The organism is Stenotrophomonas sp. WED208, from assembly GCF_040984485.1.
Taxonomy (GTDB): Bacteria; Pseudomonadota; Gammaproteobacteria; order Xanthomonadales; family Xanthomonadaceae; genus Stenotrophomonas; species Stenotrophomonas riyadhensis.
In genome coordinates this window covers 3,780,580-3,835,605 of the sequence record NZ_JAZARB010000001.1, presented here as the reverse complement: position 1 = coordinate 3,835,605, position 55,026 = coordinate 3,780,580, and the positions used below count along the sequence as shown (strand labels likewise).

The window sequence follows — 55,026 nt, the reverse complement described above, 5'->3', positions numbered from 1 at the left end:
TGCCGGACAGGGTGCCGTTGACCCATTCGGCGCCGAGCCCGTCCAGGAAATGCTTGACCGGCGCGGCCATGTTGCCGAAGCGGGTGGGGCTGCCAAGCAGCAGGCCCTGGCATTCCACCAGGTCCTGCACGCTCACGTAGGGGGCGCCATCGTCGGGGACCGGGGGTTGTGCGGTCTGGGTCACGGCGGCCACCGGCGGCACCGTGCGCAGGCGCGCGCTCATGCCCGGCACTTCGCCGATGCCCCGCGCGATCTGGCGCGCCAGCCGTGCCACCGAACCGCCCCGGCTGTAGTACAGCACCAGAATCTCGCCCATCGTGCCCGCTTCTCCTCGTCGTGTGGTCGCCAGTATGGCTATCCTGCCAGCATTCCGCATCGGGTACCCTTCCACCGATGGAACCTTTGGATACGCTCAACCTGTGGATGGAGCGCGCGCGGGATCGCGCACGGGCCATCAGTTTCGGCCGCTTCCTGTGGCATCGCTTCCTCGACGACCGCCTGTTCCAGGCGGCGGCGGCGCTGGCCTACACCACCGTGTTCGCGCTGGTGCCGCTGGCGATCGTGGTGTTCGGCGTGCTCTCGGCCTTCCCCGTCTTCGACCGCTGGAGCGACCAGCTCAGCGATTACGTCTTCTCCAACTTCGTTCCCAATGCGGCGCGCGCGGCCGAAGGCTACCTGCGGCAGTTCTCGGCCAGTGCCGGCCAGCTCACCGCGGCCGGCTTCATTGCACTGGTGGTCTCGTTGCTGATCACCCTCAACAGCGTTGAAGAGACCTTCAACCAGATCTGGCGGGTCGGCTCGACCCGGCCCAAGCTGACCCGCTTCCTGGTCTACTGGACCGTGCTGACACTGGGAGCGATGCTCGCCGCCGCCTCACTGGCGGTGTCGGCGCGGGTGTTCGCGATGCCGTTGTTCGGCACCCAGGAGGGCCGCTGGCTGGCCGAGCTTGCGCTGCGGGTGACGCCGATCCTGATCGAGTTCGTCTGCATCACGCTGATGTTCCGGGTGGTGCCGCATCACACGGTGAAATGGCGGCACGCAGTGCCCGGCGCGATCCTGGCCGCTGTGATCCTGGAGCTGGTGAAGTGGGGCATCGGCGCCTATCTGGGCAGCTTCCAGTCCTACCAGAAGCTCTATGGCACGGTGGCCTTCGTGCCGATCCTGCTGCTGTGGATCTACCTGTGCTGGGTAGCGGTGCTGCTGGGCGCGTCGCTGTCCTCGTCGATGGCCGCCTTCCGCTACCAGCCGGTGGAACTGCGCCTGCCGCAGGGCTACGAGTTCTACGGCCTGCTACGACTGCTCGGTCGCTTCCACCATGCACGTGCCAAGGGCAGAGGCCTGGCCGATGATGAAATCCTGCGGCTGGAGCCGATGCTGACTGACTCCCTGCTGCATGACCTGACCTGCAACCTGCAGGAGATTGGCCTGCTACGCCGTGACGAGCGCGGAGAGTGGCTGCTGTCGCGCGACCTGGACCAGGTCAGCCTGGCTGATCTGTACGAATGCACCCAACTGCGCATTCCGGTGGCCGAACAGCACCTGCCGTACCGCGACGACAGCCTGGGCCGCGCCGCACTGGCGGCGCTGGACGATCTGCGACTGCCCCTGCGTGAACGCCTGAAGCGCAAGGTCAGCGATATCTACACCGATTCCGGAGACATGCCATGACCCGCAAGACCCCGTTGCTGCTGCTTCCGCTGGCCCTGCTGCTGGCGCTGTCGGCCTGCAAGCCGGTGCAGGAGCCGACCCCGGCCAGCAGCCAGCCGCCGGCACAGGCACCGACGCCGACCGCTCCGGCGCCGGTCGAGGAAACCCCGGCCGAGCGCACCACCGCTGAGTTCCCGACACTGAAGATGAAAGCAGTGGATGGCAGCGACTACGACCTGGCCGCGCACCGCGGCAAGTGGGTGATCGTGAATTTCTGGGCGACCTGGTGCGCACCGTGCCGCAAGGAGATGCCGGAGCTGTCGGCGCTGCATGCGATGCGCAGCAACATCGAAGTGGTCGGCCTGGCCTATGAAGACATCGAGGTGCCGGAGATGCAGTCGTTCCTGACCAAGCACCCGGTGACCTATCCGATCGTGATCGTGGACCCGTTCGATCCGCCGGCGGACTTCGCCACGCCGCGAGGCCTGCCGTTGACGCATCTGCTGGATCCGCAGGGCAAGCTGGCCCACACCTTCCTCGGCCCGGTGACCGCCGCCGACATCGAAACGCAGATCGCTGCGGCCAAGTAGTGGGTTGGTCGGCAGGGCCTGCGGCCCTGCACCCGTGGAGGCCAGAGCAACAGCAACGGCAACAGCCGAAGCAAAGGCGGGTCTCCTGAGGGATGGCGGGGTGGGGCCGGTTGCGGGGGCCGCTGCAAGTCCCCCTTCGGGGCCCGGCCCAGCCGCAGGCGGCTGTGCGTTCGGGCGCTTGCGAAGCAGTGCTTCGCAAGCAAAGCGCCCTCACCCATGTAAGCTCGGTCGCCGCATCCATGCGGCTCACGCCCCCGCAACCGGACCCACCCCGCCTTCGACAGTTTTCTGCGAGCTGTCGGTATTGCTTTCTGTAGAGCCGAGCCATGCTCGGCTCAAATCTCACAGATATCGAAATATTCGATTTCGATTGAGAGTCATCCACGCATGGCGTGGATCCATCAGATCGCGGAGATCTGTCAGAGGTGGGGCGGTGCCGGAGTGCGGGGTGTCAGCCGCATGGATGCGGCTGCCAAGCCTACAAGGACGTACTTGCGGCGTCCCCGCACTCCGGCACCGTCCCACCATCCCACGGATAGCCCGCTGTTGCTGTTGCCGTTGCTCTGGCTTCGGCAGGTGCAGGGTGCAACCCTGCCGAACAACCCTATTCCTCGACCGGGAAGTCCTCGATCGGCTTCAGTACATCGTAGTGCTCGCGATGCAGCTTGCCCTTCAGCTTCGGCAGCTCCGGCAGCGGTGCATCCACCCGCGTGTCCGGCAACCGGTCCAGCAGGTTGCGCACCAGCGTCAGCCGGCCCAACCGCTGGTCGTTGAAATCCACCAGCGTCCACGGTGCCGCCTCGCGATGCGTCGCGCGCAGCATCGCCTCGCGGGCCTCGGTGTAGGCGCTGTACTTGCTGCGGGATTTCAGGTCCACCGGGGAGAGCTTCCAGCCCTTCAGCGGATCGAGATGGCGCTCGGCGAAGCGCTTCTCCTGCTGCTCCTGGTCCACGCACAGCCAGTACTTGAACAGCAGGATGCCGTCGTCGACCAGCAGTTGTTCGAACACCGGCGCCTGGCGCAGGAACTGCTGGTACTCGGTCTCGCTGCAGTAGCCCATCACCCGCTCGACGCCGGCGCGGTTGTACCAGCTGCGGTCCATCAGCACGATCTCGCCGGCAGCGGGAAGATGCGAGGCATAGCGTTGGAAGTACCACTGCGTGGCTTCGCGGTCGGTCGGCTTGGGCAGCGCCACCACCCGGCACTGGCGCGGGTTGAGGTGCTGGCTGATGGCCTGGATCGCGCCGCCTTTGCCTGCGGTATCACGGCCTTCGAACAGCACCAGCAGGCGTTGCCCGCTGTGCTGCACCCAGCGCGCCATCGCGGTCAGTTCCAGCTGCAGCGGCAGCAGCAGTTCGTCGTAGTCCTTGCGCTTGAGCTTGGCCATCATCACACCACGCGGGGAGGAAGCCCGAGCGTAACGCAGGGATCGCTCAGGTGTTGTCGACGCCCTTCCAGCCCTGTTCGCCAGCCAGCCGTTGCAGCAACGCCGACAGGTCGCGGGCGAAGCCGGCCATGTCGAACAGCCCACTGTGGTCGCGTGCCTGGGCCACTTCGGCGCGCAGCGTGGCCAGCGCCGCCGGGTCATTGCCCAGCGTACTGGCGGTGGCGATGAATGCCGCATCGTCGGCGACATTCATCCGTGCCAGCCCCAGATGGTGGTTGAGGCTGCCGGCCACGCGCGCGGCGAAGGTGTCGCCGGGGCAGGTCAGCACCGGGCAGCCGGCCCATAGCGCGTCGGAGGCGGTGGTGTGTGCGTTGTACGGATGCGTGTCGAGGAACAGGTCGGCCAGCGGATAGCGGGCCAGGTACTGCGGATGTGGCAGCTTGGCCATGAACACCAGGCGTGCCGGATCCAGGCCAGCGGCCTGTGCGGCGCTGCGCAGGCGGGCGTCGGCCTGGCCGGGGCCGGACAGCAGCCACAGCACGCTGCCGGGCACCGCCTGCAGCACCGCGAAGGCGCGGCCCATGCTGCGCGGGTTGAGCTTGTAGCTGTTGTTGAAGCAGCAGAACACCACGCCGTGTTCGGGCAGCCCGCACTCCGCGCGGGACGGTGCCGGCTCCAGCATGCGGGTGTTGTCCGAGGGCTGGAACGCACGTGGCAGGCGCAGTACGCGCTCGCTGTAGTGGGGTTCCAGTGATGGCGGCAGAACGAAGCTGTCGCCGATCACTGCATCCAGCCACGGGGCGCCGGACGTGCCGGGATACGCCAGCCAGTTCAGCTGCAGCGGGGCAGGGCGCATCGCCAGCACTTCCGGCGTACCGCCGCCGCCCCAGCCGCGCAGGTCGAACAGCAGGTCGATGCCCTGTGCGCGGATGCGTGCAGCAGTGTCTGCATGGCGCAGCGCGGCCACATCATGCAGCTGCGTGGCCACCTGCAGGCGCTGGCGGATGCGGCTGCCGTCATCCTGGTTCAGCGCGAACAGATGCAGCTGCAATGCCGGGTCATGACGCAGCTGCTCGAACAGGGCCACGGTCAGCAGTCCGGTGGGATGGGCGCCGAAACCATTGGAAAGGAAGCCGACCCGCAGCGGGCCCTGGGAACGCACCTTCACTGGCGGCAACGGCCGCACTGAAGCGGCAACGGTGGATGCACGGGCGCGTGCGCAGGCCAACTGCTCGGCCGCGCTGGCATCCTCGCTGAGGAACGCGAACGGTTCGAGCACGCCCTGCCCAGAGGCAAGTGCACCACGTACCTGTGCCGCCAGTGCGTCCACGTCCTGCCAGTCGCACAGGCGACGCTGCCAGGCCAGGCGCTGGGCGGCGATATAGGGTTCGCCCGGCATCAGCGCATGTGCGCGGCGATAGGCCGCTGCTGCGCCTTCGGCATCATCGGCATCTTCCAGCGCATGGCCCAGCCACAGCGCAATGCCCGGGTGCTGCGGGGCCAAGGCCGAGGCCTGGCCGAGCAGCTTCGCCGCATCGGCATGCGCGCCGGCCATCCAGGCCACGCGACCCAACCGTGCCAGTGCTTCAGGGTGGTTCGGGCGCAACTGCAGCGCACGGCGCGCGGCCTGCTCGCCGGCGGCGATGTCGCCGGCTTCCAGCTCCAGGTCGGCCAGCATCACCCAGGCGACGAAATCGCCGGGCTGGCGTGCGATCGCCTGTTGCAGTTGCTGTCGCTGCTGCCAGGCCGACATGCGACTCAGCCCGCCGACAACTGGGCCAGGGCGTCGACCTGGTGCTCGTGGCTGAGCCGCTGCAGCAGCGGGTCGAGGTCGCCGGCCAGCACGTTGGGCAGGTCGTACAGGGTCAGGCCTTCCACGCGGTGGTCGGTGATCCGGCCCTGCGGGAAGTTGTAGGTGCGGATGCGCTGGCTGCGGTCGCCACTGCCCACCTGCAGGCGCCGCGATTCGGCCTGCGCCGCGTCCTGGCGCTGGCGCTCGGCATCGAGCAGCTGCGCTTTCAGGCGCTTCATCGCCTTGTCGCGGTTGGCGTGCTGGCTGCGCTCGGTCTGGCACTCCACCACCACGCCGGTCGGCACATGGGTGATGCGGATGGCCGATTCGGTCTTGTTGACGTGCTGGCCGCCGGCACCGGACGAACGGAACGTATCCACCTTGAGGTCGGCCGGGTTGATGACGATGTCATCGACCTCATCGGCCTCGGGAATGATCGCCACGGTGGCTGCCGAGGTATGGATGCGGCCCTGCGATTCGGTGGCCGGCACGCGCTGCACGCGATGCGTACCCGATTCGAACTTCAGGCGCGAGAACGCGCCACGCCCGACCACGCGCGCCACCACTTCCTTGTAGCCGCCATGCTCGCCCGGGCTGTCCGATTCGATCTCGACCTTCCAGCCCTGGCGCTCGGCGTAGCGGGCGTACATGCGGAACAGGTCGCCGGCAAAGATCGCGGCCTCGTCGCCACCGGTACCCGCGCGCACTTCCAGGAACAGGTTGCCTTCGTCACGCGGGTCGCGTGGCACCAGCAGCAGCGCCAGCTCCTGCTCCAGTTCCTGCAGGCGCGCCTGTGCAGCAGCGATTTCCTCATCGGCCAGCTCGCGCAGGTCGGGGTCGGCGCGCATGCCTTCGGCGGCGGCCAGATCGGCCTTGGCACGGGCTTCATCGGCCAGGGCGATGGCGATCGGTTCAAGTTGGGCGAATTCGCGCGAAAGGTCGCGGAAACGGGTGTTGTCGGCGACCACATCGGGTTCGGCGAGCAGGCGTTCCAGTTCTTCGCGGCGCTCGGCCAGCGCTTCCAGCTTACGGCGCAGGGTCGGCGTCATCGGGTCTCACGGGTGGGTGGCGGTAACCCGGCGTGGCCGGGAACAGGCGCTCGGCGGCGCGGGTCAGGTCAGCATCGCCGCTCAGCGCGGCCGCGCGCAGCGCAGCAGTGGGCGGGTGCAGGAGTCGATTGGTCAGGCCGTGGGCCAGCAGTTCCAGCACTTCGTCGGCCGGCTTGCCGTTGGCCAGCTGCTGTCGCGCGCGCTCCAGCAGTTCGGTGCGGGTGGCTTCGCCGAACGCGCGCAGCTGTCGCAGCGGCGCCTGGTGGGCACTGGCCTGCTGGGTCTCGACGAAGCGCGACACCTGAAGGTCGATGATCGCTTCGGCCTCGGCGGCCGCTTCGCGGCGACCACGGCGGTTGTCTTCCACCGCGCGCTCGAGATCGTCCACGGTGTAGAGGAAGGCGTCGTTGAGCGTGCCGACCTCGGCCTCGATGTCGCGTGGCACGGCCAGGTCGAACAGCAGCATCGGCTTGTGCCGGCGCGCGCGCAGGGCCTTGGCCACCATCTCGCGGTGGATCACCGGTTCGCGCGCGGCGGTGGCCGAGAACACTACGTCGGCCTCGCCCAGGTGGCGGTCCAGTTCGGTCAGCGGCAGCGCCACGCCGCCGTGGCGGCTGGCCAGCTCCTGGGCGTGGGCGAGGGTGCGGTTGGCGATCAGCAGCCGGCGCACCTTGCCTTCACTCAGGTGACGTGCAGCCAGCTCGATGGTCTCGCCGGCACCGACCAGCAGCACGGTGGAATCGTCCAGGCGCGCGAACGCGTTCTGCGCCAGGCGCACCGCAGCCGAGGCTACCGACACCGGGTTGGCGCCGACCTGGGTATCGGTGCGCGCACGCTTGGCCACCGAGAAGGTCTGCTGGAACAACCGGTCCAGGCGCTGGCCGAGCAGGCCATGGTCACGCGCGGTCGACCAGGCATCCTTCACCTGGCCGAGGATCTGCGGTTCACCCAGCACCATCGAGTCCAGCCCGGTGGCGACCCGGAACAGGTGGCGCACGGCCTCGGCATCGGCATGCTGGTACAGGTAGCCCTGCAGGTCGCCGGCCTGGCTGTGCAGCCATTGGTCCAGTGCCTGCGCCGATTCGGCCACGGCGTACAGTTCGGTGCGGTTGCAGGTGGACAGCAGCACCGCCTCGGCGATCTGCGGGGTATCGCGCAGCGAACCAAGCGCGCGCGGCAACGCCTCACCGGCGAAGGCCGCGCGTTCGCGCAGTTCCACCGGTGCGGTCTGGTGATTCAGTCCGAGCACCCACAGGGTCATTGTTCAGTTGCTTGCGATAAGCTGCTGGCCATTGGACGACATTTTAAGGCCCCGATGCCGACGATGCCCGCATTGATTCGCATCCCCAGTGTTCTGCTGCTGTCCCTGGCCTGCAGCCAGGCCCTGGCAGCGGTGCCGGCCAAGGCCCCCGTGCGGGCCGCGGCCACTGAGGAACTGGAGCTGGAACCGGTGATGGCCGGGGAATTTGCCCTGCAGGCCGGCAAGCTGGCCGAGGCCGCGCGCTGGTACCTGCAGGCGGCCCTGCAGACCGACGGCGACGCCGGCCTGGCCGAGCGCGCGACCCGCATTTCCATGCTGGCCAACGATGACGCCAGCGCGGCCAAGGGCCTGGCCCTGTGGCAGCAGCGCGCCCCACGCTCGCTGACCATGCGCAGTGCGGCCGGTGCGCTGGCCATGCGCCAGGGCGATGTGAAGGCGGCCCGCACCGAACTGCAGGCCCTGCTGGCCGACCCCGACGAGCGTGGCTGGAAGTTCGCGCTGGCCGCGCTGATCGGCGGTGGCCGTGATCCGGCGGTGCCGGCGCAGGTGCTGGGCGAGCTGGTCGACGCCAACGCCATTCCGCCGAAGATCGAGGCCTGGCAGGAGTTCGGTCGCCTGGCCCTGCGCATGGACAAGCCTGAGCTGGCGCGGCGCATGATCGATGAAGTGGTCAAGCGCTTCCCCGAAGAACCGCGCGTGGCGCTGCTGCGTGCCAGCCAGCTGCAGCAGGCGGGCGAGACCGACAAGGCATTGTCGCTGCTGCACGACGTGGAGCCGAAGACCCGCCAGGACCCGGAACTGCGCAATGCCGTGGCCATCGCCTATGACAGCCTCGGCCAGCCCGCCGCCGCCGAGCGCGTGCTGGCGTTCGGCCCGCAGGACGTGCAGACCTGGGGCATGCGCGCCTCGCTGCTGGCCAAGCAGGGCGACAAGGCCGCGCTGTCCAACCTCTACAACGAACTGTCGCGGCAGGCGGCCAAGCCGGATCCGGCGCAGCGCCTGCTGCTGGGCAAGATCGCCGAGTACCTGAAGCGTTATCCCGAGGCGGTGCAGTGGTATCACAGCGTGCCCGGTGGCGATGAACTGAGCGAGGCGCGCCTGCGCGCGGCCAATGCCCAGGCCCTGGCCGGGCGCCTGCCGCTGGCGCTGGATGAAGTGCACGCGATCCAGTCCGATGCGGTGGTCGACGACGATGTGCGCCGTGACGCCTACCTGCTGGAAGCCGAACTGCGCCAGCGCGCCGACGACAGTGCCGGTGAACTGGATGCGCTGGCCCGCGGCCTGGCCGCTTACCCGGATGACAACGGCCTGCTGTACGCCCGTGCGCTCACCTGGGAACGCCGCGACGACATCCCGCGCGCCGAGGCCGATCTGCGCAAGATCCTGGTGACCGATCCGGAGAACGTGCCGGCTTTGAACGCGCTGGGTTACACCCTGGCCGATCGCACCGGCCGCCTGCAGGAAGCAATGGAGCTGATCGACCGCGCCCGCGTGGCCGAGCCGGACAACGCCGCCATCGTCGACAGCTATGGCTGGGTGCTGTATCGCCTGGGCCGCAAGGAAGAGGCGCTGGTGCAGCTGCGTCGTGCCTGGACCCTGGCCAAGGACCCGGAGATCGCCGCCCATGTCGGCGAAGTGCTGTGGGTGCTGGGCAAGCACGATGAGGCCCGCCATTTCTTCGAAGAGGCAGCCAAGCTCGACCCCGAAAACCGCGCGCTGCTGCGCGCCCGTGAGAAATTCAATCCATGAGTGTTTCCCTGATCCGGCCGCTGCTGTTGGCGGCCGCGACCCTGGCGGTCACCGCCTGCACCAGCGTCGGCACGCAGAAGACCCCGGCGCCGGCCGTGGTCGAGATCGTGTCCGCCGAAGCCGCGCAGGCCGAGGCCGCGCGGGTGGCCGCGCTGCAGGCACAGCCGGACTGGGCTTTCCAGGGCCGGGTCGCGGTCAGCAAGGGCAAGGATGGCGGCAGTGGCCGCATCGACTGGAAGCAGGACGGCCGCCGCTACGTGGTCGAATTGAGCGCGCCGGTGACCCGGCAGAGCTGGAAGCTGACCGGCGATACCCATTCCGAAGCTGGCCGCCTGGAAGGGCTGGCCGGCGGGCCGCGTGACGGCGAGGATGCCCAGCAGCTGCTGCTGGAGGCGACTGGCTGGGACATTCCGGTCAACCAGCTGCCGGAGTGGATCCGTGGCCTGGTGGCCGGCGACGCCGCCGGTCCGGAGAAGGTCGAGCGCGACGGTGAAGGCCGGCCGCGCCGCATGCAGCAGATGGGATGGCAGGTGCAGTACCTGGACTGGTACCCGGCTGAGGCCGGGCGCCCGGCCGTGCCGCGCCGGATCGAGGCCAGCAATGGCGACGCCAAGGTGCGCCTGCTGGTGGACCAGTGGGGGCAGGGCACGCCATGAGTGCCGGGTTCGACGACGCGGGTTGGTCCTGGTGGCCGGCCCCGGCCAAGCTGAACCTGTTCCTGCACATCACCGGCCGCCGCGCCGACGGTTACCACGAGCTGCAGACCGTGTTCCGCCTGCTGGACTGGGGGGACCGCATCGGCCTGCGCCTGCGTGAAGACGGCCAGGTGCGCCGTGAGGGCGAGGGGCTGGCTGGCGTGGCCGAGGCAGATGACCTGGCGGTCCGCGCTGCGCGATTGCTCAAAGAAGTGGCGAATGTCGCGCAAGGTGCGGACATCATCGTTGAAAAGCATGTATCTGCCGGTGGTGGCTTCGGCGGCGGTTCGTCCGATGCAGCCACCGTGCTGGTGGTGCTGAACCGACTCTGGCAGGCGGGCCTGGACGAAGACGCGCTGGCCGCGCTGGGCCTGCGCCTGGGCGCTGACGTGCCGGTGTTCGTGCGTGGCCGCAATGCCTGGGCCGAAGGGGTGGGCGAGCGACTGCAGCCGATCACGCTGGCCCCGGCCTGGTATGTGGTGGTTGAACCGGGCGTTCATGTTCCCACGCCGGTCCTGTTTGCAGACCCGGATTTGACGCGCGACAGCCCAGTGGCGAAAATAGAGGACTTCGCTTCCGGGACCCTGGTCGGGAACGCGTTCGAACCGGTGCTGCGCCGCCGTGAGCCTGCCGTCGAGGCAGCGCTTGCCGCGTTGAGCGACATCGGCGCGGCGCGGCTGACCGGTTCGGGAAGTGGTTGTTTCGTCGAGTTCGCATCGCAGGCTGCTGCAGAGCAGGGACGGTCGAAGTTGCCGAAGGAGTTGCGGGCAAGGGTGGCAGCGGGCGTTGCGCGTTCGCCACTGCTGGATGCACTCGAGCAACACTGATTTATCAATGCAGGGGCGTCGCCAAGAGGCCCAAGGCACCAGGTTTTGATCCTGGCATTCGTAGGTTCGAATCCTACCGCCCCTGCCAATAGCGGCTGTGTCCGCGCCTTCCAGCGCATCACCTGCGCGGGACGTGGAAACAACCGCGGTGTTGTCAGCAGCAAGGGTCCATCGGGTCCTTGCCGACTCCGGATCCCCGCCACTCGTCCCCGCCCGAGACAATCATGATGCAAGAGTCCCCGAACCTGCTGGTCTTTTCCGGCAACGCCAACAAACGTCTGGCGCAGAACATCTGCAAGGAGCTGGGGGTTCGCCCGGGCAAGGCGCTGGTCTCGCACTTCTCCGATGGTGAAGTGCAGGTGGAAATCGAAGAGAACGTCCGCAAGCAGGACGTATTCGTGATCCAGCCGACCTGCGCGCCGAGCGCGGAAAACCTGATGGAACTGCTGGTGCTGATCGACGCGCTCAAGCGCGCATCGGTGGCCAGCGTGACCGCCGTGGTGCCGTACTTCGGCTACTCGCGCCAGGATCGCCGCATGCGTTCCTCGCGCGTGCCGATCACCGCCAAGCTGGCGGCGAAGATGTTCAGCACCGCTGGCGCTGATCGCGTGCTGACCGTCGACCTGCACGCCGACCAGATCCAGGGCTTCTTCGATATTCCGGTGGACAACGTGTATGCGTCCCCGCTGCTGCTGGCCGACATCTGGCGCGCCTACGGCACCGAGAACCTGATCGTCGTCTCGCCGGACGTGGGCGGCGTGGTCCGCGCCCGTGCGGTCGCCAAGCGCCTGGATGACGCCGATCTGGCGATCATCGACAAGCGCCGTCCGCGCGCCAACGTCTCCACCGTGATGAACATCATCGGTGACGTCGAAGGCAAGACCTGCGTGATGGTCGATGACATCGTCGATACCGCCGGCACCCTGTGCGCCGCTGCCGCTGCCCTGAAGGCGCGCGGTGCGCTCAAGGTCGCCGCCTACTGCACCCACGCGGTGCTGTCGGGCCCGGCGGTGGACAACATCACCAATTCCCAGCTCGACGAGCTGGTGGTGACCGATACCATCCCGCTGAAGGACGCAGCGCGGGTGTGCAGCAAGATCCGCCAGCTGAGCGTGGCGGAAATGCTGGCCGAAACGATGCGCCGCATCGCCTTCGGCGAGTCGGTCAGCTCGCTGTACGTCGACTGAGTTTTTCGTCCCTGCCGGCAACGGCGGGGACATACCCCGGGTGCTTCTGGTCGCGGAAGCATCTTCAACCGCCACGCCGCAAGGCGCGGCAACAACCTGAGTAGTCGAAAATGTCGAAGACCCATGAAATCAAGGTCACCAAGCGTGAACTGCAGCGTAAGGGTGCGAGCCGCCGCCTGCGTCACGCTGGTGTGATCCCGGCCATCGTGTACGGCGGCAACGCCGAGCCGGTCGCCATCAGCCTGGACCACAACGAAATCTGGCTGGCCCAGCAGAACGAGTGGTTCTATGCCTCGATCCTGGACCTGAACCTGGACGGCCAGGTGCAGAAGGTCCTGCTGCGTGACATGCAGCGCCACCCGTACAAGCAGCTGATCATGCACCTGGACTTCCAGCGCGTGAACGAGAACGAAGCCCTGACCGCTTCGGTCCCGCTGCACTTCATCAACGAAGACACCTCGCCGGCTGGCAAGGCTGCCGACGTCGTGGTCACCCACGAACTGAAGGAAGTGACCATCACCTGCCTGCCGAAGGACCTGCCGGAGTCGATCGAAGTCGACCTGGGCGAGCTGAAGGCCGGTGACGTGGTGTACCTGTCCAACATCAAGCTGCCGAAGGGCGTGGAAATCCCGGCCCTGGCGCTGGGCAAGGACCACGACGACGCCATCGTCACCGCCAAGGCCGGCAAGGCCGACGCGGCTGACGAAGAAGCGGCTGCCGCCGAGTAATACCGCTACGGTGCCTGCCTCCCGGCAGGCACCGTATTGGAAGGAACCATGGCAGGACTGCGACTGATCGTCGGTCTGGGCAACCCCGGATCGGAACACGCCCGGACCCGGCACAATGCCGGGTTTCATTTCGTTGAGGCCCTGGCGGAAAAAGCCGGTGCGCGATGGAATGTGGACAGCAAGCTGTTCGGTGAGACCGCCAAGGTCGAGATCGCCGGGCAGACGGTGTGGCTGCTCAAGCCCGCCACCTTCATGAACCTCAGCGGCAAGTCGGTCACCGCCGCACAGCGGTTCTGGAAGATCGAGCCGGAAGAAACCCTGCTGGCCCACGACGAACTGGACTTGGCGCCCGGCGTGGCGCGGCTGAAGTTCGACGGTGGCCACGGTGGCCAGAACGGCCTGCGCGACACCATCCGCCTGCTCGGCCACGGCAAGTTCCATCGCCTGCGCGTGGGCATCGGCCATCCTGGCCACAAGGACCGCGTGGTGGGTTGGGTGCTTGGCCGTCCGTCGAAGGACGACGACGTGCTGATCGCGCGCGCCATCGATGATGCGATCGATGTGATGCCGCTGGCGGTGCAGGGCGATTTCAGCGAAGCGATGAAGCGTCTGCACACCCCGAAATAACCGGTGGGTACCGACCGCTGGTCGGCAACGGGCATCAACCGGCCCCGGTAGTTGCCAACCTTGGTTGGCAGATGTTGAACACCGAGATGGATTGGCCAAGCAGCGCGCGCGCTGTTTCACCAATCACTTTCACCCCAGAGAGCTGTCACCCATGGGTATCAAATGCGGCATCGTCGGCCTGCCCAACGTCGGCAAGTCGACCCTGTTCAATGCGCTGACCAAGGCGGGTATCGCCGCAGCGAACTTCCCGTTCTGCACCATCGAGCCGAACGTCGGCATCGTGCCGGTGCCGGATCCGCGCCTGAACGAGCTGGCAGCGATCATCAACCCGCAGAAGGTCATCCCGACCGCGGTCGAGTTCGTCGACATCGCCGGCCTGGTGGCCGGTGCCGCCAGCGGTGAAGGCCTGGGCAACAAGTTCCTGGCGCACATCCGCGAAGTCGATGCGATCACCCACGTGGTGCGCTGCTTCGAGAACGCCGACGTCATCCACGTCAACAACAAGGTCGACCCGATTTCGGACATCGAAACCATCGATACCGAACTGGCGCTGGCCGACCTGGACAGCGTCGAGAAGGCGCTGAACCGTGCCGAGCGCGCGGCCAAGGGCGGTGACAAGGATGCAGCAGCGCGCAAGCCGGTGCTGGCCAAGCTGCAGGCGGCACTGTCGGATGGCAAGGCCGGCCGCTCGGTGGGCCTGGACGAGGAAGAGAAGGCGCTGGTGCGCGATCTGTTCCTGCTGACCCTGAAGCCGGTGATGTACATCGCCAACGTGCTGGAAGACGGTTTCGACAACAACCCGCACCTGGAAGCCGTGCGCGCGCATGCCGCCGCTGAAGGCGCACAGGTGGTGCCGGTGTCGGCCGCGATCGAAGAAGAGCTGTCCCAGCTCGACGACGAAGACCGCGATACCTTCCTCGCCGACCTCGGCCTGAGCGAGCCGGGCCTGAACCGCGTGATCAACGCGGCCTACAGCCTGCTCGGCCTGCAGACCTACTTCACCGCTGGCGTGAAGGAAGTCCGCGCGTGGACCGTGCGCAAGGGCGCCACCGCCCCGCAGGCTGCCGCGGTCATCCACACCGACTTCGAGAAGGGCTTCATCCGCGCCGAAACCATCGCGTATGACGACTTCATCAAGTACAAGGGCGAAGCCGGCGCCAAGGAAGCCGGTCGCCTGCGCCTGGAAGGCAAGGAATACCGGGTGCAGGAAGGCGACATCCTGCACTTCCGCTTCAACGTCTGATCCAGCAGCAGCGGATCGACCCAGGACGCCCCGCCTTGTGCGGGGCGTTCGCGTTTCTGGTGATGGACAAAAAAGCACCAGGCTGCGAAACGCTTGCGGTGCGACGTTTGCCGGCACTTGTCCACAGCAAACTCCCATCGCTTTCCACGCCGGATGTGGAAAACCGTGGGGTCGGATCCCTTTCCACGGGAAAGGGCTCCGACCCCGATCAGTGCAGTCGGACCGTGGACAGAATTTCACCACGCTTCGAAACGCCTGCGCTGCAATGCTCGCGCCCACTTGTCCACACCAAGTTCCCATCGCTCTCCACGTCCGGTGTGGAAAACAATCGAAGGGCATGGACAAAAAATCACCACGACCGGAAACGCCCGCGCTGCAAGCCTCGCTGCCACTTGTCCACACCAAGTTCCCATCGCTTTCCACGCGCGGTGTGGAAAACCCGCGTGGCCCGCTCTGGTAGTCGCCCACCTTGGTGGGCGCGTGGCAGATCAGTGCCCACCAAGGTGGGCATCTACCAGAGCCAGGTTCCCAAACAACAAGGCCCGCCAATGGCGGGCCCTGTCGTCCACGTTCTGCAATGCGGCGTGCCTTACAGCGCGCTGCCACCGAACTTGTGGGTGTACTGCAGGTTGATCGTGCGGCCGACGCTGTCGAACCAGGACACGTCGTAGTACGGATACGCGGTGTAGGTGGCGTCCTTCGGCGGCATCTTGTTGAACACGTTGACCACCGACAGGGACAGGCGCGAATGGTCGTCGAAGCGGTACTGCAGCGACGCGTTGTAGCGGTAGGTCGCCTTGATGTACGGGCTGTCGCCGCTGTCCCACTTGAACGACTGGTCGTAGTTGTCCGAGGTCGGCAGCTTGCCCAGCCGCGATCCGTAGACGGTGGCCGACCACGCGTCCTTCTCCCAGGTCACGCTCAGGCTGGTCTTGGTGCGCGGAATATCGAAGCCGCTGTTGACCGCGAACTGGTCCAGGGTCGGATCACCCGGGTAGCGCTGGAAGTCGTGCTTCTTCACCCAGGTATGGGTGCCGTTGAGGATGAAGTCGCCGATACCGGTCTGCAGGCGGTAGCGCAGGCCGACGTCGATGCCGGAGGTGGACTCGCGGGCGACGTTGATCGGTGCCACGCGCACGCCGTACAGGCGGCCGTCGCTGGTACGGGTGATGCGGTCGAGCGCATCCACGCAGGTCGGCGAGCTGATGTCGGCGCTGCCCAGGCGGCAGTTCGCTTCGTTGGCCAGGATCGTGCGCACGTCCATGTCCTGCACCTGCTTGCGCATGTCGATGTCGAACCAGTCCACCGACAGGTCCAGGCCGATCGCCGGCGACCAGACCAGGCCGGCACTCCACGAGGTGCTGGTTTCCGGGTCGAGCTGGCGGTTGCCGGTGCGGCTGCGGATCAGGTTGCGCTCGTAGTCGGAACAGTCGCTGGCACCGTCGGCGCGGCAGCTGTACAGGTCTTCGGCGGTGGTCTCGTCGTTGCCCGGGCCGGCGAACACGTAGTGCAGGTCCGGTGCGCGGAACGCGGTGCCATACGAGCCACGCACCAGCAGGGTGTCGATCGGGCGCCATTCCAGGCCGCCACTCCAGGTCGCCTTGCCGATGGTGTGGCCGGAATAGCGGTACTGGTCATAGCGGCCGGCCACGCTGAGGTTGACCGTCTCATGCAGCGGCATGCGCAGCTCGGCGGCGGTGGCCCAGCGGTTGCGCGACCCCTGGCCGTCCGAGTCCTTCCAGCTGTAGTAGTAGTACTGGGTGGCCAGCGGATCGGGGTTCAGCGCATAGGCCTGCTGGCCCACTTCCACGGTCGCGGCGAACCCGGCATCACCGCCCGGCAGGCCGAACAGCGCGGAATTGGTCAGGGTGAACGCGGCCGTCTCGGTGCGCGACTTCGGCGTATAGGTGGTACGCGCGGCGATCGAATCGTACTCGGCGCGGGTCAGCGGCCGGTACAGGCGCGACGGGTCGGCGTTGTAGATCGGGAAGCCGTCGTCGTCCACGCCCAGCTGCGGGCCCAGGAACAGGTCATTGGCCTTGGCGGCGATGATCTGCGCCCAGCTGATCCGCGACTGGTACTGCGAGTGGCTCAGTGCCGCTTCGTAGTCCCAGTTGCCGGCCAGCTTGCCCTTGAAGCCGGTGGTCACGCTGAAGGTCTTCTGCGTGCTGCGCACCATCGCGTTGTTCAGGCCGCCCATCTCTTCGGGCGAGAACTGGCGCTGCCAGAACTCGATCTCGCCGGTGGCCTGGTTGTTGAAGTAGCCCGATTCATCACCGTTGGCATCCATCCGGCCCCACTTGGTGACGTCGCGCATCAGCGACATCGTGTGGTAGCCCAGCTGCACATCGGCGAACCACTGCTGGCCGTTGTCGAAGTCGTAGCTCAGCGACGCATAGCCATTGGCGCCACGGCGCTTGCTGAGGATGGTGCCGTAGCCGATCGAGCTGTCGCTGCCACAGTAGTAGCCGTAGCGCGGGCGGTAGGCGCGGTAGGTGCTGCCCTGGTTCTGCCCGGCCAGCGCTTCGCAGGTGGCCGCGCCCGGATCCAGGTAGTCGTCGTTGTAATCCGTGCGCAGGTACGCGCGGCGGGCGATGCGTGAGCCCTCGGTCGGGCCGTCCTGGGTCGAATCCTGGATGTCGCGCTCATACGCCCACAGCGGGGTCTGCGACTGCAGTTCAACGCTGTACACGGCGTTGAAGTTGCCGCGGCTGAAGCCACTGGCCAGGCTCATGTCGAACGACTCGCCACCGCCTTCGCTGGTGGTGCCCATGCGCATGTCGACGGTGGTGCCGTCGGCCTTCTTCTTCAGGATGAAGTTGACCACGCCGGCGATCGCGTCCGAACCGTAGATGGCCGAGGCACTGCCGGTCAGCACTTCGATGCGCTCGATCATGCCCAGCGGGATGTTGGAGACGTCGGTGAAGTTGCTGCGGCCCTTGAACGGCATCGGGAAGTCGGCGATGCGGCGGCCATTGACCAGCACCAGCGTGTGGTTCGGGCCGAGGCCGCGCAGGTCCACCTGTTGGGCGCCCGGCGAGAAGTCGGCGCCGCTGGACGACTGCTGGCTCTGCGTCTCACCGCCGTTCTGGGTCATCGACCGCAGCACGTCGGGCACGGTGGTGAAGCCGCTGGAGCGGATCTGCTCGGCGCTGATCACCGTGATCGGGGCGGGACCTTCCACCTGGGCGCGCGGAATGCGCGAACCGGTGACCTGCACCGCGTCCAGTTGTTGAACCGAAGAGGAAGCCGGTGCCTGGGCCGCCGCGGAAGCAGCCACGCCCATCAACGCCAGCTGGATCGACCACGCCATCGCCTTTCTACGCATGAGGAATTCTCGGAAATGAAGCCGGCCCGCAGAGGAGGGGCCCTGTCCCCCATTCAGATTTCGGGAATGGGCGCGCGCATTTAACGCCTTTTTTATGCCCTTGACTACTGGGTCCCTATCTGGCAAAGAGTGAAAACGCTTGCAAGTCGATTTTGTTCAGGGAGATCAAGATGCGACGCCTCCATCGGACCCTGTGTGCCCCCATCGCCTGGCTGGCGCTGCTGGTGTTGGCCGTACCGTTGGCCGCCCCTGCGCAGGACCTGCAGGGCCCGGGCTTTGCCTACTACGAAGCCGGGGATCTCGACGCACCCCGCCCCGGCCCGCGCGCGCCAGCCATGATGTTGATGGGGGGCGGCGAATGGGTGCCGGAGGCCTTCCAGTGGTGGCTGAAGCAGGCCGGTAACGGCCGCGTGCTGATCCTGCGTGCTTCCGGCAGCGACGAACTGCAGGACCGGTTGTATCGCGAAATCGGCGGTACCACCGCGGTGCAGACCCTGGTGTTCGACAGTCGCCGCGGCGCCGACGATCCGGCCGTGCTGCGGGTGGTTGCCGCAGCCGACGCCATCTTCATTGCCGGCGGCGACCAGTCGCGCTACATCCGTTTCTGGAAGGGCACCGCGCTCAACCGCGCGCTCAACGCCCATGTGCGCGCCGGCAAGCCGATTGCCGGCACCAGCGCCGGGCTGGCCATCCTCGGCGGCTACGCCTATGGCGCCATGGACGGCGGCAGCATCACCTCCGCCGGTGCGCTGGCCGACCCGATGGGCAGTGCAGTGACCATGGACAGCGGCTTCCTGCAGATGCCCTATCTGCAGCGGGTGGTCACCGATACCCACTTCGACAAGCGCGACCGGCTCGGTCGCCTGATCGTGTTCGTGGCGCGCGCCGCACAGGACAGCGGCGACCCGGACATCGTCGGCATCGGCGTCGATGAAGACACCGCGCTGTGCGTGGAGCCGGATGGCCAGGCGCAGGTCTACAGCGCCGACGGCGAGGGCAAGGTCTGGGTGGTCAGCCCGGGCCGTGATGCCGATCGCCTGGTCGAAGGTGAGCCATTGCGCTTCCACGCAGTGCCGGTGACCGTGGTTGCCAGCGGCAGCCGCATGCGGTTGGACGACTTCCAGGCCGACGCGGACTATCAGGCGGTGGCCGACATCAGCGACGGCGAGATTGAAGTCGTCCGCCAATGATCGTCCTTCCCGGTAGTGCCGGCCGCTGGCCGGCAGCCGGTCTGCCCTGATGCGGCCCCTGCCGGCCAGCGGCCGGCACTACCCGTGCAAACCCTTCACTACACCTGCTGGAGACGTATCCGATGAAACTCCGCCTGGCGCTGTCCGCGCTGCTGTCCCTGCCATTGCTGGCCCAGGCCGCTCCGGCGACCTCGCCGTTGCTGGTCATCCACGGCGGCGCCGGCGTCGAGCGCAAGGACCTGTCGCCGGCCGAAGAGAAGGCTGCGCGCGATGCGTTGCGCGCAGCGCTGCTGAAGGGCCATGCCGAACTGGCGGCCGGTCGCCCGGCGCTTGCCGCGGTCACCGCGGCAATCACCGTGCTGGAGGACGATCCGACCTTCAACGCCGGCAAGGGCGCGGTGTTTACCCATGACGGCCACAACGAGCTGGATGCCGCGGTGATGGACGGGGCCACCCAGGCTGCGGGTGCGGTGGCTGGCGTGCAGCGGGTGCGCAACCCGATCCTGCTGGCACAGACCGTGATGCAGAAGTCCAGGCACGTGATGATGGTTGGGCAGGGCGCCGAAGCATTTGCGGTGGAGCAGGGCATTCCCCTGGTGGATCCGTCGTACTTCCGCACCGAGAAGCGCTGGCAGCAGCTGCAGCGCGCGCTGAAGGAAGAAGCCAGTGGCCAGGCGCATGCCGACCTGGAGACCGCAAAGCACTTCGGTACCGTCGGTGCCGTCGCGCTGGATGCGCAGGGGCAGCTGGCCGCCGGTACCTCCACGGGCGGCATGACCAACAAGCGCTATGGCCGGGTGGGCGACTCCCCGATCATCGGCGCCGGAACCTGGGCCGACGCGCGCTGTGCAGTCTCGGGCACTGGCTGGGGCGAGTACTACATCCGCACCGCGGCCGCGCACGAGATCTGCGCACGCATGCGCTACCAGGGGCAGACGCCGGAACAGGCCGGCAGGGGTGTGATCAACGAGACGATTCCGCAGATGGGGGGGGACGGTGGTGCGATCGTGCTCGCCGCAGACGGCAAAATGGCCACGCCGTTCAACACCCAGGGCATGTATCGAGGGTGGATTGGCGCCGACGGTGTCCCCCATGTCGCAATTTTCGCCAGCGAGACCCTGCCGGTCCCCGGTCAATAACCTTGCGTATCAATGGGTTTGCGACAACGTGTGAAAAAGATGGAAAAAAGCGTTGACAGCCCCCCGTCCCATCAGCAGAATAAGCGGCTCACCACCACACACCGCAACGCTTCGGCGGCAGCGGAATGGGGTGGTAAGGAGGGATACCCAAGCGGCCAACGGGGGCAGACTGTAAATCTGCTGGCTTACGCCTTCGGTGGTTCGAATCCACCTCCCTCCACCAGTTTCACGTTGTGACATTCCCGGCGCGGGAGTAGTTCAATGGTAGAACCTCAGCCTTCCAAGCTGATGGTGCGGGTTCGATTCCCGTCTCCCGCTCCATTGAATGAACTTTGAATCTTATCGAGTTCATGTCATAATGCAAAACTCGGCTCACGTAGCTCAGTCGGTAGAGCACTTCCTTGGTAAGGAAGAGGTCGAAGGTTCGATTCCTTTCGTGAGCACCATCTTAAGCATCACCTCTCAGACGAATTCGAGATAAGCAGCCATGGCCAAGGGTAAGTTCGAGCGCACCAAGCCGCATGTCAACGTCGGCACCATCGGTCACGTCGATCACGGCAAGACCACGCTGACCGCCGCACTGACCAAGATCGGTGCCGAGCGCTTCGGTGGCGAGTTCAAGGATTACTCCTCGATCGACGCCGCGCCGGAAGAAAAGGCGCGTGGTATCACGATCTCGACCGCGCACGTCGAATACGAATCCCCGGTCCGTCACTACGCCCACGTCGATTGCCCGGGCCACGCTGACTACGTCAAGAACATGATCACCGGTGCCGCCCAGATGGACGGCGCGATCCTGGTGTGCTCGGCCGCTGACGGCCCGATGCCGCAGACCCGCGAGCACATCCTGCTGTCGCGTCAGGTCGGCGTGCCGTACATCGTCGTGTTCCTGAACAAGGCCGACATGGTTGACGACGCCGAGCTGCTCGAGCTGGTCGAGATGGAAGTGCGCGAGCTGCTGAGCAAGTACGACTTCCCGGGCGACGACACCCCGATCATCGCCGGTTCGGCCCGTCTGGCGCTGGAAGGCGACCAGAGCGACATCGGCGTGCCGGCCATCCTGAAGCTGGTCGACGCCCTGGACAGCTGGATCCCGGAGCCGGAGCGCGCGATCGACAAGCCGTTCCTGATGCCGGTGGAAGACGTGTTCTCGATCTCGGGTCGCGGCACCGTGGTGACCGGTCGTATCGAGCGCGGCGTGATCAAGGTTGGCGACGAAATCGAAATCGTCGGCATCCGTCCGGTGCAGAAGACCACCGTGACCGGCGTTGAAATGTTCCGCAAGCTGCTGGACCAGGGTCAGGCAGGCGACAACGCTGGCCTGCTGCTGCGCGGCACCAAGCGTGACGACGTCGAGCGTGGCCAGGTCCTGGCCAAGCCGGGTTCGATCAAGCCGCACACCAAGTTCGAAGGCGAAGTGTACGTCCTGTCGAAGGACGAAGGCGGCCGTCACACCCCGTTCTTCAACGGCTACCGTCCGCAGTTCTACTTCCGTACCACCGACATCACCGGCGCAGCTGCTCTGCCGGAAGGCGTCGAAATGGTGATGCCGGGTGACAACGTCAAGATGGTCGTCACCCTGATCAACCCGGTGGCAATGGACGAAGGCCTGCGCTTCGCCATCCGCGAAGGTGGCCGTACCGTCGGCGCCGGCGTGGTCTCGAAGATCATCGAGTAAGCCTGCAGTACCGGTGGTTGCATAGCGCCGCCGGTTACGCGAATGGCGGGCCGGGAACCTCGGTCCGCCTTCGCCGTCTAAGGGAAGGCAAGTTTTCAACGTACGCCAGTAGCTCAATTGGCAGAGCAGCGGTCTCCAAAACCGCAGGTTGGGGGTTCGAGTCCCTCCTGGCGTGCCATCTGCCCACCTTATCCAGCGGCCTGGGCCGCTAAAGCAGACACAGCCGGATGAATAGCAAGATCGAACACTCCAAGGACAACTCCGCCCACGGTGGAGATATCGTCAAGTATGTCGCCGCATCGCTGCTGGTGCTGGCCGGTCTGTTCGTCTGGTTCTGGTTCTCCGCCGACTCTGGTCGCGCCGCCCAGCTGGGTGCGTGGGCAGGTCAGCTGCGTGCGTTGGCGGTCGTGGTCGGTCTGGTTGGCGGTATCGGCGTGTTCATGCTGACCGGCAAGGGGCGCGACACCCGCGAATTCCTCTCCGAGTCGCGCTTTGAACTGCGCAAGGTGGTCTGGCCGACGCGCCAGGAAGCCATCCGCATGACCTGGGTCGTGATCGTCGTGGTGCTCATCCTCAGCCTGCTGCTGGGTGGCTTCGACTTCCTGATCCAGAAACTGACTCAGTGGTTCCTGAGCCGCTAAGGAGAATTGCATGAAGCGTTGGTACGTCGTTCACGCCTATTCGGGCTTCGAGAAGTCGGTGGCGCAGGCTCTGCGTGATCGCATCGTCCGTGACGGCATGGAAGAGCGCTTCGGCGACGTCCTGGTCCCGACCGAAGAAGTGGTCGAGATGCGCGCTGGCCAGAAGCGCCGTTCCGAGCGCAAGTTCTTCCCGGGCTACGTGCTGGTCCAGATCGAGACCCACGAAGAAGCCGGCATTCCGCGCATCGACAACGAAAGCTGGCACCTGGTCAAGGAAACCCCGCGCGTGATGGGCTTCATCGGCGGCACCGCCGATCGTCCGCTGCCGATCGCCGATTCCGAGGCCGAGGCCATCCTGAATCGCGTTCAGGAAGGTGTCGAGAAGCCGCGTCCGAAGGTGCTGTTCGAGCCGGGCCAGATGGTCCGCGTCACCGACGGCCCGTTCAACGATTTCAATGGCGTCGTCGAAGAAGTCAACTACGAGAAGAGCCGTCTGCGCGTCTCGGTGCTGATCTTCGGTCGTGCCACCCCGGTCGAACTCGAGTTCGGCCAGGTCGAAAAGGCCGTCTGACCGGTCCTGTAGAGTCGAGCCATGCTCGGCTCCAGGCTCCGGATGGCGGTGCAGTCGAGCATGGCTCGACTCTACAAGGGGAACCGGGCTCTGCCCGGTTTCGTCCGTTTATGTGCCGCTTCAGGCATGTGAAGAAAAAACCTGTTATAGTGCGCGGCTCCCCGCTGGAGAAGCCAGTGGGACGAGGCCGCCGCAAGGTGGCCTTCGGCATGATTTCAAAACGCGATGCCGGGACGCGTGATTCCCGGTCCGATGGGGAGCCTGTTGTCGAAAGGCGCTAGCACCCGGAGAGCATACTCATGGCAAAGAAAGTTGTCGGTTACATCAAGCTGCAGGTGAAGGCCGGTCAGGCCAACCCCTCGCCGCCGGTCGGTCCTGCGCTGGGTCAGCGCGGTCTGAACATCATGGAATTCTGCAAGGCGTTCAACGCTGCCACGCAGAAGCTCGAGCCGGGTCTGCCGGTTCCGGTGATCATCACGGCCTACTCGGACCGTACGTTCACCTTCATCACCAAGAGCACCCCGGCCACCACCCTGCTGAAGAAGGCCGCTGGCATCTCGTCGGGCTCCAAGCGCCCGAACACCGAGAAGGTCGGCAAGGTCACCCGTAAGCAGCTGGAAGAGATCGCCAAGGCGAAGGAACCGGATCTGACTGCCGCCGATCTGGACGCCGCCGTGCGTACCATCGCTGGCTCTGCCCGTTCCATGGGCCTCGTGGTGGAGGGTTAATAAGATGGCACAGACCAAGCGTGAGAAGGCCATCAAGGCCGCCGTCGTTCCGGGCAAGGCATACGCCTTCGAGGACGCGATCAACATCCTGAAGAGCGCCACCAAGGCCAAGTTCGTCGAGTCGATCGACGTCGCTGTGCGCCTGGGCGTCGATGCGAAGAAGTCCGACCAGCAGGTCCGTGGCTCCACCGTGCTGCCGGCCGGTACCGGCAAGTCGGTCCGCGTCGCCGTGTTCGCTCCGGCCGGTGCCAAGGCTGACGAAGCCCTGGCCGCTGGCGCCGAAGCCGTCGGTATGGACGATCTGGCCGAGAAGATGCAGGCCGGTGACCTGAACTACGACGTCGTCATCGCGACCCCGGACGCCATGCGCGTCGTCGGTAAGCTGGGCACCGTGCTGGGCCCGCGCGGCCTGATGCCGAACCCGAAGGTCGGCACTGTTTCCCCGAACCCGGGTGAAGCCGTGAAGAACGCCAAGTCGGGTCAGGTCCGTTACCGCACCGACAAGGCCGGCATCATCCACTGCACCATCGGCAAGGCCGACTTCGCCGAAGACGCGCTGAAGTCGAACCTGACCGCGCTGCTGCTGGACCTGATCAAGGCCAAGCCGGCCACCTCGAAGGGCACCTACCTGCAGAAGGTTTCGGTCAGCTCGACGATGGGCCCGGGCGTCACCGTCGACCAGTCGTCGCTGACCCTGAAGTAATTGTTTCAAGCGGTCACGGTACCTTCGGTGCCGTGACCGTGACATTTGAAGGCATCGCTGGCAGTGCATCGCCCGCGGTAGCCGTCAAAGACCGCAGGCGCGGTCGTGGCAATACCGGCGACGGGCACGGAAGCTCGATCTGGCAAGGAGTCGCCGCCGGAGCAGTCATGAGCGCTTAATCGATTCCCCGGAATCACCCTGCGTAGATGGTGCCCTTCTGGAGTTTTTCTGGTTCACGCACGTCTGGGTTTCCCAGGTTGGCCCACTCCAGGTCTAGAACGGCCCACCCCCGGAACATCATCCCGATGTTCCCGGCGTCCAGGACGGATGCCGCACAGGACCGCACACGGCAGGAGCCGTAAGCGGAGTTCAATAGGAGGAGTGCAATGGCTCTCAATCTGTCCCAGAAGCAAGAAGTAGTCGCCGAGCTGGCAGACGTCGCCGCCAAGGCCCACTCCTTGATCGCAGCCGAATACGCTGGCACCACGGTCGCCCAGATGACCGCGATGCGCAAGCAGGCTCGTGAAACCGGTGTTTTCTTGAAGGTTGTCAAGAACACCCTGGCTTCGCGCGCCGTTGAAGGCACCGAGTTCGCAGTCGCCCAGGACCAGATGGTTGGTCCGCTGCTGTACGCGTTCTCGCTCGAGGAGCCCGGCGCTGCCGGTCGCCTGATCAAGGAAGCCGCCAAGGGCAACGACAAGCTGAAGGCTAAGGTCGTCGCCATCGGTGGCGAAGTGTTCCCGGCAAGCCACGTCGAAGTGCTGGCCTCGCTGCCGACCCGCGACCAGGCCCTGGCCATGCTGGCCCGCGTCCTGACCGAGCCGGTCACGATGTTTGCCCGCGCCATCAAGGCCGTTGGCGAGAAGCAGGGTGGTGGCGACGTCGCCGCCGACGCTGCCGAGCCGGCCGCCGAGACCGCCTGAGTTTCGACTTACCGTGGTTCCTGACGGAACCTCAACCCAGAAAATCATCCAAAGGTATTTATCATGTCCCTTACCAACGAACAGATCGTCGACGCCATCGCCGAGAAGTCCCTGATGGAAGTGATGGAGCTGGTCAAGGCCATCGAAGAGAAGTTCGGCGTCTCCGCCGCTGCTCCGGTTGCCGTGGCTGCTGCCGCTGGCCCGGCCGCTGCTGTTGAAGAGCAGACCGAGTTCACCGTCACCCTGAAGTCGGCCGGCGACAAGAAGGTCGAAGTCATCAAGGCCGTCCGCGCCATCACCGGCCTGGGCCTGAAGGAAGCGAAGGACCTGGCCGAAGCCGGTGGCGTCCTGAAGGAAGGCGCTTCGAAGGACGACGCCGAGAAGATGAAGAAGGACCTGGAAGCTGCTGGCGCGACTGTCGAAGTCAAGTAAGCAGTTACCTTGCATCGTCACCGATTCACGGCGATGCAGCCAAGGCTGGGGGCGTAAGCCCCCGGCCTTTGGTCGTTGTTGCAAGGTTGTAGATCCACGCCACGCGTGGATGTAACGAGCGGCAAAAAGCCCAACACGGGCTGCGGTCAGATCCCGGCAGGCCAGCGCACGGCGCGGCAGCGGGGGAGTGGATGCAGACGAGTTGGCAGTTGGAAGTAGCGGGAGAAGGCGTGCTGGTGCCGGCAATACCAGCGACTTCCAACTGACAATTTCAAGTTCCCTTCGGATCGTGGGCGCACGATCCGCACAACAAGGTGGAAGACCTCATGACGTCCTATTCGTTCACCGAAAAAAAGCGTATCCGCAAGGATTTCGGCAAGCAGCGCTCGATTCTCGAAGTGCCGTTCCTGCTCGCCATCCAGGTGGATTCCTATCGTGAATTCCTGCAGGAAAACGTCGATCCGGCCAAGCGCACGGACCACGGCCTGCACGCTGCGCTGAAGTCGGTCTTCCCGATCGCCAGCTACAGCGGCAACGCTGCCCTGGAATACGTCGGCTACAAGCTGGGCGAACCGGTCTTCGACGAGCGTGAGTGCCGCCAGCGTGGCATGAGCTACGGCGCCCCGCTGCGCGTGACCGTGCGCCTGGTGATCTACGACCGTGAGTCGTCGACCAAGGCCATCAAGTACGTGAAGGAGCAGGAGGTCTATCTGGGCGAAATCCCGCTGATGACCGAGAACGGCACCTTCATCGTCAACGGCACCGAGCGCGTCATCGTCTCGCAGCTGCACCGCTCGCCGGGCGTGTTCTTCGATCACGACCGTGGCAAGACCCACAGCTCGGGCAAGCTGCTGTACAGCGCCCGCATCATTCCTTACCGCGGTTCCTGGCTGGACTTCGAGTTCGACCCGAAGGACGCGCTGTTCACCCGTATCGACCGTCGCCGCAAGCTCCCGGTGTCGATCCTGCTGCGCGCGCTTGGCTACAGCAACGAAGAGATGCTGGCCGAGTTCTTCGAGATCAACACCTTCCACATCAACCCGGATGAAGGCGTCCAGCTGGAGCTGGTGCCGGAGCGCCTGCGTGGCGAAACCCTGGGCTTCGACCTCGCCGACGGCGACAAGGTCATCGTGGAAGCCGGCAAGCGCATCACCGCGCGCCACATCAAGCAGCTGGAAGCCTCGGGCATCGCCGCCCTGGCCGTGCCGGACGACTACATCGTCGGCCGCATCCTGTCGCACGACGTGGTCGATGCTTCGACCGGCGAACTGCTGGCCCAGGCCAATGACGAGATCACCGACGAGCAGCTGCAGGCCTTCCGCAAGGCCGGTGTGGATGCCGTGGGCACCCTGTGGGTGAACGATCTGGATCGTGGCCCGTACCTGTCCAACACCCTGCGCATCGACCCGACCAAGACCCAGCTGGAAGCCCTGGTCGAGATCTACCGCATGATGCGTCCGGGCGAGCCGCCGACCAAGGACGCCGCGCAGAACCTGTTCCACAACCTGTTCTTCACCTTCGAGCGCTACGACCTGTCCGCGGTCGGCCGCATGAAGTTCAACCGTCGCGTGGGCCGCAAGGAAACCACCGGCGAAGCCGTGCTGTACGACCGCAAGTACTACGGTGAGCGCAACGACGAAGAGTCCAAGCGCCTGGTTGCCGCCCATGGCGACAGCTCCGACATCCTGGACGTGATCAAGGTCCTGACCGAGATCCGCAACGGTCGCGGCGTGGTCGATGACATCGATCACCTGGGCAACCGTCGCGTGCGTTCGGTCGGCGAAATGGCCGAGAACGTGTTCCGCGTGGGCCTGGTCCGCGTCGAGCGCGCGGTCAAGGAGCGCCTGTCGATGGCCGAGTCGGAAGGCCTGACCCCGCAGGAGCTGATCAACGCCAAGCCGGTCGCCGCTGCCATCAAGGAGTTCTTCGGCTCCTCGCAGCTGTCGCAGTTCATGGACCAGAACAACCCGCTGTCGGAAGTGACCCACAAGCGTCGCGTCTCGGCCCTGGGCCCGGGCGGCCTGACCCGTGAGCGCGCCGGCTTCGAAGTGCGCGACGTGCACCCGACCCATTACGGCCGCGTCTGCACCATCGAAACCCCGGAAGGCCCGAACATCGGCCTGATCAACTCGCTGGCCGTGTACGCCCGCACCAACCAGTACGGTTTCCTCGAGACCCCGTACCGCAAGGTCGTGGACGGCAAGGTCTATGATGAAGTCGAGTTCCTGTCGGCGATCGAAGAAAACGAGTACGTCATTGCGCAGGCCAACGCCCTGACCAATGCCGACAGCGTGCTGACCGAGCAGTTCGTTCCGTGCCGCTTCCAGGGCGAATCGCTGCTGAAGCCGCCGGCGGAAGTCCACTTCATGGACGTCTCGCCGATGCAGACCGTGTCGATCGCGGCTGCGCTGGTTCCGTTCCTGGAGCACGATGACGCCAACCGCGCACTGATGGGCGCCAACATGCAGCGTCAGGCCGTGCCGACCCTGCGTGCGCAGAAGCCGCTGGTCGGTACCGGCATCGAGCGCGCCGTGGCGCGTGACTCCGGTGTGACCGTGAACGCCCGTCGTGGTGGCGAGATCGTGCAGATCGACGCGGCCCGCATCGTGGTCAAGGTCAACGAGGAAGAGATCGTTGGCGCCACCGACGCAGGCGTGGACATCTACAACCTGGTCAAGTACACCCGTTCGAACCAGAACACCTGCATCAACCAGCGTCCGCTGGTCCAGGTGGGTGACGTCATCGCCCGCGGCGACGTGCTGGCCGACGGTCCGTCCACCGACATCGGCGAACTGGCCCTGGGCCAGAACATGCTGATCGCGTTCATGCCGTGGAACGGCTACAACTTCGAAGACTCCATCCTGCTCTCCGAGCGTGTGGTGGAAGAGGATCGTTACACCACGATCCACATCGAAGAGCTGACCTGCGTCGCGCGTGACACCAAGCTGGGGCCGGAGGAAATCTCCGCCGACATCCCGAACGTCTCCGAGCAGGCGCTGAACCGCCTGGACGAGAGCGGCGTGGTGTACATCGGTGCGGAAGTCCGCGCCGGCGACATCATGGTCGGCAAGGTCACCCCGAAGGGCGAAAGCCAGCTGACCCCGGAAGAGAAGCTGCTGCGCGCGATCTTCGGCGAGAAGGCTTCGGACGTGAAGGACAGCTCGCTGCGCGTTCCGCCGGGCATGGACGGCACCGTCATCGACGTGCAGGTCTTCACCCGCGACGGCATCGAGAAGGACAAGCGCGCCCGCCAGATCGAAGAGTCTGAAATCAAGCGCGTCAAGAAGGACTTCGACGACCAGTTCCGCATCCTGGAAGCCGCCATCTACATGCGTCTGCGTTCGCAGATCGTGGGCAAGGTGGTCAACGGTGGCGCTGGCCTGAAGAAGGGTGACGTGATCACCGACGCCTTCCTCGACGGCCTGAAGAAGGCTGACTGGTTCGCCCTGCGCATGAAGGACGAAGACGCTTCGGAAGCCATCGAGCGCGCGCAGAAGCAGATCCAGGCGCACGAGAAGGAGTTCGAGCGTCGCTTCGCCGACAAGCGCGGCAAGATCACCGCCGGCGACGACCTCGCCCCGGGCGTGCTGAAGATGGTCAAGGTGTTCCTGGCCGTGAAGCGCCGCATCCAGCCGGGCGACAAGATGGCAGGCCGCCACGGCAACAAGGGTGTGGTCTCCAACGTGGTGCCGGTCGAGGACATGCCGTACATGGCCTCGGGCGAGACCGTGGACATCGTGCTGAACCCGCTGGGCGTGCCGTCGCGTATGAACATCGGCCAGATCCTGGAAGTGCACCTGGGCTGGGCCGCCAAGGGCCTGGGTCGCAAGATCCAGGCGATGATGGAAGCCCAGGCGGCGGTTGCCGACCTGCGCAAGTTCCTGGACGACATCTACAACCACGACGACACCAACGTGGCCAACCGTGTCGACCTGTCGCAGTTCAGCGACGAGGAACTGCTGCGTCTGGCCCGTAACCTCACCGACGGCGTGCCGATGGCCACCCCGGTGTTCGACGGCGCCACCGAAGCGGAAATCAAGCGCATGCTGGAACTGGCCGACCTGCCGAGCAGTGGTCAGACCCAGCTGTACGACGGCCGCACCGGTGAAGCGTTCGATCGCCACACCACCGTGGGTTACATGCACTACCTGAAGCTGAACCACCTGGTCGACGACAAGATGCACGCCCGTTCGACCGGTCCGTACTCGCTCGTCACCCAGCAGCCGCTGGGCGGCAAGGCGCAGTTCGGCGGCCAGCGCTTCGGTGAAATGGAAGTCTGGGCGCTGGAAGCCTACGGCGCGGCCTACACCCTGCAGGAAATGCTGACGGTGAAGTCCGATGACGTGCAGGGCCGCAACCAGATGTACAAGAACATCGTCGACGGTGAGCACGAGATGGTCGCGGGCATGCCGGAATCCTTCAACGTGCTCGTGAAGGAAATCCGCTCGCTGGCCATCAACATGGAACTGGAAGACAACTGATCCATGCCGGCGCGGCGGCCTCCGCCGCCGCGCCGCTGGCAGTCAACTGAAAGCCCATCGACACAGCATTCCTCCTTCTGGAGAACACCATGAAAGACCTGCTCAACCTCTTCAACCAGCAGCGCCAGACGCTGGACTTCGACGCGATCAAGATCGCGCTGGCCTCGCCGGACCTGATCCGTTCGTGGTCCTTCGGCGAAGTGAAGAAGCCGGAAACCATCAATTACCGTACCTTCAAGCCGGAACGCGACGGCCTGTTCTGCGCCGCCATCTTCGGCCCGGTGAAGGACTACGAGTGCCTGTGCGGCAAGTACAAGCGCATGAAGCACCGCGGCGTGGTCTGCGAAAAGTGCGGCACCGAAGTGACCCTGGCCAAGGTGCGTCGTGAGCGCATGGGCCACATCGACCTGGCCTCGCCGGTCGCGCACATCTGGTTCCTGAAGTCGCTGCCGTCGCGCATCGGCCTGATGCTGGACATGACCCTGCGCGACATCGAGCGCGTGCTGTACTTCGAAGCCTACGTGGTGACCGAGCCGGGCCTGACCGCCCTGGAACGCCGCCAGCTGCTGACCGAAGAACAGTACCTGCAGGCCCGCCAGGAGCACGGTGACGACTTCGACGCCGCCATGGGCGCCGAGGCCGTGTACGAACTGCTGCGCACCATCGACCTGCAGTCGGAAATGACCCGCCTGCGCGAGGAAATCGCTGCTACCGGTTCGGAAACCAAGCTCAAGCGCCTCACCAAGCGCATCAAGCTGATCGAAGCCTTCCTGGAATCGGGCAACCGTCCGGAATGGATGGTCATGACCGTGCTGCCGGTGCTGCCGCCGGACCTGCGTCCGCTGGTTCCGCTGGATGGCGGCCGCTTCGCGACCTCCGACCTGAACGACCTGTACCGCCGCGTCATCAACCGTAACAACCGCCTGCGCCGCCTGCTCGAACTGAGCGCGCCGGACATCATCGTGCGCAATGAAAAGCGCATGCTGCAGGAATCGGTCGATGCGCTGCTGGACAACGGCCGTCGTGGCCGTGCCATCACCGGCACCAACAAGCGCCCGCTGAAGTCGCTGGCCGACATGATCAAGGGCAAGCAGGGTCGCTTCCGCCAGAACCTGCTCGGCAAGCGCGTCGACTACTCGGGCCGTTCGGTCATCGTGGTCGGTCCGTACCTGCGCCTGCACCAGTGCGGCCTGCCGAAGAAGATGGCGCTCGAGCTGTTCAAGCCGTTCGTCTTCGCCAAGCTGCAGCGTCGTGGCCTGGCCACCACCATCAAGGCCGCCAAGAAGCTGGTCGAGCGCGAAGAAGCCGAAGTCTGGGACATCCTGGAAGAGGTCATCCGCGAGCATCCGGTGATGCTGAACCGTGCGCCGACCCTGCACCGTCTGGGCATCCAGGCGTTCGAGCCGGTGCTGATCGAAGGCAAGGCCATCCAGCTGCACCCGCTGGTCTGCACCGCGTTCAACGCCGACTTCGACGGTGACCAGATGGCCGTCCACGTGCCGCTCTCGCTGGAAGCCCAGCTGGAAGCGCGTGCGCTGATGATGTCGACCAACAACATCCTGTCGCCGGCCAACGGCGAGCCGATCATCGTGCCGTCGCAGGACGTCGTGCTGGGTCTGTACTACATGACCCGCTCGCTGGAAAACAAGAAGGGCGAGGGCATGGCCTTCGCCAACATCGCCGAAGTGAAGCGTGCCTACGACAACCGCGTGGTGGAACTGCACGCGCGCGTCAAGGTCCGCATCACCGAGGTGGTGACTGACGAAGACGGCGTCAAGCAGAACAAGACCTCGATCGTGGACACCACGATCGGTCGCGCCCTGCTGGCTGAAATCCTGCCGGAAGGCCTGCCGTTCGCGCTGGCCAACACCGAGCTGACCAAGAAGAACATCAGCCGCCTGATCAACTCCAGCTACCGCCAGCTGGGTCTGAAGGACACGGTCGTGTTCGCCGACAAGCTGATGTACACCGGCTTCGCCTACGCGACCCGCGCCGGCGTCTCGATCGGCATCGACGACATGCTGATCCCGGACGAGAAGAAGGGCATCCTCACCGAGGCCGAAGCCGAAGTGCTGGAAATCCAGGAGCAGTACCAGTCGGGCCTGGTCACCGCCGGCGAGCGCTATAACAAGGTGGTCGACATCTGGTCGCGTACCAACGAGCGCATCGCCAAGGCGATGATGGACACCATCGGTACCGAGAAGGTGGTCAATGCCAAGGGCGAGACCATCGACCAGAAGTCGATGAACTCGCTGTACATCATGGCCGACTCCGGTGCGCGTGGTTCGCAGGCGCAGATCCGTCAGCTGGCCGGCATGCGTGGCCTGATGGCCCGCCCGGACGGCTCGATCATCGAGACGCCCATCAAGGCGAACTTCCGCGAAGGCCTGAACGTGCAGGAGTACTTCAACTCCACCCACGGTGCCCGTAAGGGTCTGGCCGATACCGCGCTGAAGACCGCGAACTCGGGTTACCTGACCCGTCGCCTGGTCGACGTCGCGCAGGACGTGGTGATCACCGAGGTGGATTGCGGTACCACCGAAGGCCTGATCATGACCCCGATCGTGGAAGGCGGCGACGTGGTCGAGCCGCTGAAGGACCGCGTGCTGGGTCGCGTGGTTGCCGAGGACGTGTTCCTGCCGGGCAACGACGAGGATCCGATCGTCACCCGCAACACCCTGCTGGACGAAGCCTGGGTCGCCAAGCTGGAAGATGCCGGCGTGCAGACCATCAAGGTCCGCTCGACCATCTCCTGCGAATCGGCCTTCGGCGTCTGCTCGCGCTGCTACGGCCGCGATCTGGCCCGTGGCCACCTGGTCAACATCGGTGAAGCGGTCGGCGTCATCGCCGCCCAGTCCATCGGTGAGCCGGGTACCCAGCTGACCATGCGTACGTTCCACATCGGTGGTGCGGCGTCGCGAGCTGCTGCGGTCGACAACATCACCGTCAAGACCACCGGCTCGGTCAAGTTCAGCAACCTCAAGTCGGTCGAGCACGCCAACGGCTCGCTGGTGGCAGTGTCGCGCTCGGGCGAAATCTCGGTGCTCGATGCCCACGGCCGTGAGCGTGAGCGTTACAAGCTGCCGTACGGTGCGACCATCACGTCCAAGGACGGTGATGCGATCAAGGCTGGCCAGACCGTGGCCAACTGGGATCCGCACAACCACCCGATCGTGTCGGAAGTGGCCGGCTTCATCCGCTTCATCGACTTCGTCGACGGCATCACCGTCATCGAGAAGACCGACGAGCTGACCGGCCTTGCTTCGCGCGAAATCACCGATCCGAAGCGTCGTGGTACCCAGGCCAAGGACCTGCGCCCGATCGTGCGCATCGTCGACGCCAAGGGCAACGACCTGTCGATCCCGGGCACCGACCTGCCGGCGCAGTACCTGCTGCCGCCGCGCTCGATCGTCAACCTGCAGGACGGCGCCCCGGTGGGCGTGGGCGACGTGGTCGCCAAGATCCCGCAGGAAGCGTCGAAGACCCGCGACATCACCGGTGGTCTGCCGCGCGTGGCCGATCTGTTCGAGGCCCGCAAGCCGAAGGATCCGGCGGTGCTGGCCGAGCGTTCGGGCATCATCAGCTTCGGCAAGGACACCAAGGGCAAGCAGCGCCTGATCATCAAGGACACCGATGGTTCGGAGCACGAAGAGCTGATCCCGAAGTACCGCCAGGTCATCGTGTTCGAAGGCGAGCATGTCACCAAGGGTGAAACCATCGTGGACGGCGAGCCGAGCCCGCAGGACATCCTGCGCCTGCTGGGTGTCGAACCGCTGGCGGCCTACCTGGTGAAGGAAATCCAGGACGTGTACCGCCTGCAGGGCGTGAAGATCAACGACAAGCACATCGAGGTGATCACCCGCCAGATGCTGCGCAAGGTCGAGATCACCGATCAGGGCAGCAGCAAGTTCCTGAACGGCGAGCAGGTGGAGCGCCAGCGCGTTATCGAGGAGAATGCGCGCCTGTCGACCCGCAACGAGCTGCCGGCGCACTTCGATCCGGTCCTGCTGGGTATCACCAAGGCCTCGCTGGCGACCGAATCGTTCATCTCGGCCGCGTCGTTCCAGGAAACCACCCGCGTGCTGACCGAAGCGGCCGTCCGCGGCACCTCGGACAACCTGCGTGGCCTGAAGGAAAACGTCATCGTGGGTCGCCTGATTCCGGCCGGTACCGGCCTGGCGTACCACAGCAACCGCCGTCGCGGCGCTTCCGGTCTCACCGAGTCGGAAATGCAGACCCTGGCTGGTACTCCGGCTGCGGTCGAGGCACCGGTGGTTGAAGCCGAAGCTGAACAGGCCTCGGGCGAAGAATGAGGTATCCGGTCCGGCCGCAAGGCCGGACCACCCCATCGGTCCATCGATGGGATTGGGAAAGGGCAGGGGAGATCGTCCGCGATCGACCCGGCCAACCTGAACGGGGTACATGGAGGCCCCCCAGTAACGTTCCGGGATCAGGAACGGGCTTGACAGGAGGCGTTTGACTGCTTTCCTGGCAGGTTGCTACAATCGTCTGTCTCAGCAGGCCAGAATTTTGGCCTGCTTTAACATTTCCGCATCTCTGGCCGGATTTCCGGCCACCAATCAGAAGAACCTACTGATGGCGACGATCAACCAGCTGGTCCGCAAGCCGCGGCAAGCGACCACCTACAAGAGTGCCTCGCCGGCGCTCGACAAGTGCCCGCAGCGCCGTGGCGTCTGCACCCGTGTCTACACCACCACTCCGAAGAAGCCGAACTCGGCTCTGCGCAAGGTTGCCAAGGTCCGCCTGACCAACCAGGAAGAAGTGATTTCCTACATCGGTGGTGAAGGCCACAACCTGCAGGAGCACTCCGTGGTCCTGATCCGCGGCGGTCGCGTCAAGGACCTGCCGGGTGTGCGTTACCACACCGTTCGTGGCTCGCTCGACGCCGCCGGCGTTGCCAAGCGTCGCCAGGCCCGTTCCAAGTACGGCGCCAAGCGTCCGAAGGCATAAGGAGAGAGCACTATGTCGCGTAAGGGTAATACTCCGCAGCGTTCCGTCCTGCCCGATCCGAAGCACGGAAGCGAAACCATCGCCCGCTTCATCAACATGGTCATGCAGAGCGGCAAGAAGTCCGTCGCCGAAAAGATCGTGTACGGCGCTATGGACGTGATCACCGAGAAGAACAGCAGCGCCAACGCCATTGAACTGGTGCAGAAGGCTCTGGACAACGTCGCTCCGGCGGTCGAAGTCAAGTCGCGTCGCGTCGGTGGTGCCACCTACCAGGTGCCGGTCGAAGTGCGTTCGTCGCGCAAGATGGCCCTGGCCATGCGCTGGCTGATCGACTCCGCGCGCAAGCGTGGTGAGAACACCATGCCGAAGAAGCTGGCTGCTGAACTGATCGACGCCTCGGAAAACCGTGGCGGCGCCATCAAGAAGCGCGAAGAAACCCACCGCATGGCCGAAGCCAACAAGGCATTCGCCCACTACCGCTGGTGAGTTTGACGGCCTTGTAAAACAGGCAGGGCAGCACCACTTCGGTGCGTGCTGCCTCGCGGTCCCAGAAGGACTGCGCCAATCCGAAGGCCGCCGAAAGGCGGCGTTCGGCCATCCGAAATCCAAGAAATCTGAGAGGCTCCCGTGGCCCGTTCCACTCCCATCGAGCGTTACCGTAACTTCGGCATCATGGCTCACATCGATGCCGGCAAGACCACCACGTCCGAGCGCATCCTGTTCTACACCGGCAAGAGCCACAAGATCGGTGAAGTGCACGACGGCGCCGCCACCATGGACTGGATGGAGCAGGAGCAGGAGCGTGGCATCACGATCCAGTCCGCTGCCACCACCGCGTTCTGGAAGGGCATGGACAAGTCCCTGCCGGAGCACCGCTTCAACATCATCGACACCCCCGGGCACGTCGACTTCACCATCGAAGTGGAGCGCTCGCTGCGCGTGCTCGACGGTGCCGTCTTCGTCCTGTGCGCCGTCGGTGGCGTGCAGCCGCAGTCGGAAACCGTGTGGCGCCAGGCCAACAAGTACCACGTGCCGCGCATCGCGTTCGTCAACAAGATGGACCGCACCGGTGCCAACTTCCAGAAGGTCGTCGGCCAGCTGAAGGCCAAGCTGGGCGCGGTTGCCGTGCCGATGCAGCTGCCGATCGGCGCTGAAGACAACTTCAAGGGCGTCGTCGACCTGCTGAAGATGAAGGCCATCCATTGGGATGAGGCTTCGCAGGGCATGAAGTTCGAATACGGTGACATCCCGGCCGAGCTGCAGGGCCCGGCTGAAGAGGCTCGCCAGTTCATGGTCGAGACCGCTGCCGAAGCCAGCGAAGAGCTGATGGAAAAGTACCTGGGCGGCGAAGAGCTGGCCGAGGCTGAAATCATCAACGCGCTGCGTACCCGCACCCTGGCCACCGAGATCGTGCCGATGTACTGCGGCTCGGCCTTCAAGAACAAGGGCGTGCAGGCCATGCTGGACGGCGTGATCCAGCTGCTGCCGTCGCCGGTCGACGTGCCGGACGTGAAGGGCGTGGACGTTGACGACGACACCGTCGAAATGACCCGCAAGTCGGACGACAAGGCTCCGTTCTCGTCGCTGGCCTTCAAGATCATCACCGACCCGTTCGTCGGCGCGCTGACCTTCTTCCGTGTCTACTCGGGCACCCTGAACGGTGGCGACACCGTGCTGAACTCGGTGAAGGGCAAGAAGGAGCGCATCGGCCGCATCCTGCAGATGCACTCGAACAACCGCGAGGAAATCAAGGAAGTTCTGGCCGGTGACATCGCCGCTGCCGTGGGCCTGAAGGACACCACCACCGGTGACACCCTGTGCGCCGTGGACGCCCCGATCATCCTGGAGCGCATGACGTTCCCGGAGCCGGTGATCTCGATGGCCGTCGAGCCGAAGACCAAGTCGGACCAGGAAAAGATGGGTCTGGCCCTGGGCCGTCTGGCGCAGGAAGATCCGTCGTTCCGCGTCAAGACCGACGAAGAATCCGGCCAGACCATCATCTCGGGCATGGGCGAGCTGCACCTGGACATCATCGTCGACCGCCTGAAGCGCGAGTTCAACGTTGAAGCCAACGTCGGCGCGCCGCAGGTGGCCTACCGCGAAACCATCACCCTGGCCGACGTCAAGTCGGACTACAAGCACGCCAAGCAGTCCGGTGGTAAGGGTCAGTACGGTCACGTCGTGATCGAACTGTCGCCGATCACCGCTGCCGACCGTGCCGATCCGAAGCTGGCTCCGGCCATCAAGGACGACTTCCTGTTCATCAACGACATCACCGGCGGCGTGATCCCGAAGGAATTCATTCCGTCGGTTGAAAAGGGCCTGCGCGAAACCATCACCAGCGGTCCGCTGGCTGGCTTCCCGGTCGTGGACGTCAAGGTGAAGCTGGTGTTCGGTTCGTACCACGACGTCGACTCCTCGGAAATGGCGTTCAAGCTGGCTTCGTCGATGGCCTTCAAGCAGGGCTTCGCCAAGGCCAAGCCGGTGCTGCTGGAGCCGATCATGAAGGTCGAGATCGTGACCCCGGAGGATTACCAGGGTGACGTGATGGGCGACGTCAGCCGTCGTCGCGGCGTGCTGCAGGGTTCCGACACCACCGGTGACGGCTCCGCTTCGATCATCAACGCGATGATCCCGCTGGGTGAAATGTTCGGCTACGCCACTGCGCTGCGTTCGCAGACCCAGGGCCGCGCCACCTTCACCATGGAATTCGATCACTACGAGCCGGCTCCGACCAACATCGCCGAAGCCGTCATGAAGAAGGGCTGAGCCTCGCTCAGCCTCTCTTGAAACCACTTACGAACAATCAAGGTATAGAACAATGGCAAAGGGTAAGTTCGAGCGCACCAAGCCGCACGTCAACGTCGGCACCATCGGTCACGTCGATCACGGCAAGACCACGCTGACCGCTGCACTGACCAAGATCGGTGCCGAGCGCTTCGGTGGCGAGTTCAAGGATTACTCCTCGATCGACGCCGCGCCGGAAGAAAAGGCGCGTGGTATCACGATCTCGACCGCGCACGTCGAGTACGAATCCCCGGTCCGTCACTACGCCCACGTCGATTGCCCGGGCCACGCTGACTACGTCAAGAACATGATCACCGGTGCCGCCCAGATGGACGGCGCGATCCTGGTGTGCTCGGCCGCTGACGGCCCGATGCCGCAGACCCGCGAGCACATCCTGCTGTCGCGTCAGGTCGGCGTGCCGTACATCGTCGTGTTCCTGAACAAGGCCGACATGGTTGACGACGCCGAGCTGCTCGAGCTGGTCGAGATGGAAGTGCGCGAGCTGCTGAGCAAGTACGACTTCCCGGGCGACGACACCCCGATCATCGCCGGTTCGGCCCGTCTGGCGCTGGAAGGCGACCAGAGCGACATCGGCGTGCCGGCCATCCTGAAGCTGGTCGACGCCCTGGACAGCTGGATTCCGGAGCCGGAGCGTGCGATCGACAAGCCGTTCCTGATGCCGGTGGAAGACGTGTTCTCGATCTCGGGCCGCGGCACCGTGGTGACCGGTCGTATCGAGCGCGGCGTGATCAAGGTTGGCGACGAAATCGAAATCGTCGGCATCCGTCCGGTGCAGAAGACCACCGTGACCGGCGTTGAAATGTTCCGCAAGCTGCTGGACCAGGGTCAGGCAGGCGACAACGCTGGCCTGCTGCTGCGCGGCACCAAGCGTGACGACGTCGAGCGTGGCCAGGTTCTGGCCAAGCCGGGTTCGATCAAGCCGCACACCAAGTTCGAAGGCGAAGTCTACGTCCTGTCGAAGGACGAGGGCGGCCGTCACACCCCGTTCTTCAACGGCTACCGTCCGCAGTTCTACTTCCGCACCACCGACATCACCGGCGCAGCTGCTCTGCCGGAAGGCGTCGAAATGGTGATGCCGGGTGACAACGTCAAGATGGTCGTCACCCTGATCAACCCGGTGGCAATGGACGAAGGCCTGCGCTTCGCCATCCGCGAAGGCGGCCGTACCGTCGGCGCCGGCGTGGTCTCGAAGATCATCGAGTAATCTGGTAGTATCTGCGCCCCGATGTTGCCTGGGTAGGGCATCGGGGCGTATCAAATGGGAAAGCAGGCACAGGATGTGCCTTGTGTTCCCCGGACCAGGAAGGGTCAATGCCATTCAGGCGGCGTCAACAGGCGACTGTTGACAGCTGCCTTGCGTGCCATTATGCTTCTACGTCTGGGCAGGCCGGGTAACTGGTCTGCCTACGTTTTTGAGGTCTATGGAGTGACCTTGGCGGCCTGCAGGACTGTGGGTCGTCCGTATTCAGGAATTTCATGGGACAAAGCAACCCAGAGGCTTTGTCTGTCGCTCTTTTAACGAAGGAACCTACCGCCATGGCGGACCAAAAGATCCGGATCCGGCTGAAAGCGTTCGATCATCGTCTGATCGACCGTTCGGCCAGCGAGATCGTTGAAACGGCAAAGCGGACCGGCGCGCAAGTGCGTGGCCCGATCCCGCTGCCGACCAAGATCGAGCGTTACACCGTTCTCGTTTCCCCGCACGTCGACAAGGACGCGCGTGACCAGTACGAGACCCGCACGCACAAGCGCGTGCTCGATATCGTTGACCCGAATGACAAGACCGTGGACGCGCTGATGAAGCTCGAACTGGCTGCCGGCGTCGACGTTCAGATCAAGCTGACCTGAGGACTACGACCATGACGAAGAAGTATTCGTTGGGCTTCGTGGGCCGCAAGGCTGGCATGAGCCGCGTGTTCACTGAAGATGGCCGCTCCATCCCGGTGACCCTGATCGAAGCAACCCCGAACCGCATCGCGCAGATCAAGACCGTCGAAACCGACGGCTACAGCGCCGTGCAGGTGACCGTCGGCGCGCGTCGCGCTGCCCTGGTCAACAAGCCGGAAGCCGGCCACTTCGCCAAGGCGAAGGTGGAAGCGGGTCGTGGCCTGTGGGAATTCCGCGTTGAAGACGCGCAGCTCGGCGATTTCGCCGTTGGCGGCGAAGTCAAGGCGGACATCTTCGAAGTCGGCCAGATCGTCGACGTCCAGGGTGTCACCAAGGGTAAGGGCTTCCAGGGCACCATCAAGCGCCACAACTTCCGTATGGGCGATGCAACCCACGGTAACTCGCTGTCGCATCGCGCGCCGGGTTCGCTGGGTCAGCGCCAGACCCCGGGTCGCGTTTTCCCGGGCAAGAAGATGTCGGGCCACATGGGCGCGGTGCAGCAGAGCACCCAGAACCTGGAAGTGGTCAAGGTCGACGTCGAGCGCGGTCTGATCGCCGTTCGCGGCGCCGTTCCGGGCGCGGCGGGTGGCGACGTGATCGTCCGTCCGGCGAGCAAGGCATAAGGAGAGATGACGATGGAACTCGTTATCACGGGTAGCAACAACAAGGTCTCGGTCTCCGACGCCGTGTTCGGTCGCGATTTCAGCGAAGATCTGGTCCACCAGGTCGTCGTTGCCTACCGCAACGCCGGTCGCGCCGGCACCAAGGCACAGAAGACTCGCTCCGAAGTGGCTGGTACCACCAAGAAGTCGAAGAAGCAGAAGGGCGGCGGCGCGCGTCATGGCGCACTGACGGCTCCGATCTTCGTCGGCGGCGGTGTCACCTTCGCGGCCAAGCCGCGCAGCTTCGAGCAGAAGGTCAATCGTAAGCAGTACCGTGCCGCCATGTGCGCGATCCTGTCCGAGCTGAACCGTCAGGGCCGTCTGACCATCGTGGAGTCCTTCGACGTCGAAGTGACCAACACGAAGGGTCTGATCGCCAAGCTGGCCGGCCTGGAAGTGGGCAAGCGCCCGCTGATCGTCACCGAAGAAGCGTCCGAGCACCTGTACCTGTCCGCCCGCAATCTGCCGTACGTGCAGGTGCGTGACGTCCAGGGTCTGGATCCGGTCTCGCTGGTGGGTGCCGACACGGTCGTCATCACCGCTGACGCGGTCAAGAAGGTCGAGGAGTGGCTGGCATGAACAGCAACGAAAAAATCTTCAGCGTGCTGCGTGCCCCGCGTGTCTCCGAAAAGACCGCGCGCCTGCAGGAACTCTCCAACCAGTATGTCTTCGAAGTTTCGAACGAAGCCACCAAGGCCGATGTAAAGGCCGCGGTTGAGCAGCTGTTCGACGTCAAGGTCGAAGCCGTCAACGTGGTCAACGTCAAGGGCAAGAACAAGTCCTTCCGTAACCGTGCTGGCCGCCGCGGCGATTGGCGCAAGGCGTACGTTCGCCTGGCCGATGGCCAGTCGATCGATGTAACGGCCAAGGCCTGAGGTACATCCCATGCCATTGATGAAATTCAAGCCCACTTCCCCCGGCCGCCGTTCGGCCGTGCGCGTGGTCACTCCCGACCTGCACAAGGGTGCTCCGCACGCTGCGCTGGTCGAGTCGCAGAGCCGCTCGGGTGGTCGTAACCACCATGGCCGCATCACCGTGCGTCACGTCGGTGGTGGTGCCAAGCAGCACTACCGCATCATCGACTTCAAGCGCAACAAGCTGGGCATCCCGGCGCGCGTGGAACGCATCGAATACGATCCGAACCGCACCGCGCACATCGCCCTGCTGTGCTACGTCGACGGTGAGCGTCGCTACATCATCGCCCCGAAGGGCCTGAAGGCTGGTGATCAGGTGATCGCTGGTTCGGATGCCCCGATCAAGGCTGGCAACACCCTGCCGCTGCGCAACATCCCGGTTGGCACCACCATCCACTGCATCGAACTGAAGCCGGGCAAGGGCGCTCAGATCGCTCGCGCCGCTGGTGCGGCCGTGCAGCTGGTGGCTCGCGAAGGCATCTACGCCACCCTGCGCCTGCGCTCGGGTGAAATGCGTAAGGTTCCGGTCGAGTGCTGCGCCACCATCGGCGAAGTCGGCAACGACGAGCACAGCCTGGAAAAGCTGGGCAAGGCCGGTGCCAAGCGTTGGCGCGGCGTCCGCCCGACCGTTCGTGGTGCTGCCATGAACCCGGTTGACCACCCGCACGGTGGTGGTGAGGCCAAGGCCGGCCAGGGTAACCCGCATCCGGTCACCCCGTGGGGTGTCCCGACCAAGGGTTACAAGACGCGCCATAACAAGCGCACTCAGCAGTTCATCGTCCGCGATCGTAGGGGCTAATCGACCATGGCACGTTCACTCAAGAAGGGCCCGTTCGTCGATCACCACCTCGTCAAGAAGGTGGAGGCCGCTGCGGGCAGCAAGAAGCCGATCAAGACCTGGTCGCGCCGTTCGATGATCCTGCCTGACATGGTAGGCGTCACCATTGCCGTGCATAACGGCAAGAACCACATCCCGGTTCTCGTCAACGAGAACATGGTCGGCCACAAGCTCGGCGAATTTGCCATCACCCGGACCTTCAAGGGTCACGGTGGTGACAAGAAGTCGGGCAAGTAAGGAGAGATGACAATGGAAGCGAAAGCCATCCTGCGCACTGCGCGCATCTCCCCGCAGAAGGCTCGTCTGGTCGCTGACCAGGTGCGCGGTCTGCCGGCCGAGCGTGCGGTCAACCTGCTGAAGTTCTCGGACAAGAAGGCTGCCCACCTGATCAAGAAGGTGGTGGAGTCGGCAATTGCCAACGCCGAGAACAACCAGGGCGCCGACGTCGACGAGCTGAAGGTTCAGACCATCATGGTTGATGAAGGTCCGACCCTGAAGCGTTTCATGGCGCGGGCGAAAGGCCGCGGTACCCGCATCCTCAAGCGCACCAGCCACATCACTGTGGTTGTGGGCGCCGCCAAGTAAGCGGATAAGGAAAAGACCATGGGTCATAAAGTTCATCCGATTGGTATCCGCCTCGGCATTTCCAAGGACTGGAACTCCAAGTGGTACGCCAACAAGGCCGAGTTCGCTGGTTACCTGGCAGCCGACCTGAAAGTGCGCGAAATGCTGCGCAAGAAGCTGGCTCAGGCCGGCATCAGCAAGATCCTGATCGAGCGTCCGGCCAAGACCGCTCGCGTGACGATCCACACCGCCCGTCCGGGCGTGGTGATCGGCAAGCGCGGTGAGGACATCGAGAAGCTGCGCAAGGAAGTGAGCGAGATGATGGGCGTCCCGGCGCACATCAACGTCACCGAAGTGCGCAAGCCGGAACTGGACGCGCAGCTCGTTGCCGAGTCGATCGCCCAGCAGCTGGAGCGTCGCATCATGTTCCGCCGTGCAATGAAGCGCTCGGTCGGCAACGCGATGCGTCTGGGTGCCCTGGGTATCAAGGTCAACGTTGGTGGCCGCCTCAACGGTGCAGAAATCGCCCGTTCGGAGTGGTACCGCGAAGGCCGCGTGCCGCTGCACACCCTGCGTGCCGACATCGACTATGGCTTCGCTGAGGCCAAGACGACCTACGGCATCATCGGCATCAAGGTCTGGATCTACAAGGGCGAGGTCTTCGATTTCTCCCAGGTTGGCCAGGAAAAGCAGGACGACACCCCGTCGCGCAACGATCGTCACGATCGCGGCGATCGCGGTGACCGTCAGCGCCCGGCCCGTGAAGCGAGGTAACGACAATGTTGCAACCCAAGCGAACCAAGTACCGCAAGGTACACAAGGGCCGTAACGATGGCCTGAGCTGGAGCGCCAACGCTGTCAGCTTCGGCGAATACGGCCTGAAGGCAACCGCACACGGTCAGCTGACCGCGCGTCAGATCGAAGCGGCCCGCCGCTCGATCAGCCGCTACGTCAAGCGCGGCGGCAAGATGTGGATCCGCGTGTTCCCCGACAAGCCCATCACCAAGAAGCCCATCGAAGTCCGAATGGGTTCTGGTAAGGGCAACGTGGAATACTGGGTGGCCCAGATCCAGCCCGGCCGCATGATCTATGAAATCGAGGGTGTTTCCGAGGAAGTGGCTCGCGAGGCGTTCCGCCTGGCCGCCGCCAAGCTCTCGGTCACCACCACTTTCGTGACCCGTACGGTGCGCTGATGGATATCAAAACTCTCCGTGAAAAGTCGGCTGACGAACTCAAGGCCCACCTGATCGACCTGCGTAAGGAACAGTTCTCTGTCCGTATGCAGCAGGTCACCGGCCAGCTGCCGAAGACCCACGACATTCGCCGGGTCCGTCGCGAGATTGCTCGCGTCAAGACCCTGCTCGGCAGCACGAAGTAAGGATGGCCGCTATGAGCGACAATACTGAAAAGAAGACGCTGCGCACGGTCGAAGGCCGTGTCGTCAGCAACAAGATGGACAAGACGGTTACCGTCCTGGTTGAGCGTCAGGTCAAGCACGCGCTGTACGGCAAGTACATCAAGCGCTCGACGAAGCTGCACGCCCACGATGCCGACAACGCCTGCAAGGAAGGCGATGTCGTCCGCGTGACCGAGATTGCTCCGATGTCCAAGACCAAGAACTGGCGCGTGGTGGAAGTCATCACGCGCGCGGCTGAATGAGGAGCTGAATCATGATCCAGATGCAGAGCTACCTTGACGTCGCGGACAATTCGGGTGCCAAGCAGGTGATGTGCTTCAAGGTGCTGGGTGGTTCCAAGCGCCGTTACGCCGGCATCGGCGACATCATCAAGGTCACCGTGAAGGATGCGATTCCGCGCGGCAAGGTCAAGAAGGGTGAAGTGTATGACGCCGTCGTGGTGCGTACCCGCAAGGGTGTGCGTCGCGCCGATGGCTCGCTGATCCGCTTCGACGGCAACGCTGCCGTTCTGCTGAACAGCAAGCAGGAGCCGATCGGTACCCGTATCTTCGGGCCGGTGACCCGTGAACTTCGTTCGGAGAAGTTCATGAAGATCGTCTCGCTCGCTCCCGAAGTGCTGTGAGCGACAGGAGATAATCATGGCTAACCGTATCAAGAAGGGCGACCAGGTTGTCGTCAACGCTGGCAAGGACAAGGGCAAGCAGGGCGAAGTCGTCCGCGTCGACGGCGACCGTGTGGTCGTCGCCAACGTGAACATCGTCAAGCGCCACACCAAGCCGAACCCGCAGGCAGGTGTTGCCGGCGGCGTGGTCGAGCGCGAAGCTTCGATCCATATCTCCAACGTGAATGTTCTGAACCCGGCTTCGGGCAAGGGCGAACGCGTTGGCTTCAAGGTGCTGGAGGATGGACGCAAACTGCGTGTGTTCCGCTCCAGCGGTGAGGCGCTCGACGCCTGAGGAATGAGAAGATGAGTTCCCGTCTCGAAAAGTTCTACAAGGACGAAGTGGTGCCGGCGCTGATGAAGCAGTTCGGCTACACCAATCCGATGGAAGTGCCGAAGCTGGTCAAGGTCACCCTGAACATGGGTGTCGGCGAAGCGGCCACCAACAAGAAGATCCTGGAAAACGCCGTCGGCGACATGACCAAGATTTCCGGCCAGAAGCCGGTTGTCACCAAGTCGCGTGTGTCGGTTGCGTCGTTCAAGATCCGCGATGGTTGGCCGATCGGCTGCAAGACCACGCTGCGTCGCCACAAGATGTACGAGTTCCTGGATCGCCTGATCAACATCTCGCTGCCGCGCGTGCGCGACTTCCGTGGTGTTTCCGGTCGTTCCTTCGACGGCCGCGGCAACTTCAACATGGGTGTGAAGGAGCAGATCATCTTCCCGGAAATCGACTTCGACGCCGTCGACGCGATCCGCGGTATGGATATCGCCATCACCACCACTGCGAAGACCGACGCGGAAGCGAAGGCGCTGCTGGCAGCGTTCAAGTTCCCGTTCCGTAACTGATCTGTCGAGGAAACCGAAATGGCAAAGACCTCCATGGTCAACCGCGACATCAAGCGGGAAAAGCTGGCAAAGAAGTACGCTGAAAAGCGTGCAGCTCTGAAGAAGATCGTGTCCTCCGTGGACGCGACCTACGAAGAGAAGATCGACGCCGCAACCAAGCTGGCCAAGCTGCCGCGCGATTCGTCGCCGAGCCGCCAGCGCAACCGTTGCGAGCTGTCGGGTCGTCCGCGTGGCGTCTACAGCAAGTTCGGCCTGGGCCGTAACAAGCTGCGCGAAGCCACCATGCGTGGCGACGTCCCGGGTCTGCGCAAGGCCAGCTGGTAATCCCAGCCGGCCCTGCGATCAGGTGCCCCTTCGGGGGTTCCTGAACCGGGCAGGGGAGGCATTCAGCCTTCCCGATGCAAAAAAACCGAAGAGCCCGGCGCAAGCCGGGCTCTTTTGGCGTATACTCCCGCGTCTTGCCCTGTGCAAACGGGGTTGTAGGAGTGGGCCCCAGGCCCGCTGCATCAAGGGACCTGGCCCGTTTCCAGGAGACAACAGATTTTCGCGAAAGCGGATATCGGTGCACTCAAAGGTACTCATATGAGCATGACTGATCCCATCGCCGACCTGCTGGTCCGCATCAAGAATGCGGCCGCGGTTGGCAAGCAGACGGTGAAAGCCCCGTCGTCCAAGATCAAGGTTGCGATCGCCCAGGTCCTGAAGGACGAGGGTTACATCACCGACCTGCGCGTGACCCAGCTGGAAAACAACAAGTCCGAGCTGGAAATCGTGCTGAAGTATTTCGAAGGCAAGCCGGTCATCGCGACCCTGAAGCGCTTCTCGCGTTCGGGCCTGCGCCAGTACCGCGGCAAGAGCGAGCTGCCGAAGGTCATGAACGGCCTGGGTATCTCCATCATTTCCACCTCCAAGGGCATCATGACTGATGCGCAGGCGCGCCAGCTGGGCGTCGGCGGCGAAGTCCTGTGCTTCGTGGCCTAAGGCGAAAGGAGTAGAACTATGTCCCGCGTAGCCAAGAAGCCGATCGACCTGGGTAAGGTTGAACTGAACGTCCAGTCGGACAGCGTCACCGCCAAGGGCCCGAAGGGCTCCCTGTCGCTGGCCAAGCCGGCCGGTATTGCCATCAACGTCGACAACGGCGTTGCCACCCTGAGCACCGAGAACGCCGAGCTGGTCGCACTGACCGGTACCGTGCGTGCGATCCTGGCCAACATGGTCAAGGGCGTGTCCGAAGGCTTCGAGCGCAAGCTGGAGCTGGTCGGCGTGGGTTACCGCGCTGCCATGCAGGGCAAGGACCTGAGCCTGTCGCTGGGCTTCTCGCACCCGGTCGTGTTCGTGGCGCCGGAAGGCATCACCATCACCACCCCGACCCAGACCGAGATCCTGGTCCAGGGCGCTGACAAGCAGGTCGTCGGTGAAGTTGCCGCCAAGATCCGTGCGTTCCGCAAGCCGGAGCCGTACAAGGGCAAGGGCGTGAAGTACTCCGACGAAGTCATCATCCGTAAGGAAGCCAAGAAGGCGTAAGTGCGAGTCCCTCGCAAGAGCCCGCACATCCGTGTGCGGACTCCTCAGGGAAAAGCCCAACCTTCAGCTTTCAAGGAATAATCAAAATGAACAAGAACATCGCCCGCCTGCGTCGCGCCAAGTCGACCCGCGCCCACATCCGTGAGCTCGGCGTCGCCCGCCTGTCGGTGCTGCGCACCGGCCAGCACCTGTACGCCCAGGTCTTCACCGCCGACGGTTCCAAGGTGCTGGCTGCTGCCAACACCACCCAGACCGACGTCATGGAAGGCCTGAAGAACGGCAAGAACGCCGACGCCGCCGCCAAGGTCGGCCGTATCGTCGCTGAGCGCGCCAAGGCCGCCGGCGTCGAGAAGGTTGCCTTCGATCGTTCGGGCTACCGCTACCACGGCCGCATCAAGGCCCTGGCAGAAGCCGCCCGCGAAGCCGGCCTGCAGTTCTAAGGGATAAGGGCAGGGGGCCTGTGGTCTCCTGCCCGCCTGCTCGCCCGCCTGAGTGAGGCTGGACGGCGCCACTCTTCTGCAGTGGCCCACCGGAACAACGCGACATTCCACAACCATAAGCGGCCCCGAGCCGTACATACCCAAACTACCAAGGAATCAAAATGGCAGAAGAGCGTCAGCAGCGGGGTCGCGATCGCGACCGTAACCGCGAAGAGAAAGTCGACGACGGCATGATCGAAAAGCTGGTCGCGGTCAACCGCGTCAGCAAGACCGTCAAGGGTGGCCGCCAGTTCACCTTCACCGCCCTGACCGTGGTCGGCGACGGCGAAGGCAAGGTCGGTTTCGGCTATGGCAAGGCCCGCGAAGTGCCGGTCGCCATCCAGAAGTCGATGGAACAGGCCCGCAAGAACCTGGTCAGCGTTGACCTGAACAACGGCACCCTGTGGCACACCATCAAGGATGGTCACGGCGCAGCCCGCGTGTTCATGCAGCCGGCTTCGGAAGGTACCGGCGTCATCGCCGGCGGTGCCATGCGCGCCGTGCTGGAAGCCGTTGGCGTGAAGAACGTGCTGGCCAAGGCCACCGGTTCGCGCAACCCGATCAACCTGGTGCGTGCCACCGTGAAGGGCCTGTCTGCTGCGCAGTCGCCGGCCCGCATCGCGGCCAAGCGCGGCAAGAAGGTGGAGGAACTCAACCATGGCTAATGAGTCCAACAAGACTGTGAAGGTGCGCCTGGTGCGTGGCCTGCGTGGTACTCAGTCGCGTCACCGCCTGTCGGTGCGTGCTCTGGGCCTGAACAAGCTCAACGATGTGCGTGAACTGAAGGACAGCCCGCAGGTTCGCGGTCTGATCAACACCGTTCACTACCTCGTCAAGGTTGAGGAGTAATCGATCATGACTCTGCGTCTCAATGAACTGAGCCCGGCACCGGGCGCCCGCACCGAGCGCACCCGCGTCGGTCGCGGTATCGGCTCGGGCCTGGGCAAGACTGCCGGCCGCGGCCACAAGGGTTCGTTCGCCCGTAAGGGTGGCGGCAAGATCAAGGCTGGCTTCGAAGGCGGCCAGACCCCCATGCAGCGTCGTCTGCCGAAGATCGGCTTCCGTTCGCCGATCGCCAAGGACACCGCTGAAGTGCTGCTGTACGCGCTGGACAAGCTGCCGGCCGGTGAGATCGACTTCGCCGCCCTGCGTGCTGCCAAGCTGGTCCCGAGCACTGCAAAGAAGGCCAAGGTCGTCGTCAAGGGCGAAGTGACCAAGGCGTTCACCCTGAAGGGTATTGCTGCCACGGCGGGTGCCAAGGCCGCGATCGAAGCTGCCGGCGGCAGCGTGACGGAGTAAGAAAATCATGGCGCAAGCTGGCATCGGTAACCTCGCGGGCGGAATGGGCAAGTTCACTGAACTTCGCCAACGTTTGCTGTTCGTCGTCGGGGCTTTGATCGTCTATCGCATCGGCTGCTACGTGCCGGTGCCGGGCGTCAATCCCGATGCCATGCTTGCCATGATGCAACAGCAGGGCGGCGGCATCGTGGACATGTTCAACATGTTCTCGGGCGGCGCCCTGCACCGTTTCAGCATCTTCGCGCTGAACGTGATGCCGTACATCTCGGCATCGATCGTGATGCAGCTGGCCGTGCACATCTTCCCCGCCCTGAAGGCGATGCAGAAGGAAGGTGAGTCCGGCCGCCGCAAGATCACCCAGTATTCGCGCATCGGCGCCGTGCTGCTGGCAGTGGTGCAGGGCGGTTCGATCGCACTGGCCCTGCAGGGCCAGGTCTCGCCGTCGGGCGCTCCGGTCGTGTACGCACCGGGCATGGGCTTCGTGCTCACCGCCGTGGTTGCGCTGACCGCCGGCACCATGTTCCTGATGTGGGTCGGTGAGCAGGTCACCGAACGCGGCATCGGCAACGGCGTGTCGCTGATCATCTTCGCCGGTATCGTCGCCGGCCTGCCGGGTGCGGTCATCCACACCTTCGACGCCTACCGCGACGGCAACATCCAGTTCATCCAGCTGCTGCTGATCGCCATCGTCGTGCTCGCCTTCACCTTCTTCGTGGTGTTCGTCGAGCGTGGCCAGCGCCGGATCACGGTCAACTACGCGCGCCGCCAGGGCGGTCGCAACGCGTACATGAACCAGACTTCGTTCCTGCCGCTGAAGCTCAACATGGCCGGCGTCATCCCGGCGATCTTCGCCTCGAGCCTGCTGGCCTTCCCGGCCACCCTGGCCATGTGGTCCGGTCAGGCCGCCAACCAGAGCAGCTTCGGCCAGATCCTGCAGAAGGTCGCCAATGCCCTGGGCCCGGGCGAGCCGCTGCACATGATCGTGTTCGCTGCGCTGATCACCGGTTTCGCGTTCTTCTATACCGCGCTGGTGTTCAACTCGCAGGAAACCGCCGACAACCTGAAGAAGTCGGGCGCGCTGATTCCGGGCATCCGTCCGGGCAAGGCCACCGCCGACTACATCGACGGCGTGCTGACCCGTCTGACCGCGGCCGGCTCGGCCTACCTGGTGATCGTCTGCCTGCTGCCGGAACTGATGCGCACGCAGCTGAATGCCTCGTTCTATTTCGGTGGTACTTCGCTGCTGATCGTGGTGGTGGTGGTGATGGACTTCATCGCCCAGGTGCAGGCGCACCTGATGTCCCACCAGTACGAGAGCCTGCTGAAGAAGGCCAACCTGAAGGGCGGCAACCGCGGCGGTTTTGCCCGCGGCTGATTGGCCTGTTATACTTTCGTCTTCCTGACGTGATGGTCCCTCCGCTTCGCGGACCCCGGCCACACAAACGAAGGGCGGCCCCCGCAGCGGTTCCGGGTGGGGGTGTGATGAGGTGGTCCCGCGCTGGAGTAGCGCGGGCGGCCCCGGGGGAAACCCCAGGTCCAACCCCATCCGGCGCCGGAGCCTGGGCACACTCCCCAGGCCGGGTTCATGAAACCAATGGTTTCACGGGCTTCCATGTAAACCGGAACCTTGTTAGTATCGCTAGTTCACTTTTTTGATCCATCCTGCCGGATTGGCGTGCCCGAGGCGCGCTGTCGGCCATCACTCAGCTGGAGAACCGCGTCATGGCGCGTATTGCAGGCGTCAACCTGCCAGCCCAGAAGCACGTCTGGGTCGGGTTGCAAAGCATTTACGGCATCGGCCGTACCCGTTCGAAGAAGGTCTGCGAAGTCGCAGGCGTTGCTTCGACCACCAAGATCCGCGATCTGTCGGAGCCGGAAATCGAGCGCCTGCGCGCCGAAGTCGGCAAGTACATCGTGGAAGGCGATCTGCGCCGTGAGATCGGCATCGCGATCAAGCGCCTGATGGACCTGGGCTGCTACCGCGGCCTGCGTCACCGTCGTGGCCTCCCGCTGCGTGGCCAGCGCACCCGTACCAACGCCCGCACCCGCAAGGGTCCGCGCAAGGCGATCAAGAAGTAAGGGACTGAGAAATGGCTAAGCCCGCTGCTAAGACCAAGAAGAAGATCAAGCGCGTCGTCACCGACGGCGTTGCCCACGTCCACGCTTCGTTCAACAACACCATCGTCACCATCACCGACCGCCAGGGCAACGCTCTGTCGTGGGCGACCTCCGGTGGCGCTGGCTTCCGCGGTTCGCGCAAGTCGACCCCGTTCGCTGCCCAGGTGGCTGCTGAAAAGGCCGGTCGTGCTGCGCTGGACTACGGCGTGAAGTCGCTGGAAGTCCGCATCAAGGGCCCGGGTCCGGGCCGTGAGTCGGCCGTGCGTTCGTTGAACAACGTCGGCTACAAGATCACCAACATCATCGACGTGACGCCTATCCCGCACAACGGGTGCCGTCCGCCGAAGAAGCGTCGCGTCTAAAGGGAGCGATAAGAAATGGCTCGTTATATCGGTCCTACCTGTAAGCTCGCCCGTCGCGAAGGCGCCGACCTGTCCCTGAAGAGCCCGGCGCGTGCGCTGGACTCCAAGTGCAAGCTGGAGCAGAAGCCCGGCCAGCACGGCGCCACTGCCCGTAAGGGCAAGCTGTCCGACTACGCCACCCAGCTGCGTGAAAAGCAGAAGGTCAAGCGTATCTACGGCCTGCTGGAGCGTCAGTTCCGCAACTACTACAAGAAGGCCTCGACCAAGAAGGGCAACACCGGCGAGAACCTGCTGCAGCTGCTGGAAACCCGCCTGGACAACGTCGTCTACCGCATGGGCTTCGCCGTGACCCGTCCGGCTGCCCGTCAGCTGGTGTCGCACCGCGGCGTCACCGTGAATGGCAAGTCGGTCAACCTGGCTTCGTACCAGGTCAAGGCTGGCGACGCCATCGCTCTGTCTGAAAAGGCTGCCAAGCAGCTGCGCGTCCAGGAAGCCCTGACCGTCGCCGCCCAGCATGACCTGAGCCCGTCGTGGGTTGAAGTGGATTCCGGCAAGTTCACCGGCATCTTCAAGGCTGTTCCGGATCGTTCGGATCTGCCTGCGGACATCAACGAAGCGCTGATCGTCGAGCTGTATTCGAAGTAATTCACATTGGAGAGCCCCCGGCGACGGCCGGGGGTTCACTAGGAGAACCCGCAACATGACGGTTACCGCCAACCAGGTTCTGCGTCCTCGCGGTCCGCAGATCGAACGCCTTACCGACACCCGTGCAAAGGTCGTTATCGAACCTTTGGAGCGGGGTTACGGGCATACGCTGGGTAATGCCCTGCGTCGCGTGCTGCTGTCGTCCATCCCGGGCTTCGCCATCACGGAAGTCGAAATCGACGGCGTGTTGCATGAGTACACCACGGTCGAAGGTCTGCAGGAGGACGTGCTCGAAGTCCTGCTGAACCTGAAGGACGTGGCCATCCGTATGCACTCCGGCGACAGCGCCACCCTGTCCCTGTCCAAGCAGGGCCCGGGCGTTGTCACCGCTGCCGACATCAAGGTCGACCACAATGTGGAGATCCTGAACGGCGAACACGTGATCTGCCACCTGACCAAGGATACGGCGATCAACATGCGTCTGAAGATCGAACGTGGTTTCGGCTACCAGCCGGCTGCCGCGCGTCGTCGTCCGGACGAAGAAACCCGTGCCATCGGCCGTCTGGTCCTGGATGCCTCGTTCTCGCCGGTCCGCCGCGTCGCCTATGCCGTGGAAGCGGCCCGCGTCGAACAGCGTACCGACCTGGACAAGCTGGTCATCGATATCGAGACCAACGGCACCATCGACGCCGAGGAAGCCGTGCGCACCGCCGCCGACATCCTCAGCGACCAGCTGTCGGTGTTCGGTGACTTCACGCACCGCGACCGCGGTGCGGCCAAGCCGGCCAACAACGGCGTGGATCCGGTGCTGCTGCGCCCGATCGACGATCTGGAGCTGACCGTGCGTTCGGCCAACTGCCTGAAGGCTGAAAGCATCTACTACATCGGCGATCTGATCCAGAAGACCGAAGTGGAGCTGCTGAAGACCCCGAACCTGGGCAAGAAGTCGCTCACCGAGATCAAGGAAGTGCTGGCTCAGCGCGGCCTGTCGCTCGGCATGAAGCTGGAGAACTGGCCGCCGGCCGGTGTCGCCAGCCACGGCATGCTGGGCTGATATCGGTAATGCCTGAAGGCTCCACCGTTCGCGGTGGGGCCTTCAACGCAACACAACATGCCATGACGAACCCCAGGTTCGCGTGGCAGGTCGTCCAGGACGGGCGGCCAGGACCAACCGCAGTCCGCGCAGCAACGCCAGGATGGCGACAACGATCCGCACAGCCTCATCATTAACCAAGGAATATCACCATGCGTCACCAGAAGTCTGGCCGTAAGTTCAGCCGTACCAGCGCCCACCGCGAAGCAATGTTCAAGAACATGGCCGCCTCGCTGTTCAAGCACGAGCTGATCAAGACCACCCTGCCGAAGGCCAAGGAACTGCGCCGCGTTGCCGAGCCGCTGATCACCCTGGCCAAGGTCGACTCCGTCGCCAACCGCCGTCTGGCCTTCGCCCGCCTGCGCGACAATGAAGCCGTGGGCAACCTGTTCACCATCCTGGGCCCGCGCTACGCGAACCGTCCGGGCGGCTACCTGCGTCTGCTGAAGTGCGGCTTCCGCGCTGGCGACAACGCGCCGATGGCCTACGTCGAGCTGGTTGACCGTCCGGTCGTGGCCGAGGAAGTGGCCGAGTAATCGGACCGCTCCAATGCGACACAGCGAAAGCCCGGCCTCTGCCGGGCTTTTGCGTTTCCGGGGTCGGATCCCTTTCCGCAGGACAGGGCTCTGACCCACACCGTTCCGACAGGCGTCACCTGTGGCGGTTCGAATGGCGCGCACTCTCGGTTACGCTTGGCGCCTGATCCATTCGAGCGTTGACGATGAATCCACTGCGCTGGCCCTTCCGCGCCCAGTTCTTCCTGGGCTTCCTGATCTGCGCGGGCCTGCTTGGCTACGCGATCTTCCTGCAGCTGAAGATGGGCCTGGAGCCGTGTCCGCTGTGCATCTTCCAGCGCCTGGCGTTCGCCGCGCTTGGCCTGCTGTTCCTGATCGGTGCACTGCATGGTCCGTCCAACCGCCCGGGACGCGCGACCTATGGCGTGCTGGCCTTCATTGCCGCGGCCGTGGGTGTCGGCATCGCCGCGCGCCACGTCTACGTGCAGATGCTGCCGCCGGAAATGGGTTCCACCTGTGGCCCGCCGCTGGCCTTCCTGAGCGAGACCATGGGGCCGCTGGAAGTGTTCCGCACGGTGCTGACCGGCACTGGCAACTGCGGCAACATCGACTGGACCTTCCTCGGCCTGACCATGCCGATGTGGTCGGCCGTGTGGTTCGTGCTGCTGGCGCTGTGGGCGCTGGTGGTGTCGCTGCGCAAGATCAAGCGCTGAAAGCGAAACGGGGTCGGATCCCTTTGCATCGCAAAGGGCTCTGACCCCATTCCCGGTGCGGGGTCAGAGCCCTTTCCTGCGGAAAGGGATCCGACCCCTGTCTCCTCAGAA

The 55,026-nt window shown here is 64.6% G+C and carries 59 protein-coding genes and 5 tRNA genes (2 of these 64 cut by a window edge); 57 read left to right on the top strand and 7 right to left on the bottom strand.

The features are described 5' to 3' along the window. Positions 1–316: the 5' portion of an NAD(P)H:quinone oxidoreductase gene (gene wrbA / locus VPH47_RS17515; protein ID WP_005408181.1), read on the bottom strand. It extends 278 nt beyond the left edge of the window; the window shows 316 of its 594 coding nt (coding positions 1–316); the start codon lies at positions 314–316; the stop codon falls past the left edge of the window. Between the two features lie 77 nt (positions 317–393). On the opposite strand from wrbA, the gene VPH47_RS17510 reads away from it, so the two are divergent. Both VPH47_RS17510 and VPH47_RS17505 read left to right on the top strand, forming a co-directional pair. After that, a complete protein-coding gene (locus tag VPH47_RS17510) occupies positions 394–1,668 on the top strand; it encodes a YihY family inner membrane protein (protein WP_110711122.1) in 1,275 nt (424 codons plus the stop codon). Beyond that, positions 1,665–2,237: a redoxin domain-containing protein gene (locus VPH47_RS17505; RefSeq protein ID WP_368851358.1), complete on the top strand. Its 573-nt coding sequence runs from the start codon at positions 1,665–1,667 to the stop codon at positions 2,235–2,237. The genes VPH47_RS17510 and VPH47_RS17505 overlap by 4 nt, the downstream gene beginning before the upstream one ends. A 604-nt stretch (positions 2,238–2,841) precedes the next feature. Here VPH47_RS17505 and ppk2 read toward each other — a convergent pair. From ppk2 to hemA, 4 genes are read right to left on the bottom strand one after another with little or no spacing between them, the layout of a single operon-like run. Then, complete coding sequence (gene ppk2, locus VPH47_RS17500; RefSeq protein WP_019661160.1) at positions 2,842–3,624, bottom strand: polyphosphate kinase 2; 783 nt, start codon at positions 3,622–3,624, stop codon at positions 2,842–2,844. 46 nt (positions 3,625–3,670) lie between these two features. Then, a complete protein-coding gene (locus VPH47_RS17495) occupies positions 3,671–5,377 on the bottom strand; it encodes a tetratricopeptide repeat protein (protein ID WP_368851357.1) in 1,707 nt (568 codons plus the stop codon). 5 nt (positions 5,378–5,382) lie between these two features. Beyond that, a complete protein-coding gene (gene prfA, locus VPH47_RS17490; protein WP_010481754.1) occupies positions 5,383–6,465 on the bottom strand; it encodes a peptide chain release factor 1 in 1,083 nt (360 codons plus the stop codon). Further along, positions 6,443–7,726: a glutamyl-tRNA reductase gene (gene hemA, locus VPH47_RS17485; protein ID WP_180854768.1), complete on the bottom strand. Its 1,284-nt coding sequence runs from the start codon at positions 7,724–7,726 to the stop codon at positions 6,443–6,445. Before hemA ends, prfA begins: the two co-directional genes overlap by 23 nt. A gap of 63 nt (positions 7,727–7,789) precedes the next feature. Between hemA and VPH47_RS17480 the strand changes: the two genes are divergently transcribed. The 8 genes from VPH47_RS17480 to ychF all read left to right on the top strand — a co-directional run bounded on the left by VPH47_RS17480 (position 7,790) and on the right by ychF (position 14,782). Further along, positions 7,790–9,475, top strand: a complete 1,686-nt coding sequence (locus VPH47_RS17480) for a tetratricopeptide repeat protein (RefSeq protein WP_368851356.1) — start codon at positions 7,790–7,792, stop codon at positions 9,473–9,475. After that, a complete protein-coding gene (gene lolB, locus VPH47_RS17475) occupies positions 9,472–10,131 on the top strand; it encodes a lipoprotein insertase outer membrane protein LolB (protein WP_153856346.1) in 660 nt (219 codons plus the stop codon). Before VPH47_RS17480 ends, lolB begins: the two co-directional genes overlap by 4 nt. Next, positions 10,128–10,997 carry a 4-(cytidine 5'-diphospho)-2-C-methyl-D-erythritol kinase gene (gene ispE / locus VPH47_RS17470; protein ID WP_248859363.1) on the top strand — a complete coding sequence of 290 codons (870 nt, stop codon included), beginning with the start codon at positions 10,128–10,130 and terminating at the stop codon, positions 10,995–10,997. The genes lolB and ispE overlap by 4 nt, the downstream gene beginning before the upstream one ends. A gap of 11 nt (positions 10,998–11,008) precedes the next feature. Next, positions 11,009–11,085: transfer RNA gene (locus VPH47_RS17465), tRNA-Gln, on the top strand. Positions 11,086–11,224: 139 nt separating this feature from the next. After that, positions 11,225–12,184, top strand: coding sequence for a ribose-phosphate diphosphokinase (locus tag VPH47_RS17460; RefSeq protein WP_005415400.1), 960 nt, complete (start codon positions 11,225–11,227; stop codon positions 12,182–12,184). A gap of 110 nt (positions 12,185–12,294) precedes the next feature. After that, positions 12,295–12,912, top strand: coding sequence for a 50S ribosomal protein L25/general stress protein Ctc (locus tag VPH47_RS17455; RefSeq protein ID WP_014036085.1), 618 nt, complete (start codon positions 12,295–12,297; stop codon positions 12,910–12,912). 48 nt (positions 12,913–12,960) lie between these two features. After that, complete coding sequence (gene pth / locus VPH47_RS17450) at positions 12,961–13,539, top strand: aminoacyl-tRNA hydrolase (RefSeq protein ID WP_008268208.1); 579 nt, start codon at positions 12,961–12,963, stop codon at positions 13,537–13,539. Positions 13,540–13,690: 151 nt separating this feature from the next. Next, positions 13,691–14,782 (top strand): redox-regulated ATPase YchF, encoded by a 1,092-nt coding sequence (gene ychF, locus VPH47_RS17445; RefSeq protein ID WP_368851355.1) that lies wholly within the window; start codon positions 13,691–13,693, stop codon positions 14,780–14,782. A 589-nt stretch (positions 14,783–15,371) separates the two neighbouring features. Here the strand turns inward: ychF and VPH47_RS17440 are convergent. Then, a complete protein-coding gene (locus VPH47_RS17440; protein ID WP_368851354.1) occupies positions 15,372–18,110 on the bottom strand; it encodes a TonB-dependent receptor plug domain-containing protein in 2,739 nt (912 codons plus the stop codon). A gap of 170 nt (positions 18,111–18,280) precedes the next feature. Here VPH47_RS17440 and VPH47_RS17435 point away from each other — a divergent pair, with 170 nt between their 5' ends. From VPH47_RS17435 to VPH47_RS17205, 47 genes are all read left to right on the top strand, one after another. Next, complete coding sequence (locus VPH47_RS17435) at positions 18,281–19,300, top strand: cyanophycinase (protein WP_368851353.1); 1,020 nt, start codon at positions 18,281–18,283, stop codon at positions 19,298–19,300. A gap of 122 nt (positions 19,301–19,422) precedes the next feature. Further along, a complete protein-coding gene (locus VPH47_RS17430; protein WP_110714261.1) occupies positions 19,423–20,439 on the top strand; it encodes an isoaspartyl peptidase/L-asparaginase family protein in 1,017 nt (338 codons plus the stop codon). Between the two features lie 137 nt (positions 20,440–20,576). Continuing rightward, positions 20,577–20,662, top strand: a tRNA-Tyr gene (locus VPH47_RS17425). A 24-nt stretch (positions 20,663–20,686) separates the two neighbouring features. Beyond that, positions 20,687–20,760 (top strand) — tRNA-Gly (locus VPH47_RS17420). Between the two features lie 49 nt (positions 20,761–20,809). Next, positions 20,810–20,885: transfer RNA gene (locus VPH47_RS17415), tRNA-Thr, on the top strand. A gap of 41 nt (positions 20,886–20,926) precedes the next feature. Beyond that, positions 20,927–22,117, top strand: a complete 1,191-nt coding sequence (gene tuf / locus VPH47_RS17410) for an elongation factor Tu (protein WP_004154360.1) — start codon at positions 20,927–20,929, stop codon at positions 22,115–22,117. 102 nt (positions 22,118–22,219) lie between these two features. Then, a tRNA-Trp gene (locus tag VPH47_RS17405) sits at positions 22,220–22,295 on the top strand. Between the two features lie 49 nt (positions 22,296–22,344). After that, the gene (gene secE, locus VPH47_RS17400) at positions 22,345–22,758 is read left to right on the top strand and encodes a preprotein translocase subunit SecE (protein WP_004154361.1); all 414 of its coding nucleotides are present in this window, start codon (positions 22,345–22,347) and stop codon (positions 22,756–22,758) included. Positions 22,759–22,768: 10 nt separating this feature from the next. Then, the gene (gene nusG, locus VPH47_RS17395; protein ID WP_004154362.1) at positions 22,769–23,329 is read left to right on the top strand and encodes a transcription termination/antitermination protein NusG; all 561 of its coding nucleotides are present in this window, start codon (positions 22,769–22,771) and stop codon (positions 23,327–23,329) included. 299 nt (positions 23,330–23,628) lie between these two features. After that, on the top strand, positions 23,629–24,057 hold the full coding sequence (gene rplK / locus VPH47_RS17390) for a 50S ribosomal protein L11 (protein ID WP_004145248.1): 429 nt from the start codon (positions 23,629–23,631) through the stop codon (positions 24,055–24,057). A gap of 4 nt (positions 24,058–24,061) precedes the next feature. Beyond that, positions 24,062–24,760, top strand: a complete 699-nt coding sequence (rplA, locus tag VPH47_RS17385; RefSeq protein WP_004154350.1) for a 50S ribosomal protein L1 — start codon at positions 24,062–24,064, stop codon at positions 24,758–24,760. A 386-nt stretch (positions 24,761–25,146) separates the two neighbouring features. After that, entirely contained in the window at positions 25,147–25,683 is a 537-nt protein-coding gene (rplJ, locus tag VPH47_RS17380; protein ID WP_010480377.1) for a 50S ribosomal protein L10, read from the top strand. Between the two features lie 63 nt (positions 25,684–25,746). Further along, positions 25,747–26,115 (top strand): 50S ribosomal protein L7/L12, encoded by a 369-nt coding sequence (rplL, locus tag VPH47_RS17375; RefSeq protein ID WP_010480374.1) that lies wholly within the window; start codon positions 25,747–25,749, stop codon positions 26,113–26,115. Positions 26,116–26,441: 326 nt separating this feature from the next. Beyond that, positions 26,442–30,596: a DNA-directed RNA polymerase subunit beta gene (gene rpoB, locus VPH47_RS17370; protein ID WP_054171082.1), complete on the top strand. Its 4,155-nt coding sequence runs from the start codon at positions 26,442–26,444 to the stop codon at positions 30,594–30,596. A gap of 89 nt (positions 30,597–30,685) precedes the next feature. Continuing rightward, positions 30,686–34,909: a DNA-directed RNA polymerase subunit beta' gene (gene rpoC, locus VPH47_RS17365; RefSeq protein WP_049446767.1), complete on the top strand. Its 4,224-nt coding sequence runs from the start codon at positions 30,686–30,688 to the stop codon at positions 34,907–34,909. A gap of 283 nt (positions 34,910–35,192) precedes the next feature. Continuing rightward, complete coding sequence (gene rpsL / locus VPH47_RS17360) at positions 35,193–35,567, top strand: 30S ribosomal protein S12 (RefSeq protein WP_004145320.1); 375 nt, start codon at positions 35,193–35,195, stop codon at positions 35,565–35,567. Positions 35,568–35,579: 12 nt separating this feature from the next. After that, positions 35,580–36,053, top strand: coding sequence for a 30S ribosomal protein S7 (gene rpsG, locus VPH47_RS17355; RefSeq protein ID WP_004145321.1), 474 nt, complete (start codon positions 35,580–35,582; stop codon positions 36,051–36,053). Positions 36,054–36,194: 141 nt separating this feature from the next. After that, positions 36,195–38,336 carry an elongation factor G gene (fusA, locus tag VPH47_RS17350; protein ID WP_261727967.1) on the top strand — a complete coding sequence of 714 codons (2,142 nt, stop codon included), beginning with the start codon at positions 36,195–36,197 and terminating at the stop codon, positions 38,334–38,336. Positions 38,337–38,388: 52 nt separating this feature from the next. Next, a complete protein-coding gene (gene tuf, locus VPH47_RS17345; protein ID WP_004154360.1) occupies positions 38,389–39,579 on the top strand; it encodes an elongation factor Tu in 1,191 nt (396 codons plus the stop codon). A gap of 332 nt (positions 39,580–39,911) precedes the next feature. Then, on the top strand, positions 39,912–40,223 hold the full coding sequence (gene rpsJ / locus VPH47_RS17340; protein WP_005408208.1) for a 30S ribosomal protein S10: 312 nt from the start codon (positions 39,912–39,914) through the stop codon (positions 40,221–40,223). An 11-nt stretch (positions 40,224–40,234) separates the two neighbouring features. Continuing rightward, a complete protein-coding gene (rplC, locus tag VPH47_RS17335) occupies positions 40,235–40,885 on the top strand; it encodes a 50S ribosomal protein L3 (protein WP_004145336.1) in 651 nt (216 codons plus the stop codon). A 12-nt stretch (positions 40,886–40,897) separates the two neighbouring features. After that, positions 40,898–41,503: a 50S ribosomal protein L4 gene (gene rplD, locus VPH47_RS17330; RefSeq protein ID WP_004145337.1), complete on the top strand. Its 606-nt coding sequence runs from the start codon at positions 40,898–40,900 to the stop codon at positions 41,501–41,503. Beyond that, positions 41,500–41,799: a 50S ribosomal protein L23 gene (gene rplW / locus VPH47_RS17325; RefSeq protein WP_004145338.1), complete on the top strand. Its 300-nt coding sequence runs from the start codon at positions 41,500–41,502 to the stop codon at positions 41,797–41,799. The genes rplD and rplW overlap by 4 nt, the downstream gene beginning before the upstream one ends. 10 nt (positions 41,800–41,809) lie before the next feature. Further along, a complete protein-coding gene (gene rplB / locus VPH47_RS17320; RefSeq protein ID WP_004145339.1) occupies positions 41,810–42,637 on the top strand; it encodes a 50S ribosomal protein L2 in 828 nt (275 codons plus the stop codon). Positions 42,638–42,643: 6 nt separating this feature from the next. After that, positions 42,644–42,913, top strand: a complete 270-nt coding sequence (rpsS, locus tag VPH47_RS17315; RefSeq protein WP_004154485.1) for a 30S ribosomal protein S19 — start codon at positions 42,644–42,646, stop codon at positions 42,911–42,913. A gap of 12 nt (positions 42,914–42,925) precedes the next feature. Then, on the top strand, positions 42,926–43,261 hold the full coding sequence (gene rplV, locus VPH47_RS17310) for a 50S ribosomal protein L22 (RefSeq protein WP_004145348.1): 336 nt from the start codon (positions 42,926–42,928) through the stop codon (positions 43,259–43,261). A gap of 18 nt (positions 43,262–43,279) precedes the next feature. Beyond that, positions 43,280–44,014: a 30S ribosomal protein S3 gene (rpsC, locus tag VPH47_RS17305; RefSeq protein WP_004145350.1), complete on the top strand. Its 735-nt coding sequence runs from the start codon at positions 43,280–43,282 to the stop codon at positions 44,012–44,014. 5 nt (positions 44,015–44,019) lie between these two features. Further along, a complete protein-coding gene (gene rplP, locus VPH47_RS17300; protein WP_004154486.1) occupies positions 44,020–44,433 on the top strand; it encodes a 50S ribosomal protein L16 in 414 nt (137 codons plus the stop codon). Then, on the top strand, positions 44,433–44,618 hold the full coding sequence (rpmC, locus tag VPH47_RS17295; protein WP_004154487.1) for a 50S ribosomal protein L29: 186 nt from the start codon (positions 44,433–44,435) through the stop codon (positions 44,616–44,618). The genes rplP and rpmC overlap by 1 nt, the downstream gene beginning before the upstream one ends. Before the next feature lie 11 nt (positions 44,619–44,629). Further along, on the top strand, positions 44,630–44,899 hold the full coding sequence (gene rpsQ, locus VPH47_RS17290) for a 30S ribosomal protein S17 (protein ID WP_004154489.1): 270 nt from the start codon (positions 44,630–44,632) through the stop codon (positions 44,897–44,899). Positions 44,900–44,910: 11 nt separating this feature from the next. Then, entirely contained in the window at positions 44,911–45,279 is a 369-nt protein-coding gene (rplN, locus tag VPH47_RS17285; protein ID WP_004145357.1) for a 50S ribosomal protein L14, read from the top strand. Positions 45,280–45,295: 16 nt separating this feature from the next. Further along, the gene (rplX, locus tag VPH47_RS17280) at positions 45,296–45,613 is read left to right on the top strand and encodes a 50S ribosomal protein L24 (RefSeq protein ID WP_004154490.1); all 318 of its coding nucleotides are present in this window, start codon (positions 45,296–45,298) and stop codon (positions 45,611–45,613) included. Between the two features lie 11 nt (positions 45,614–45,624). Further along, a complete protein-coding gene (gene rplE, locus VPH47_RS17275) occupies positions 45,625–46,167 on the top strand; it encodes a 50S ribosomal protein L5 (protein ID WP_004154491.1) in 543 nt (180 codons plus the stop codon). An 18-nt stretch (positions 46,168–46,185) separates the two neighbouring features. After that, a complete protein-coding gene (rpsN, locus tag VPH47_RS17270; RefSeq protein ID WP_005408209.1) occupies positions 46,186–46,491 on the top strand; it encodes a 30S ribosomal protein S14 in 306 nt (101 codons plus the stop codon). A 258-nt stretch (positions 46,492–46,749) separates the two neighbouring features. Further along, positions 46,750–47,148, top strand: a complete 399-nt coding sequence (rpsH, locus tag VPH47_RS17265) for a 30S ribosomal protein S8 (RefSeq protein WP_005408210.1) — start codon at positions 46,750–46,752, stop codon at positions 47,146–47,148. An 18-nt stretch (positions 47,149–47,166) separates the two neighbouring features. Then, positions 47,167–47,691 carry a 50S ribosomal protein L6 gene (rplF, locus tag VPH47_RS17260; protein ID WP_010483977.1) on the top strand — a complete coding sequence of 175 codons (525 nt, stop codon included), beginning with the start codon at positions 47,167–47,169 and terminating at the stop codon, positions 47,689–47,691. Positions 47,692–47,771: 80 nt separating this feature from the next. Beyond that, positions 47,772–48,131, top strand: coding sequence for a 50S ribosomal protein L18 (rplR, locus tag VPH47_RS17255; protein WP_024957318.1), 360 nt, complete (start codon positions 47,772–47,774; stop codon positions 48,129–48,131). Between the two features lie 161 nt (positions 48,132–48,292). Continuing rightward, positions 48,293–48,835 (top strand): 30S ribosomal protein S5, encoded by a 543-nt coding sequence (gene rpsE / locus VPH47_RS17250; protein WP_004145411.1) that lies wholly within the window; start codon positions 48,293–48,295, stop codon positions 48,833–48,835. After that, the gene (gene rpmD, locus VPH47_RS17245; RefSeq protein WP_004154497.1) at positions 48,828–49,019 is read left to right on the top strand and encodes a 50S ribosomal protein L30; all 192 of its coding nucleotides are present in this window, start codon (positions 48,828–48,830) and stop codon (positions 49,017–49,019) included. Before rpsE ends, rpmD begins: the two co-directional genes overlap by 8 nt. 6 nt (positions 49,020–49,025) lie before the next feature. After that, positions 49,026–49,469, top strand: a complete 444-nt coding sequence (gene rplO / locus VPH47_RS17240) for a 50S ribosomal protein L15 (protein ID WP_004154498.1) — start codon at positions 49,026–49,028, stop codon at positions 49,467–49,469. 7 nt (positions 49,470–49,476) lie between these two features. Further along, positions 49,477–50,844, top strand: a complete 1,368-nt coding sequence (gene secY, locus VPH47_RS17235) for a preprotein translocase subunit SecY (RefSeq protein WP_004154499.1) — start codon at positions 49,477–49,479, stop codon at positions 50,842–50,844. 347 nt (positions 50,845–51,191) lie between these two features. Then, positions 51,192–51,548, top strand: coding sequence for a 30S ribosomal protein S13 (gene rpsM, locus VPH47_RS17230; RefSeq protein WP_004154500.1), 357 nt, complete (start codon positions 51,192–51,194; stop codon positions 51,546–51,548). A gap of 11 nt (positions 51,549–51,559) precedes the next feature. Then, positions 51,560–51,949: a 30S ribosomal protein S11 gene (rpsK, locus tag VPH47_RS17225; RefSeq protein WP_004145443.1), complete on the top strand. Its 390-nt coding sequence runs from the start codon at positions 51,560–51,562 to the stop codon at positions 51,947–51,949. A gap of 15 nt (positions 51,950–51,964) precedes the next feature. After that, complete coding sequence (gene rpsD, locus VPH47_RS17220; RefSeq protein ID WP_004145446.1) at positions 51,965–52,594, top strand: 30S ribosomal protein S4; 630 nt, start codon at positions 51,965–51,967, stop codon at positions 52,592–52,594. Positions 52,595–52,649: 55 nt separating this feature from the next. Continuing rightward, on the top strand, positions 52,650–53,648 hold the full coding sequence (gene rpoA / locus VPH47_RS17215) for a DNA-directed RNA polymerase subunit alpha (protein ID WP_010483975.1): 999 nt from the start codon (positions 52,650–52,652) through the stop codon (positions 53,646–53,648). Positions 53,649–53,839: 191 nt separating this feature from the next. Beyond that, positions 53,840–54,223 carry a 50S ribosomal protein L17 gene (gene rplQ / locus VPH47_RS17210; protein ID WP_005408217.1) on the top strand — a complete coding sequence of 128 codons (384 nt, stop codon included), beginning with the start codon at positions 53,840–53,842 and terminating at the stop codon, positions 54,221–54,223. A gap of 185 nt (positions 54,224–54,408) precedes the next feature. After that, a complete protein-coding gene (locus VPH47_RS17205) occupies positions 54,409–54,915 on the top strand; it encodes a disulfide bond formation protein B (RefSeq protein WP_180854762.1) in 507 nt (168 codons plus the stop codon). Between the two features lie 105 nt (positions 54,916–55,020). Here the strand turns inward: VPH47_RS17205 and VPH47_RS17200 are convergent, their stop codons facing one another. Continuing rightward, positions 55,021–55,026: the 3' end of a TonB-dependent receptor gene (locus VPH47_RS17200; RefSeq protein ID WP_368851351.1), read on the bottom strand. It continues 2,130 nt past the right edge of the window; 6 of the gene's 2,136 nt are visible here — the last part of the coding sequence; its start codon lies off the right edge, out of view; its stop codon occupies positions 55,021–55,023.

Coding starts and splice junctions, on each gene's coding strand:
- VPH47_RS17510 (WP_110711122.1), top strand. CDS start 394: ATGGAACCTTTGGATACGCTCAACCTGTGGATGGAGCGCGCGCGGGAT.
- VPH47_RS17505 (WP_368851358.1), top strand. CDS start 1,665: ATGACCCGCAAGACCCCGTTGCTGCTGCTTCCGCTGGCCCTGCTGCTG.
- ppk2 (WP_019661160.1), bottom strand. CDS start 3,624: ATGGCCAAGCTCAAGCGCAAGGACTACGACGAACTGCTGCTGCCGCTG.
- VPH47_RS17495 (WP_368851357.1), bottom strand. CDS start 5,377: ATGTCGGCCTGGCAGCAGCGACAGCAACTGCAACAGGCGATCGCACGC.
- prfA (WP_010481754.1), bottom strand. CDS start 6,465: ATGACGCCGACCCTGCGCCGTAAGCTGGAAGCGCTGGCCGAGCGCCGC.
- hemA (WP_180854768.1), bottom strand. CDS start 7,726: ATGACCCTGTGGGTGCTCGGACTGAATCACCAGACCGCACCGGTGGAA.
- VPH47_RS17480 (WP_368851356.1), top strand. CDS start 7,790: ATGCCCGCATTGATTCGCATCCCCAGTGTTCTGCTGCTGTCCCTGGCC.
- lolB (WP_153856346.1), top strand. CDS start 9,472: ATGAGTGTTTCCCTGATCCGGCCGCTGCTGTTGGCGGCCGCGACCCTG.
- ispE (WP_248859363.1), top strand. CDS start 10,128: ATGAGTGCCGGGTTCGACGACGCGGGTTGGTCCTGGTGGCCGGCCCCG.
- VPH47_RS17460 (WP_005415400.1), top strand. CDS start 11,225: ATGCAAGAGTCCCCGAACCTGCTGGTCTTTTCCGGCAACGCCAACAAA.
- VPH47_RS17455 (WP_014036085.1), top strand. CDS start 12,295: ATGTCGAAGACCCATGAAATCAAGGTCACCAAGCGTGAACTGCAGCGT.
- pth (WP_008268208.1), top strand. CDS start 12,961: ATGGCAGGACTGCGACTGATCGTCGGTCTGGGCAACCCCGGATCGGAA.
- ychF (WP_368851355.1), top strand. CDS start 13,691: ATGGGTATCAAATGCGGCATCGTCGGCCTGCCCAACGTCGGCAAGTCG.
- VPH47_RS17440 (WP_368851354.1), bottom strand. CDS start 18,110: ATGCGTAGAAAGGCGATGGCGTGGTCGATCCAGCTGGCGTTGATGGGC.
- VPH47_RS17435 (WP_368851353.1), top strand. CDS start 18,281: ATGCGACGCCTCCATCGGACCCTGTGTGCCCCCATCGCCTGGCTGGCG.
- VPH47_RS17430 (WP_110714261.1), top strand. CDS start 19,423: ATGAAACTCCGCCTGGCGCTGTCCGCGCTGCTGTCCCTGCCATTGCTG.
- tuf (WP_004154360.1), top strand. CDS start 20,927: ATGGCCAAGGGTAAGTTCGAGCGCACCAAGCCGCATGTCAACGTCGGC.
- secE (WP_004154361.1), top strand. CDS start 22,345: ATGAATAGCAAGATCGAACACTCCAAGGACAACTCCGCCCACGGTGGA.
- nusG (WP_004154362.1), top strand. CDS start 22,769: ATGAAGCGTTGGTACGTCGTTCACGCCTATTCGGGCTTCGAGAAGTCG.
- rplK (WP_004145248.1), top strand. CDS start 23,629: ATGGCAAAGAAAGTTGTCGGTTACATCAAGCTGCAGGTGAAGGCCGGT.
- rplA (WP_004154350.1), top strand. CDS start 24,062: ATGGCACAGACCAAGCGTGAGAAGGCCATCAAGGCCGCCGTCGTTCCG.
- rplJ (WP_010480377.1), top strand. CDS start 25,147: ATGGCTCTCAATCTGTCCCAGAAGCAAGAAGTAGTCGCCGAGCTGGCA.
- rplL (WP_010480374.1), top strand. CDS start 25,747: ATGTCCCTTACCAACGAACAGATCGTCGACGCCATCGCCGAGAAGTCC.
- rpoB (WP_054171082.1), top strand. CDS start 26,442: ATGACGTCCTATTCGTTCACCGAAAAAAAGCGTATCCGCAAGGATTTC.
- rpoC (WP_049446767.1), top strand. CDS start 30,686: ATGAAAGACCTGCTCAACCTCTTCAACCAGCAGCGCCAGACGCTGGAC.
- rpsL (WP_004145320.1), top strand. CDS start 35,193: ATGGCGACGATCAACCAGCTGGTCCGCAAGCCGCGGCAAGCGACCACC.
- rpsG (WP_004145321.1), top strand. CDS start 35,580: ATGTCGCGTAAGGGTAATACTCCGCAGCGTTCCGTCCTGCCCGATCCG.
- tuf (WP_004154360.1), top strand. CDS start 38,389: ATGGCAAAGGGTAAGTTCGAGCGCACCAAGCCGCACGTCAACGTCGGC.
- rpsJ (WP_005408208.1), top strand. CDS start 39,912: ATGGCGGACCAAAAGATCCGGATCCGGCTGAAAGCGTTCGATCATCGT.
- rplC (WP_004145336.1), top strand. CDS start 40,235: ATGACGAAGAAGTATTCGTTGGGCTTCGTGGGCCGCAAGGCTGGCATG.
- rplD (WP_004145337.1), top strand. CDS start 40,898: ATGGAACTCGTTATCACGGGTAGCAACAACAAGGTCTCGGTCTCCGAC.
- rplW (WP_004145338.1), top strand. CDS start 41,500: ATGAACAGCAACGAAAAAATCTTCAGCGTGCTGCGTGCCCCGCGTGTC.
- rplB (WP_004145339.1), top strand. CDS start 41,810: ATGCCATTGATGAAATTCAAGCCCACTTCCCCCGGCCGCCGTTCGGCC.
- rpsS (WP_004154485.1), top strand. CDS start 42,644: ATGGCACGTTCACTCAAGAAGGGCCCGTTCGTCGATCACCACCTCGTC.
- rplV (WP_004145348.1), top strand. CDS start 42,926: ATGGAAGCGAAAGCCATCCTGCGCACTGCGCGCATCTCCCCGCAGAAG.
- rpsC (WP_004145350.1), top strand. CDS start 43,280: ATGGGTCATAAAGTTCATCCGATTGGTATCCGCCTCGGCATTTCCAAG.
- rplP (WP_004154486.1), top strand. CDS start 44,020: ATGTTGCAACCCAAGCGAACCAAGTACCGCAAGGTACACAAGGGCCGT.
- rpmC (WP_004154487.1), top strand. CDS start 44,433: ATGGATATCAAAACTCTCCGTGAAAAGTCGGCTGACGAACTCAAGGCC.
- rpsQ (WP_004154489.1), top strand. CDS start 44,630: ATGAGCGACAATACTGAAAAGAAGACGCTGCGCACGGTCGAAGGCCGT.
- rplN (WP_004145357.1), top strand. CDS start 44,911: ATGATCCAGATGCAGAGCTACCTTGACGTCGCGGACAATTCGGGTGCC.
- rplX (WP_004154490.1), top strand. CDS start 45,296: ATGGCTAACCGTATCAAGAAGGGCGACCAGGTTGTCGTCAACGCTGGC.
- rplE (WP_004154491.1), top strand. CDS start 45,625: ATGAGTTCCCGTCTCGAAAAGTTCTACAAGGACGAAGTGGTGCCGGCG.
- rpsN (WP_005408209.1), top strand. CDS start 46,186: ATGGCAAAGACCTCCATGGTCAACCGCGACATCAAGCGGGAAAAGCTG.
- rpsH (WP_005408210.1), top strand. CDS start 46,750: ATGAGCATGACTGATCCCATCGCCGACCTGCTGGTCCGCATCAAGAAT.
- rplF (WP_010483977.1), top strand. CDS start 47,167: ATGTCCCGCGTAGCCAAGAAGCCGATCGACCTGGGTAAGGTTGAACTG.
- rpsE (WP_004145411.1), top strand. CDS start 48,293: ATGGCAGAAGAGCGTCAGCAGCGGGGTCGCGATCGCGACCGTAACCGC.
- rpmD (WP_004154497.1), top strand. CDS start 48,828: ATGGCTAATGAGTCCAACAAGACTGTGAAGGTGCGCCTGGTGCGTGGC.
- rplO (WP_004154498.1), top strand. CDS start 49,026: ATGACTCTGCGTCTCAATGAACTGAGCCCGGCACCGGGCGCCCGCACC.
- secY (WP_004154499.1), top strand. CDS start 49,477: ATGGCGCAAGCTGGCATCGGTAACCTCGCGGGCGGAATGGGCAAGTTC.
- rpsM (WP_004154500.1), top strand. CDS start 51,192: ATGGCGCGTATTGCAGGCGTCAACCTGCCAGCCCAGAAGCACGTCTGG.
- rpsK (WP_004145443.1), top strand. CDS start 51,560: ATGGCTAAGCCCGCTGCTAAGACCAAGAAGAAGATCAAGCGCGTCGTC.
- rpsD (WP_004145446.1), top strand. CDS start 51,965: ATGGCTCGTTATATCGGTCCTACCTGTAAGCTCGCCCGTCGCGAAGGC.
- rpoA (WP_010483975.1), top strand. CDS start 52,650: ATGACGGTTACCGCCAACCAGGTTCTGCGTCCTCGCGGTCCGCAGATC.
- rplQ (WP_005408217.1), top strand. CDS start 53,840: ATGCGTCACCAGAAGTCTGGCCGTAAGTTCAGCCGTACCAGCGCCCAC.
- VPH47_RS17205 (WP_180854762.1), top strand. CDS start 54,409: ATGAATCCACTGCGCTGGCCCTTCCGCGCCCAGTTCTTCCTGGGCTTC.